This window comes from Brucella sp. NBRC 12950, from assembly GCF_030268145.1.
Classification (GTDB): domain Bacteria; phylum Pseudomonadota; class Alphaproteobacteria; order Rhizobiales; family Rhizobiaceae; genus Brucella.
In genome coordinates, this window is sequence record NZ_BSQC01000012.1 from 169,699 (window position 1) to 215,647 (window position 45,949).

A 45,949-nucleotide genomic window follows, 5' to 3' on the forward strand; every position below is an offset into this window, starting at 1 on the left:
CGATTGCGCCAATGGCGCGGGCTACAAGGTTGCGCCTGCAGCTCTTTGGGAACTCGGCGCGGAAGTCATCACCATCAATGACGAGCCGAACGGCATCAATATCAATGAGGATTGCGGCTCGACCCATCCGATTGGTCTGATGAAGAAGGTGCATGAAGTGCGCGCCGATGTCGGTATTGCACTGGATGGCGATGCGGATCGCGTTCTGCTTGTCGATGAAAACGGCACTGTCATCGATGGCGATCAGCTTCTGGCTGTGATTGCCGAATCATGGGCTAAATCGGATCGTCTGCAGGGCGGCGGTATTGTCGCGACGATCATGTCCAATCTCGGCCTTGAGCGCTTCCTGCATGATCACAATATGACGCTGGCCCGTACCAAGGTTGGCGACCGTTACGTGGTTGAACATATGCGCGAGTATGGCTTCAATGTTGGCGGCGAACAGTCCGGTCATATTGTTTTGTCGGATTTTGCAACGACTGGCGACGGTCTGGTGTCTGCGCTACAGATTCTTGCTGTTGCTCAGGAAGAGAACAAGCCGCTAAGCGAACTGTGCCGCAAGTTTGAGCCAGTGCCGCAGCTCCTCAAGAATGTTCGTACTGCTGGCGGAAAGCCGCTTGAGAACAAGAAGGTCAAGAGCGCTATCGACGAAGCGACTGATCGTCTGGGTTCGCAGGGACGTCTGGTTATTCGTCCATCCGGAACTGAACCGCTCATCCGGGTCATGGCGGAAGGCGATGACCGCGCACTCGTTGAAAAGGTCGTCAATGACATCATCAACGTGATTTCTTCGGAAAGTGCTGCGGCCTGATAAAACATCGATCTCATTAGAAATGGCGCGGCTTGTCCGCGCTATTTTTTTGTCCGGTGCAGCAGAGGTTGTAGTTTAGCAACTGTTAATAAACGTAGTTAAAAAACAAGGTTAAGTTGTATTTAACTTTTCCTGAATATTCTGCCTTTGAAAACTCGGTTCCGACGCGGTTGTGGCGTGACAGATTGATGGGGCAGATGAATGAACAGTCTTATTAAAACCTTTTGCGCAAGCCTTGCTGTATCGGCTGCCCTGACGGCAATGGCTCCTGCGGCTTTCGCAGCAGATTATATCGAGCCAGTGCCGGAAGTCGTTGTCGCTCCGCCAGCCGTTGGTGGTTGGTATTTGCGTGGCGATATCGGTTATTCTTGGAATCGGTTCAAGCGTGCTGATTATGCGACAATTGATGATTGTGCGACATGTGGTTCTGGAGGTCCAACCTTCGGCAGTAATACACTACATGGCGATCTGAAAGGATCATTCTTGATCGGTGGTGGCGTCGGCTATCAGGTCACAGACTACTTCCGTACCGATGTTACGCTTGATTACATGACGCGTTCCAAGTTTAACGGTAATACGTTTGGCGCAAATTGCGGTGGCGACATCGATTGTGCTTCCGACGAGCGTGGTCATTATTCCGCCCTTTCACTTCTTGCAAATGCCTATGTAGATCTCGGCAATTTCGGCGGTGTAACGCCTTACGTCGGTGCCGGTATTGGTGGCACGCGTGTCAAATGGGCTGATTTGAATGATGTGCGGTATGGCAATATGCAGGAAGGCGCTTCCGATTGGCGCTTTACCTATGCTCTTATGGCAGGTGCATCTGTTGATCTGACACAGAGCCTCAAGCTCGATGCTGGTTACCGCTTCCGTCATATTAATGGTGGTAAGATGTTTGAAGGCAATCAATGGGTTGGCGACGGCTACGACAAGGGCATGAACATCCACGATGTCCGTGTGGGTCTTCGTTACATGTTTGGCGGCTGAAAACGCTTATCATTGAATTCAAAGGCCCGGATTTCCGGGCCTTTTTGCTGCGACAAATAATCTTTCGCGCCGCCTTGTGAAATTTTTGCTTTCCGATATTTTCATCAGCGGGCCACGCCTCCCCAACGAGGCGCGTGCTATCTGAAAGGATAGGAAACAAAATGACGACGATTGCGAAGCCGGCAGTTCGCCCGGCTAACCCTAATTTTTCTTCAGGTCCCTGTGCTAAACGCCCTGGCTGGTCGCTTCAAGCGCTTGCCGATGCTCCGCTTGGCCGTTCGCACCGTGCGAAAATCGGCAAGACCAAGCTGAAAGAAGCCATCGACCTTACCCGCGAAATTCTCGGCGTTCCGGCTGATTACCGCATTGGCATCGTGCCTGCATCCGACACGGGTGCGGTGGAAATGGCCTTGTGGTCGCTGCTCGGTGAGCGCGGCGTTGATATGGTCGCATGGGAAAGCTTCGGCTCGGGCTGGGTCACAGACGTGATCAAGCAGCTCAAGTTGGAAGATACCCGCAGCTTTGTTGCGCCCTATGGCGAACTGGTTGATTTTGCTGAGGTTGATTTCGACCGTGACGTCGTTTTCACCTGGAACGGCACCACATCCGGCGTTCGCGTGCCCAATGCAGATTTCATTCCTGCAAATCGTGAAGGCCTGACCATTTGCGATGCGACCTCGGCTGCTTTCGCGCAGCGTCTTGATTTTGCAAAGCTCGATGTTGTCACTTTCTCATGGCAGAAAGTGCTTGGCGGCGAGGGCGCACACGGCATTCTCATTCTTTCCCCACGCGCTGTTGCGCGTCTGGAAAGCTATAAGCCAGCATGGCCGCTGCCAAAGATTTTCCGCCTGACTTCTGGCGGCAAGCTGATCGAAGGCATCTTCGTTGGCGAAACAATCAACACCCCTTCAATGCTCTGCGTTGAAGATTATCTCGATGCACTGAGCTGGGCGCGTTCTGTCGGCGGTCTCGACGGTCTTGTCGGACGTGCGGATGCAAATTTCGCTGTGCTTGATGCTTTCATCGAGCGGACGCCATGGATCGCTAATTTGGCTCAGAAGCCTGAAACGCGCTCCAACACATCTGTTTGCGTGACGATTGTTGATCCGGAAGTGACGGCGCTTTCGGCTGATGCACAGGCAGCTTTTGCCAAGGGCATCGTCTCGGCGCTCGAAAAAGAAGGCGTTGCCTTCGACATCGGTGCATATCGCGATGCGCCTTCCGGTTTGCGTATCTGGGCGGGTGCTACGGTTGAAGCTTCTGATCTTGAAGCCCTGACTGCATGGCTCGACTGGGCCTTTGCTGCACAGAAAGCTGCTCTGAAAGCCGCTGCATAATCGCAAGCGATGACAGTGCTGTGGCCGGAGTTGGGACGGCCATAGCCTGCTTGCCTTTCATTTTCGTACAATTCGAAGGAGGCCCTTATGGCACCTCGCGTACTCGTATCCGATAAATTGTCGCCGACCGCCGTTCAGATTTTCAAAGACCGCGGCGTTGAAGTTGATTACCTGCCAGATCTTGGCAAGGACAAAGAAAAACTGCTCGAAGTCATTGGCCAATATGATGGTCTTGCTATCCGCTCCGCCACCAAGGCAACGGAAAAGCTGATCGCAGCAGCAACGAAGCTCAAGGTCATTGGTCGCGCCGGTATTGGCGTGGACAATGTCGATATTCCGGCAGCATCGCGCCGTGGTATCATTGTGATGAATACGCCTTTCGGCAATTCGATCACCACTGCAGAACATGCAATTGCACTGATGTTTGCAGTTGCGCGTCAGCTCCCCGAAGCTGACGTTTCCACGCGCGCTGGCAAGTGGGAAAAGAACCGCTTCATGGGTGTGGAAATCACAGGCAAGACGCTTGGTGTGGTTGGCTGCGGCAATATTGGTGCTGTGGTTGCAGCGCGCGGTATCGGCCTCAAGATGCATGTTGTTGCGTTTGATCCGTTTCTATCGGAAGCGCGGGCGCAGGAACTTGGCGTCGAAAAGCTGGAGCTTGATGAGCTTCTGGCGCGTGCCGATTTCATCACACTGCACACGCCACTGACCGACAAGACACGCGGCATCATCAATGCCGACGCACTGGCTAAGACCAAGCCGGGTGTCCGCATTATCAACTGTGCACGCGGCGGTCTGATCGTTGAAAAGGATCTGGTTGCAGCACTGAAATCCGGCCATGTTGCCGGTGCTGGTATCGATGTTTTCGAGACTGAGCCCGCAACAGACAACGAATTGTTCAATCTGCCCAACGTGGTCTGCACACCGCATCTTGGTGCTTCGACTTCCGAAGCGCAGGAAAATGTGGCGATCCAGGTGGCCGAGCAAATGTCGGATTATCTGGTCAAGGGTGCTGTTTCCAACGCGATCAACATGCCGTCGATCACTGCAGAGGAAGCGCCGCGTCTCAAGCCATTCGTCAAGCTCGCAGAAGTTCTGGGTGCCTTTGTCGGTCAGGTGACGGACGAGCCAATTCAGGAAGTCGAAGTGCTTTTTGACGGCTCAACAGCTGGTATGAACACCCGCGCTCTGGTTAGTGCCGCACTTGCCGGTCTGATCCGTCCGCAGGTGGCTGATGTGAACATGGTTTCTGCACCGATCATGGTGAAGGAACGTGGAATCATCGTTTCCGAGATCAAGCGCGACAAGTCGGGTATCTTCGACGGCTATATCAAGCTGACCGTGAAGACCACGGAACGTGAACGCTCGATTGCAGGAACGTGCTTCTCTGACGGCAAGGCCCGTTTCATCCAGATCAAGGGAATCAACCTTGATGCGGAAGTCGGTCCGCACATGCTTTATGTCACCAATGTCGACATTCCAGGCATGATCGGTCTGCTCGGAACGATATGCGGCAAGCACAACATCAACATCGCAAACTTCGCTCTCGGACGTAATCATCCGGGCGGTGATGCCATCGCGATGCTCTATGTCGATGACAGGATTCCACAAGCAGCACTTGACGAACTCATTGCTCAAGAGGCAATCAAGGCGGCAAGACCTTTGGAATTTAACATCGAGGAAGCTTGAGCGACATGACAGACGGGATTGAACAGGCAGAATGGCGGCGAATGCAAGCGCAGGACATAGCGCGCGTAACTGCCGTGGCCAATGTCGTTCACCCCGACTTCTTCGAGGATGAGGCGGTCTTCCGGGACCGCTTCAAAGTCTATCCGGCCGGTTGTTTTGTACTGGCCAATGGCAGCGAAATTCTCGGTTACGGCATCAGCCATCCATGGCAACTCGATTCGGTGCCTGCGTTGAATTCGATTCTCGGTGAGCTGCCGAAGGAAACGAGCACCTATTATATTCACGACATCGCACTTCTGCCGGTGGTCCGCTCAGGCGGGCAGGCATCGCGTGTGGTCGAGCTGATGGCCGCTCAGGCAGAGCGGGATGGTTTCGTCACCATGGCTCTTGTTGCCGTTAATGGTTCTCAGGGATTCTGGGAGAAAAAGGGCTTTGTTACCCGTGATGTGACCGCACTCGAAGAAAAGCTGAAAGGCTATTCGGACGAGGCGCTCTATATGGTCCGCGCTGGCTAAAAGGCGTTTTGCCGCGAAATAGCCCCATTCTTGACACCGCTTAGCCATGGTTTTCCACGTTTTGCGAGCCGTTTTCCCACGTTTTCGTGAAAATATTCGCATTTTCTGCATGAAAGAGTCGCGCAAGCGGGATTGAGTCTGTATAGAGACGAGGGATCAGCACCCCGCGTTTCATTGACGGGGTTTGCTTGCGATCCTTGGGCTATATTTACGGCTGAGATGCCGTACCGAGGAGTTTTCTCAATGGCGAATGTAGTTGTCGTCGGGTCGCAATGGGGCGACGAAGGCAAGGGAAAGATCGTGGACTGGTTGTCCGAGCGCGCCGATGTGATCGTGCGCTATCAGGGCGGTCATAACGCGGGTCATACGCTTGTCATCGATGGCGTCAGCTACAAGCTTTCGCTTCTGCCATCCGGCCTTGTACGCGGCAAACTGAGCGTGATCGGCAATGGTGTTGTGGTTGACCCGCATCATTTCGTCATGGAAGTCGAAAAGCTGCGCGGCCAGGGCATCGAAATCACTCCTGAAGTTCTGCGCATTGCAGAAAACGCACCGCTTATTCTGTCCGTTCATCGCGAACTGGATGCGATGCGTGAAGGCGCTACCGAAGGCCTCAAGATCGGCACCACTAAGCGCGGTATCGGCCCTGCATATGAAGACAAGGTTGGCCGTCGCGCGATCCGCGTCATCGATCTGACCGAACCAGACACCTTAGAGCCAAAGGTTGAGCGTCTGCTTGCTCACCACAACCTGCTGCGTCGCGGCATGGGCCTTGAGGAAATCGCGGTTGCGACCATTCTTGAAGAGCTGACCTCGGTTGCCGACAAGATTCTCCCTTATATCGATCAGGTCTGGCGCGTTCTCGACGAACGCCGCAAGGCTGGCGCTCGCATCCTTTTCGAAGGTGCACAGGGCGCCCTTCTTGATAACGACCACGGCACCTATCCGTTCGTTACCTCGTCCAACACTGTTGCCGGTCAGGCAGCTGCCGGTTCGGGTCTTGGTCCGACAGCAATCGGTTATGTTCTCGGCATTACCAAGGCTTACACCACCCGCGTTGGTGAAGGTCCGTTCCCGACCGAACTCAACGATGAAATCGGCGAATTCCTCGGCACCAAGGGCCATGAATTTGGCGTGGTGACGGGTCGTAAGCGTCGTTGCGGCTGGTTCGATGCCGTTATCGTTCGTCAGACGGTTCGCACTTCGGGCATCACCGGTATTGCACTGACCAAGCTTGATGTTCTCGACGGTCTTGAAGAAATCAAGATCTGCGTGGCCTATGAGCTTGATGGCAAGCGCATCGACTATCTGCCATCCTCGATGGGTGCGCAGGCTCGCGTGAAGCCGATCTATGAAACGCTGCCGGGCTGGTCGGAAACGACAGCTGGTGCACGTTCGTGGAACGATCTTCCAGCGCAGGCTGTCAAATATGTCCGCCACATCGAAGAGCTGATCGGCGCGCCGGTTGCAATGCTTTCGACGAGCCCTGAACGCGAAGACACGATCCTCGTTACCGATCCATTTCAGGATTGATTGATCTGAACTTCGGTTCTGCAAAAATAAAACACCCGGTTTGTCATCATGGCGGACCGGGTATTTTTTTAAGGTTTTTTCGCGATCATTTTGAAAGCGTTCACTTAATCGTTGCCGCAACCTTTGCTTTCCATCGATTATTGTGATTATTGAGACATTTACTGCATTTCGAACTCGCGGAAACTGGGTAAAACGGCATGGCGGATTTTGTAGCGGTTCTGAAAAAGACAATCGATGCGCAGGCAGACAAATCGCCTGAACTGCGGCAGCGTGTCTATGCAAAGGCACGCGCGACGATTGAACAGAAGCTTGTGACGGCGAATGCCTCGCAAGTTGTCGCTGTTCGCCAGCGCAAAATCCTCGAAGACGCTATTGAAGAAGTTGAAGCCTTTTATGCGCCTCCAGCTTCCCAACCGGCTTTTGAAGAACCCCAGACCGATCCGTTGGAAGATTTTCTGCACGAATCAACGCGTGCGGCAAACACATCTTCTTATGCAGATCGCGAACCGCAGATCGCAACCGAGCCCCGCTACTCGGATGATGACCATGACAAAGAAGATGAAGCATCGCAGGTTCAGCCCGGTCGTCGCGATGACTGGGGAGTGGAACGCGACCAGAATCGCGCAGACGAGAAGGCCTTTGCACGTCGCGGTGAATATACCGAACGCAGCAGCCCGAAGGAAAAGCGTTCCTACAAGGGGCTAATCATCGGTCTTATTGCTGTACTCGCTCTTGGTGGCGCAGGCTATGGTGTTTGGGCAAACAAGGACAAGCTTCAGGAATTGGCATCAAGCCTTGGTCGCAGCGACGCACCGGCAAGCGGGGATAGCGGTACAGCGCAACAGCCTGACGGGCAAACGCCTCCGGCGGGACAGACTGCAGGCTCCGAACAGCCGCAGACGGGCGAGACACAAACCGGTCAGCAGCCGTCAACGCCTGAAGAACAGAAGATGACGCAGCGTCTGATGCCGGATGGCAGCGAAGTCGATGACGGTCCATCGGGCGGTCAGAACGGTTTGGGTGAAGGCAAGTCGACCGCGGCTTCAACGCCTGGTGCCGAACAAACCAATACCCAGAATCAGCAGCAGCCTCAGCAGGCCGTGGCCGTTGGCCAGCAGGCGCTGCTTTATGAAGAGCGTGGAGGCACGGAATCGGGTTCTGTTGAACGTGGCAATGTCGTCTGGTCGGAGATTCAGGAAAGCCCGAGTGAGGGTGAACCCGCAGCCCCAGCTATTCGCGCCAGCGTCACCATGCCTGACAGCAAGGTTGAGCTGAAAATGACGGTCCGCAAAAATACGGATCAGTCGATTCCAGCGAGCCATCTGATCGAAATGGTCTTTACCGTTCCGGATAATTTTGCCGGCGGTGTCGTCGATAATGTGCAGCGTATAACGTTCAAAGATACGGAACAGGCAGCTGGCAATCCGCTGATTGCAGTTCCTTCCAAGATTGCGGATAATTTCTTCATTATCTGGCTTAATGACGCAAAGACTGCACAGGATACCAATCTTTCGCTGATGCGTCGTTTGCAGTGGATCGATATTCCGATTTCCTATCGCAATGGCCGTCGCGCACTGATCAGCCTTGAAAAAGGTGTTCCGGGCGAGAAAGTCTTCAACGACGTCCTGGGCGCAAGCTAAACGAGACGAAATTAAAAAAAGGCCGCTTTGAGCGGCCTTTTCGTTTTAGCGATATACGCTTGATTATTTCTTTTCAGAGAAAGCCTTGATCGCTTTGGCTACTTCGTTTGCTGCGGTTTCAGCAGTATCGAAGCCGCCGAGTTCAACAGACTTGCGGCCTTCAGGCAGCTGCTTGTAGACGCGGAAGAAAGCTTCAAGGCGCTGCTGCTCGATCTTTGGCAAATCGGCAATTTCCTTGATGTTGTCATAGGTCGGGTCGATCTTCGAGGTAGGGACAGCGACGATCTTATCGTCGGTCTCGCCGCCATCGATCATCTTGAGAACGCCGATTGGGCGAACCTTGATGATTGCGCCTGGAACAATTGGTTCGCGGGTGTAGACGAGCGCGTCGAGCGGATCGCCGTCGCCTGCCAGCGTGCTGGTGATCGAGCCGTAGTTGGCCGGATAGACGACTGGCATCGACTGATAGCGATCCACAATGATGTGGCCGGTCTTGTCATTGATTTCGTATTTGGTGAAGCTGCCCTGTGGGATTTCAATGGCAGTGAAGAATTCTTTTCCGTCCTGCTCTTTCTGAGGATAGTCCAGATAAGAGACATATTCAGACGCAGATACAGCAGTGGCAGCAGTAAGAGCGAGCGTTGCAGCAAGCAGGAGCTTTTTCATTGGGAGACCTTCAGGCTTCGGTGAAACACGTCACGTTGCCTAAAGCCATTCCATTACAGTTATTTGACGGTTTTTTATCGGTTGGATGACAGGTTGCATTGAATGATGCTTAGGCGGTTCGAAACCCGATCCTGTATGAAAATCAGACTTTGTTTTTCTTGATACATTTCAAAAGCAAACTGCCGCAAAACGGTTTCCCACTTTGCGGCAGTAGAAGGGTCTGAAAATTATCAGTTTCAGGCGTGAGCTTCCTCGACATGGTTCAACGCCTTCTGCTGTTTGAAAGCTGCAGCCTTGACGGCAGCCTGTACTTTTTCAAAGGCACGCACTTCGATCTGGCGCACGCGTTCACGGCTGATGCCAAACTCGCCGGAAAGATCTTCCAGCGTCATTGGGTCTTCCGAAAGGCGGCGGGCTTCAAAGATGCGACGTTCACGTTCGTTGAGCGTGTCCATGGCCTGTTCAAGCAGCGAGCGGCGGCTTTCCAGTTCGTCCTGCTCGATCAGAACCTGTTCCTGGCTGCTGCTATCGTCAACGAGCCAATCCTGCCATTCGCCCGATTCACCTTCGCTTGCGCGCAGTGGCGCATTGAGCGAAGCGTCACCCGACAGACGGCGGTTCATGGACACCACTTCGTCTTCGCTAACCTTCAGCTTGGTCGCAATCTGCTTGACCTGATCGGGGTTGAGATCGCCATCGTCCAGCGCCTGAATCTTGCTCTTCATCTTGCGCAGATTGAAAAACAGGCGCTTCTGGTTGGCAGTCGTACCCATCTTCACAAGGCTCCACGAACGCAGGATATATTCCTGGATCGAAGCCTTGATCCACCACATCGCATATGTGGCCAGGCGGAAGCCGCGTTCCGGCTCGAAGCGCTTGACTGCCTGCATGAGACCGACATTGCCTTCGGAGATGACTTCGCCAATTGGCAAGCCATAACCGCGATAGCCCATTGCAATCTTCGCGACGAGGCGAAGATGGCTGGTCACCAGCTTGTGTGCGGCTTTCGGATCAGTGTGCTCGTGATAGCGCTTCGCCAGCATGTATTCTTCCTGCGGCTGAAGCATTGGAAAGCGGCGAATTTCTTCCAGATAACGGGTTAGGCCACCGTCACCGGATGTGATGCTTGGGAGATTAACCTGGGCCATAGAGCACCCTCCTTTATAATTTCAGGCTCCCTTTTGGCGAACCTGTCACGCTGGCTGCCTCCTGCACTTCCATCGTGAGCTTACATATATAGGTATGATTTTGGCGAAAACACGATCCTTAACCTCATGAAACAATGTGTCACTAGAATGTGAACAGTTGCCCAAGCTTAAAGGGCTGCACCAAATGGGCTGCAACCTTTCAAGATACCGTGTTTCCGCCCTGAAAATGCAATTTTTACAGGTCGTTTCATGCAGTGTGAAACTGCTAGATTTATCAGTATTATATAGAGTGCTGGCGGAAATTTTCCAGAAGCTGCTCCATATCTTCGGGTACATCCGCTTCAAAACGCATGATTTCTTCCGTTGTCGGATGGGTGAATGCCAGCAAAAAGGCATGTAGCGCCTGACGATGGAAACCCTGCACCGCGTTTTTCAGTGGCTCAGGCAGCTTGTTTGCCTTGGTCTTGTATGCGCTGCCATAATCCATGTCGCCGACGAGAGGATGGCCGATATGAGCCATGTGGACGCGGATCTGGTGGGTGCGTCCGGTCTCAAGGCGGCATTCGACGAGCGAGGCCAAGGCTGTCGCATCTTCGCGCGGGGCGAATTTTTCAATCGTCGAATAGTGTGTGATGGCATGGCGGGCATCTTCACGTTCTTCGTTGACGACTGCCTGTTTGGTGCGGTCGCGATGCGAGCGGCCAAGATGGGCGTCGATATAGCCCTGCGGACGCTCGGTCATGCCCCAGACAAGCGCGAGGTAGGCGCGTTCCAGATCGCCGGTACGGCCATGATCTGCAAACTGCTCGCTTAAATGCCGATGGGAATGGTCGTTCTTGGCAACGACCATGACGCCACTGGTATCCTTGTCGAGCCGGTGAACGATGCCCGGACGACGGATTCCTCCGATGCCGGACAAGCTATCGCCACAATGATATATGAGGGCATTGACGAGCGTTCCCGTCCAGTTGCCGTTGCCCGGATGGACAACCAGGCCTGCGGGCTTGTTGATGACGATGAGATCATCGTCCTCATAGAGAATATCCAGCGGGATGTTTTCGCCTTGCGGGTCGGCAGGTTCAGGCTCTGGCAGCACGACGGTAATCTTCATACCTTCGCGCAGCTTTTGCTTTGCGCCGCTGGCAGGGACATCATCGATGGTCACATGGCCATCAGCAATCAGGGACTGGACGCGACTGCGGGAGAGTTCCGGCCCCAATGCTGCGGCCAGCCACTGGTCTAATCTTTTGCCTGCAGCATCGAGGTCGGCAATTAGTTCTTTCAATTGTCTCTTCCCTTCGTTATCACGCGCCCACGCGGGTGCATGAACCGGAGTCATTTAATGCAGGATCCACACTATCCCCGATATCAGAATCAGCAGGATTCCGGATATCAGGACTATCAGCAGGGCTATTATCCGGAAGAGCAACAGCCGGAACCCCCGCTTGATCCAGCGATGGAGAAAGTCCGTCGCAAGATGATCCGTCTGCTTGCGGTTTCCATCGGTGTTATGTTGATTGGTCTTATGGCTGTGCTTGTCGCAGTTGTCTACAAGATCAATCGTGCTCCGGACGCAACAGAGACCGAAGCTGCCCGTTCCGACATTCCAGGACAGGCTGCAATTGCACCCCCTCAGCCGGAACCAGTCAAGTTGATCGAATCGCAGATCGAACTTGCACCGGGCACACGCTTGTTGTCGCAGAGCCTTTCTGGTCAGCAGCTTTCGCTGGAAACATTGCTGCCGGATGGCGGCACGGAAATTATCGTTTACGACTATCGCGAATCTCGCATCGTTGGCCGTATTAAACTCGGCAATGTCGAGTAATCGATGAGATTGAGGGCGGCAGCGATGCCGCCTTTTTCAATTTTAGCATATTATTGTGCTCTTGATTGCACTCGGGCCTTTTCAGGCTTATATCGGCAGTAGCTTTTGCTCCGCGCCCATCGTCTAGCGGTTAGGACGGCGCCCTCTCACGGCGCAAACAGGGGTTCGATTCCCCTTGGGCGTACCAGTCATTTCAACAACCTCAATCAAATCGATCGACTTGCAAATTGATATGACGTCAATTTGTGGCAAACATGCACGCGCACTTTTTGAGATGCCTGATGTCTCTAGCATTCCATCTCAACGTCGCTTAATGAAATAAGTAACTGATAATGTTTGCGACAAATCTACTCCCGATTAAAGACAGGTCGACACAAGTCGAACCGCTAGAATACTGAGAGTGAAAAAATGCGTCTTACGAAATACGCCTTTATCTTAAGCGCCGCTTTGGGAATTTACGCACCCTTGCAGGTTCCGGCACTGGCTCAGGCCGGGTTCGACTGTGGTAAAGCTTCGAGCGCAACGGAAAAAGCAATTTGCTCCAAGCCGGATATTGCCGAAGCGGATCGCGCGATGTCGCTGGCCTATTCTGCACTGCTTGAAAGATCCAGCCCGGCCTTGAAGACAGCGCTTCGCAACGATCAGGCCGCCTTTATCAAGACCCGGTCTGAAGCATTTGAAAGCAATCTGTCCAATCTGGACAACAGACTGACCGGCTTGCATGACCGTACAGAGATGCGCGCGGAGTTCCTGAACTGGGTGTCGGTTGTCGACAACACTTCGCTTGAAGGCAAATGGAGCAATGCCTGGGGCGTCATTAATGTCGAGAAGGACCAATCCGGCAAGCTCACCGTGAGCCTTGATGTTGCCGATCAGGCAAACGGCACCTGGGTATGCAGCTTCAGTGGTGCGCTTGAGCAGAAATCAGCCAGTGAGGCTGAATTCAAAGGTGACGGTGGCCCTCTGGTGTTGCGTCTCGACGGGGCTACGCTCAATGTTCCGACACCGTTTTGCGATGAGACAACATCAGGTGGCTTTGGCACTGCGGCTGGCACGTATTTCCGGATGGGTGCCCCTTAGCCGCTTATATTGCCGGCGTGCCGTTATGTTTGTTCTGCTCAGGAACTTAATCGAGGAACTGGCCGGGCATGAACCAATCGAAATCTGTCAGAAAGCGGAATTGGTGCTTCTCGGCGATCATATCCCTGATTTTTGGGGCCGTGACGGCATTCATTTTCTATTACATCGTCTTCTTCGGCGTGGGTAGCGACGGCTACCTCGTCATTTTCTGTGTTTATACGGCGCCGGTAGGGATCCTTTTTGGTCTTTGGGGCCTGTTTTACTGGCGCAGCTCTGTTGCTTTCCTAGGGCTGGTTCTGAGCCTTTCGCCCCTCGTCTATCTGTGATTACACGATGAAAAGGGTTCCTCAGCAGGCGTGATCGATAAATGGTCTGGGGAGATGTTCCAATGCCAGTTGCGAAAATTTGCAACTGGCGCTCGGGAGGTGCATAATCGCGCTATGAGTGAATCGCACAAAAAACCCGATTATGAGTATGAGCTACGGCAGGCTGGGGTCCGAATTACACGGCCACGCCGCATCATTCTCAATATTTTGACCGAAACGGAAGACCATCCGGATGCGCTTGAGATTTTTCGGCGCGCGGTCGAGATCGATACCAGCATTTCGCTTTCGACTGTCTATCGGACAATGAAGCTGCTGGAAGAGCGCGGCGCAATTCATCGTCATGCTTTTGCTGGCGGGCCGTCGCGCTTTGAACAGGCGAGCGGCGCCCATCATGACCATATCATCGATATGGACAGTGGCGAGGTCGTCGAATTTCGCTCTGACAAGATCGAAAAACTGCAGGAAGAAATCGCCCGCACGCTCGGTTATGAGATCGTTCATCACCGTCTCGAACTTTATTGTAAAAAAATAAAATCCTAACGGAACTAAAATCGCTCATCGGCGTTTTGCATATGAAGACCACAACCCGCCCCGCAAGTGGTCTTCATCGCCCGCTTCAATCTCCCCGTATGAAGTGGGCAGCGAGAATGCCGCGCAGACGCCCCCGTTTATGCAGCTGGCGTTCCGCATATTCAAAGAAAAGCCGTTGTGGTGAGGACCATAACGGCTTTTCTTTTATCCAGCTTTAGAGCGCCATGCGCCCTCTCGGGCGCATAAAGGTCTCTCTAACACTCTAAATTTACAGCATAATTCCTTAAACTGATTCAAGTTTAAGGAATTATGCTGTAGAGCGCGTTTCACCCTTTCCGGGATGCGCGTTAATGCAAAAACTCCACGAGTATGACTCATGGAGTTTTGTTCAAGCTCAAGTGGCAACTGAACTTGTTCCAGGCGTGATACGTCAGCATCTTGAGCCGCCTTGGTATAATTGATGTTTAAAATATGCAGCTCAGGAATCGAACTGTTCGGCTGGCACTGTCAGAGAATAGACGGCACCTGCGCCATCGACGCGGTAATCTGCCTTGCCGCCGACTGCTGCTGGCACGATCCGTTGCAGGACTGCACTGCCAAAGCGCGGGTCATGATTATAAACCTCTGGCATGGCCGGATTGGTTTCTTCCCAATGGATGACGAGTTCTTCATCGCCTTTTTCGGAGCGGTGGATTTTTGCAGAAATCACCACGCGACCGTAAGGGATAGAGAGGCCGCCAAAAGAGGTCGCATTGATAATCAGTTCATGTAACGCCAAGCCGACATGCAAAGCCGCGCCCGGGAAGAGATAGGGATTATCACTTTCGACAGTCAGGCGGTCATCATTGATGTCGATATATTTCTCGATCTGCGAATGAACGAGGTCGAGAAACAACGCTCCGTGCCAATTGGAATCCGTCACCAGGTCCTGTGAATAGGAGAGGGACTGTATGCGGCCGCGAAACTTGAGAAGGAAATCATCAACAGAATCGGTGAAGCGAGCAGTCTGGCTCGCAATGCTTTGCACGATGGCGAGCAGATTCTTGGAGCGGTGACTGACTTCGCGGAGCAGTGTTTTTAACACCTGCTCACGGCGTTTCATTTCGCTGATCTCAAGTGCGGTCGTAACAAGACCGAGCACATTGCCCTCAGAATCACGATCGCAGTCGATGTGAAATTCTATCCAGCGCAGCTTGTCGCCGTCGTTGATGGCGAGCTCGACATTCTGTGCGGTTCCACTTTCCAACGCTGTGCGTTTGGCGTGATCGAGCCGGGACATGGAGGTTGAGAAAATGAAATCGCAATCCTGACCGCCAACTCTCCATTTTTCCTGCCAGTAGGATGGAATATTTTCACCCCAGGCATAGAAAAGGTCGGGCGTCTGATACAGAACGCAAACATTGCTGTTACGGACAGCTCTCAGCAGTGCGCGCAAACGTGAAGCATCGGGCTCTGTGTCTTTGAGGGATTGGTGTGATGCTGCCATGAATGCCTCAACTGCCGCCCGTTTTAGAATCAAAATTGACTGGTGACTTATAAAAGCTGGTACTGGAAAAATGAACGACACTCGGCATTGTGTTAGGAAGGATGCTGACTGTCATAGGGCTCAAAGGTTTTGATTTGTTATGAAAACCAATAATCGCGCCGTTGTTTGAGGCCATACAACGGCGCGATGGTTCTTTGGGCTTATGGAAGGCGATATAGCGCCCCCCGCCTGTAAGCAGATTTCTGTCTATTACGCCTTGCGAATAGCCGATGCGATCAGAGATACGACCAACAGGGCAAGGAATACGAAGAACAGAATCTGAGCGATACCTGCTGAAGCACCGGCGATACCACCGAAGCCCAGAGCACCTGCTACCAGAGCTACGACGAGAAAAACGAGAGCGTAATAAAGCATTTTGAATCTCCTCTTCACTGATTGAAAGAGAAACGTTCGATCTATGCTTTTGGTTCCTCGAAATAGACAATTTACAGGTCCCGCCCCCAAAAAAATCACGCTTTTTCAAACGGATGGTTATTTGCCTCGTGCGCAGCTATGAGAAAGCGAATTCAGGTCTTTCGCTATGCGCTTTAAAGCCAATCCCCCTGAAAAGAGCGGATCTTTACAGGGGGGCTAACTTACCGGCTACAGCACAAAGGTCGCTCTATGTGCAGAAACTTTACGCAGCAACCTGCGCAGCTTCCTCAAAGAACAGAGCCTGGCTTATGAGCGCTTTGACCATGTCCGGGTTAAATGGCTTCGTAACCAGGAACGTCGGCTCTGGTCGTTCTCCCGTCAGGAGGCGTTCGGGGAAGGCCGTGATGAAGATCACGGGAACGGTATCGTCCTGCAAAATTTCGTTGACTGCATCGATACCCGAACTGCCGTCGGCAAGCTGGATGTCGGCGAGAACCATGCGCGGCTTTTCTTTGCGATAAAGCTCAAGCGCTTCATCTTTGGTGCGTGCAATACCCACGACCTCATGGCCGAGGCTCTCCACCATCTGCTCGATATCCATGGCGATGAGCGGCTCGTCTTCGATAATCATGATGCGGGTTGCAACCTGCTTCGAGATTTCGGTGGAAGCTGCTGCAAGAATTCGCCCGAACTCACCATCTTCGAGTTCGAGAATTTCGGCTGCTTCACGATCGTTGAAACCTTCGACTGCGACGAGAAGAAATGCCTGTCGCGGCAAGGGGGCAATATGTGAGAGATTGCGCGCTGCCTGTTTTTCCCAAGCAAACTCGGAAGCAGGTTCCGGAATTTGAACAGAGGCCGTTTTGTAAAGATTGCAGAAAAGTCGATAAAGCGCGATCCGGTCCGCGGAGGCCTGCGGGAAAATGCTTATATCTGCGATCAGGGCTTCCAATGTGGCTGCTACATATGCATCACCCGAAGCCTGCGACCCGGTGAGGGCGCGCGAAAAACGGCGAAGATAGGGAAGGTGCGGCGCAATACGCGTCGATAACGTCATGATTCTGAGACTCCTCACTGCCGCAATTCTTGTTTTTCTACATACACCGCTGAAACCCGAAAGTTTCTGGAGAATGTTATAGAGCGCGGCATTATGGTACTCAAAACGCCACGGATTTAAAAAAGTTCCATGCAGATGCGATAAATTAGGGAACTTTTTGAGATCGGGTGCATTTAGGCTGTCGAGCAGGGGCTTGGTAACAGTGGAACATGGCTTGATGCCTGGATTTAATTAGAGATGACTGAAAAGAAAAACCTTCATGCGAACGGGGCCGGGTTAAGGCTTAACGGGCGCGTCCGGAAGGACATTTTGGGTCCGAACTGCGAAGTGGGTCTCAAACTAAAAGCGCTTTATACTTCGATACAGGACGAGACCATTCCGGATCGTTTTCTGGATTTGCTGGAAAAACTCGATCAGGTTGAACAGGAGAGTATGCGTGAGCAGAACACTGGTTCCGTCGGCTGAGGAGTTGGCGCAGTTCAAGCGCGAACTGCTCGCGTCCTTGCCGAGCTTGCGCGCGTTTGCAGTATCGTTAATCGGTAAGCATGACCGCGCCGACGATCTCGTTCAGGACACAATCATGAAAGCCTGGGCCAAGCAGGATTCTTTCGAGTTGGGCACCAACATGAAGGCTTGGCTGTTTACAATTCTGCGCAATGAATTCTACACGCAGATGCGTAAGCGTGGTCGCGAAGTGCAAGACACGGATGGCATCTTCAGCGAACAGCTTGCAGTGCATCCTTCCCAATATGGCACGCTTGATCTGCAGGATTTCAAGGCAGCTCTTGAACAGTTGCCGGATGATCAGCGCGAAGCCATTATTCTGATTGGCGCATCTGGCTTTGCCTATGAGGAAGCGGCAGAGATTTGCGGATGTGCTGTTGGCACAATTAAGAGCCGTGTGAGCCGCGCCCGTACGCGTCTGCAAGAGATTTTGAAGATTGAAGGCGATGGCGATTATGGTCCGGATGCCGATTCCTCTCGCGTAACTTTGAGAAGTTTTGCCTGACAGTCGTCGTCTGACTTCAACATTTGCATCCAGCGGTGCATGCGCTGAGCAAATGTTGGAACTAAAAACGGCCACTAGAGCGCCGTGCGCCCTCTTGGGCGCACAAAGGTCGCTCTAACACCTATATTTACAGCATAATTTTACCTTAAACTGATTCAAGTTTGAGGAATTATGCTGTAGGCTTTATCGACTTGAAGATTTCGCCTTACTAATATTTGTTAACTAAACCAGCGCCAGAGAACGTTCACGCTCTCTGGCGCTGGTTTGCAGCTTCAAAACGTTGACGTGCGGACCAGATAGGGATGCGTGAAACGCGAGGCCAAAGCTTAAAGCGCATTCCGAAAAGTGCGACGCGGTTTTCGGAGCAAGATGCGCGTAAAAACAAACGGATCGAGCATTTTCAATGATCCAATCAAAGCAGGAAATGCTCTATTAGATTTATCGTGGACCGACCTTTGCCAGCAGCCTTTTCAAACCGCGTTATTAAGCCGTCATGGCGACCGATTGCTCTTATCGTGTCGCTCAGTCTGGTTTTGCTTTCGGCATTGATAACGCTGTTTCTTTCCTCCGGCGTTAACAGTCAGGTCGTTGATATATCGAAGAATTTCGAACTGCGTGAGCAGGTCGGACGCGTGACCAGAATTGCTTATAACATCGAGATGAGCCGGCGCGGCTATCTTCTGACGCTCGATGATACCTATCTTGAACTGTATCAGCGCTCTATCGTGAACATCGATCAAACCATGTCCGACCTTGCGGCGCTGACGCAGGACAATCCGCAACAGGATGCTCGTGTTCGAAAGATAAAAGCGCTGGTCGAGCGCGCACATGATGACGTGCGTGAAACGATCAATCTTGCCAAGGCCGGTAAGGTGCAGGAGGCGATCAACAAGGTGAGGGGTGATGAGGGCAAGATCCTCATGGACCAGCTCTCCGATACCGTTTCCCAGTTTATCGATATCGAAGAACGTGAACTGGCTGAACGCAACGCGCATATTGATCGGATGCGCTACTGGATGACCGCTGCGTCGATCGTTGCGCTGATATCGGCTGTCATGCTGGGCTTTTTGCTTTTCACACGCGTTCAGCGTACAGCGCGCGCCCTCATTGAAGGGCAGACTGTGTTGCGCTCGGAGAAGGAGCTTCTTGAAGAGCGTGTGAGAGAACGGACGATGGAACTGGAACAGGAACGCGCAATCGCTGAACACGAGCGCAAGCGCGTCGAGATTTTGTTGCAGGATTCCAATCATCGCATCGGCAATTCGCTGGCAACAGTGTCGTCACTGCTTGGCCTGCAATTGCGCCAGACACAGAGTGAAGAAGCACGCGCTGCGCTCTCTGCTGCACGCGACCGTGTTCAGACCGTTTCGACGGCACATCGCAGGCTAAGGCTTGGCGAAGATATGGAATCGACCCGTGTCGATGAATTCCTCGAGACTGTTATCGAAGATATTCGCAATGCCATTGGCGAGGACCGCAAGATCAGCTTCCATACGGATTTTGCACCGCTTGATCTCAAGGCGCGAGATGTCACCACCATCGGCATCATTTTGGGCGAGCTTATAACCAATGCCGTCAAGCACGCCTTCAAGGGGCGTTCCGAAGGTGAGATTTCCGTAAGCTTCACGCTGGATGACGATACCGGAACCCCTGCGTTGATAGTAGAGGATAACGGCGTTGGCTGGCAGAAGAACAGCACGGCGGATGTTAAGGAACAGATGGGTCTCGGAACGCTGGTTGTCGAGCAGCTCTGTATGCAGTTTGGCGAAAAGCCGGTCTATGCTTTGGCTGAGAACGGCTCAGGTACGCGCGTCATCGTGCGGCTCGCATCCCTCGCAAATGTGAAATCTGAAGACACAGCAAAGTAAAATTGATTAGCAATGAAGAAGACGGCTATGGCTATTATCGGCCATAGCCGTCCGCATATTATTTGCGCTTCTTTTTGTCTGAAAGCAGACTAACCAAAGCAATACCTGCAAGTGGTAATGCGACTGCCAAAATCGGCCGTTTCAAAATCGAAGGCACAGTCGCGATGGCTGCAGTGGCCATCAAAGCCGACTTATCTGCTTCGATGCGTTGTTTGCGCTTCTTCTCCTCAGCTGCAGCCTGAATTTTCAGAACTGCGAGAATGAGCAGAGCGAGGATCAGCGACAAGCCCGCCAGAATGAGCGCTGCAATCGGGCCCCCGTAATTCTCTGCAAGCGCCAGAAAAGCAGCAACACAAAGAAACACCGCCGCGATAAGGCCGAAGACAGCGATTGCCGCACCGAAAATAGCGGCACGCTTGGCGCGTCCGGTGAGGAGCTTCAGCTCTTCACCGGCAAGGGATGCCACGACTGGCGCGAGAAGTTTCAGCATGGCGCGGATCAGCGGCGCGAGAGGAGCGCAAGAAGATAGCCGACGCCAAGTGCTGTCGCTATCGATGCAATCGGGCGTTCGCGTATGGTTTCAGTAAGCTGTGCTTCGACGTCCTGCGCTTTGTTCTTCAAGTCGCCGACAACATCTTCGCTCTGATGATATGCGCTTTTATAGGTTTCCTTGGCCGTGCGTTTGGCGTCGCGAACCGTCTGCGTGCCGAGATTTGCCAGGGTTGCAGCAATGGCTGCGATATCTTCTTTGAGCTGTTCGACCTGAGCCTGAAGGTCTTCGGTTGTCGAATCGGTCAGTGCTTCTTCGATCTTTTCCTCAATCTTACGCGTATTGGTTGTTCCGCGCGCCATGTCAGGCCTCCTGTTCGATCACTGGTCTGCAACATCTGTTGTTCAGCCAATATAACGTTGGTCAGGCCCAATGGTTGCATGCAAAGAGGCGCAACAGCAACTCAATGCACGACCTTCTATCAGTCATGGTAAATATCGTCAGATGCGCTCACTGAGAGTGGTTCCATTTAATAGGAATCATTGAAACCGCTCTATCTTTTTGTTTCTAAGCATTATTCGACGCAAAACCGCTTCGCACTTCTGCTGGAAATGCTTTAATCAAGCGAAGAGCAGGTAAGCAGCACCGAGGATCGTGATGACTGCAAGACCGTAATGCGCTGGCTTGAGCAGGCGCTGCTGCACGGGCATTGGATCTTCATTGCCTGCCATGGCTGTGCGTGCTGCATTTTCGAGCACCTGAATATCCTTGAGCATCATTGGCATGTCCTCCACAAGCCTCACGCAAACCCGCGCAATTCATGAGAAATGTCAGGTCTCTCCGTCTTATCTATATCACGTCTGATTTGAAGTTTTTATGCAATAGGTATTTCTTACGTGCTCTACCTAGATTTTGGGCTCCTGACTGCGGGAAATTGTCACTAAATTCAAAACATGACTTGCATCATCATGTTAATGAGAGGTAAGAAAAGGCCCAACAAGCGGCGCAACGGTCTGCATGGACCATCTGTTATGCGCGCTCGGACCTGAACAATCAAAAGGCGATCAAAATGACTGGTTTCTGGCGAAAAGGCTTCACGGCTGCGGCGATGGGCGTGGGGCTGCTGGCATTTGCGAGTTCTGCACTTGCGCAAAGTGCGTCTGAACCTGCAACCAATAATCCGGCTGCGACCAGTCCTGCGCCAACAGCTCCTGCACCAGCAGCGCCCGCTGCAAACGAGCCAACAATGCCAGCGCCGACCAATCCGGCACCAGCGCCTGCAGCGCAAGAGCCAGCAACTCCAGCGCCTGCAACCCCGGCGCCAGCTGCCCAGGAACCTGCATCGCAGGCTCCTGCCGCCAATCCGGCGCCAGCGACTGAACCAGCCGCCGCACAGCAGCCAGCGCCTGAAGCAGCGCAGCCAATTGCGCCTGCAGCAGAAGCGCCTGCATTTGTACTGCCACACGATCTGTCGCCTTGGGGCATGTTCATGGCGGCTGACTGGGTGGTCAAGTCGGTCATGATCGGCCTTGCTCTTGCATCGCTTGCAACCTGGACCGTCTGGGTTGCCAAGTCGCTCGAACTGGCTGGCGCACGCAGCCGTGCCAAGCGCGCTTTGAAGATCATCGGACATTCTGCAACGCTGTCAGACGCAGTTCGCTCGCTTGAAGGTGCGAAAGGACCTGCTGCAATCCTCGTGCGTGCGGCGGAGGACGAAGTGCGACTCTCCGGTCCTGCTCTGGCTCGCGCCGGTGGCGAAGGACTTAAAGAACGTGTTTCTTCGCGTCTGTCGCGAATTGAAGCCAAGGCTGGCCGCCGCCTTTCCAAAGGCACGGGCGTTCTTGCAACCATCGGCTCGGTCGCGCCTTTCGTTGGCCTGTTCGGTACTGTTTGGGGCATCATGAACTCGTTCATCGGCATCAGCCAGGCGCAGACCACCAACCTTGCAGTTGTTGCCCCTGGTATCGCTGAGGCGCTGCTTGCAACAGCTATCGGCCTCGTTGCCGCTATCCCGGCTGTTGTGATCTATAACGTGTTTGCCCGCGCCATCACCGGTTATCGCTCGCTGCTGGCTGATGCCGGGGCAGGCGTTGAACGCCTCGTAAGCCGTGATCTCGACTTCAGAACTGCTGGTGTGTCTGAAGGCAAGCTACACGCTGCGGAGTAAGCAATATGGCTGGCAAAATTCGCGAAGGCGGCGGCGACGATCTGGAGCTGAACCATGAAATCAACGTGACGCCGTTTATCGACGTCATGCTGGTTCTGCTGATCATCTTCATGGTTGCCGCACCACTGGCAACGGTTGACATCAATGTGGACTTGCCTGCATCGAGCGCAACACCTGCGCCGCGCCCTGACAAGCCGATTTATGTGACGCTCAAAGAAGATCTCAGCATCAGCGTTGGCAACGACACTGTGGTTCGTGAAGGTCTTGGACCAAAACTCGACGTCGTATCCGAAAAGAACAAGGAAGCACGCGTCTTCCTGCGCGCCGACAAAAATGTCGGCTATGGCGAGTTGATGCGTGTGATGAACCTGTTGCGTGAAGCAGGCTATCTCAAGATTGCGCTGGTGGGCCTTGAAACACTCGGAGCGACGACGCCCGATGGTTCGGCTCCCGCTACGCAAGCGCCCGCTACACAAGCTCCAGCGACGCAGGGAGCGCAGTAAAATGAGCAGGCTTCCGCCCGAACATCCCCCAATAAAGAATGTGGCGTCGGCTGATAGCCATCATCATTCCTTTTGGCATGATGCAGGGCGTTGGCTTGGTGCAGGCATTATCGTGCTCAGCGTTCATGCGGCTGGCGCTTATGCCGTGCATATGACCAGGGACGAAGACCAGCCGGATGGCGCGCAGATCGCCGCGATGGTGATTGAGCTTGCTCCCGAGCCCGAAGCGCCGATGGAAGAGCAGGTATCAGAAGCACCGCAGCAGGAAACCGCTGCCGAGCCTGAAGAGCAGGTCGAGCCTGAGCCTGTACCTGAAGAAATTAAGGAACCGGAACCTGAGCCTGAGCCAGAACCTGTTCAGGAACCTGAAGAAGTTGTTCCGGATGTGGTTGAAGCGCCTAAGCCGGAAGTGGCCGTGCCGCTGCCGATTGAAAAGCCTGAACCAAAGCCTGAAAAGAAAGTTGAAAAGCCTAAGCCTGAAAAGCCTAAGCCGGTGCAGAAGGTTGAAAAACCCAAGCCCAAAAAGGCTGAAAAAGCCAAGGAAACCAGACAGGCTAGCGCTCCGCGTATGGATGCCGATAACGGCGCCAGGGCTGCAGCCAATCGCCGTGGTGAGAATAATGCCTCAGCCGGTGTGAGTTCCGCCAAGTGGACATCCAAGCTGCAAGCCCATATGGCGCGTAATGTACGGTTCTTGCAGCGTAAGGCGAGCAGAAATTCCAAGGGGCTGGTGCAGGTTACTTTCGTCATCGATCCGTCGGGCAACGTGCTGTCTGCACGCCTTGCAGGGTCATCGGGCGATCCAACTGTGGATCAGATGGCACTGGAAGCCGCGCGCCGCGCCTCTCCGGTTCCTGCACCTCCTGCAGCAATGGCGAAAGCGCGTATGCCGATTACTCTGCCATTGCTTTTCAAGTAAGCAACGCAATCTCTCAATAAAAACGCCGGTCTGTGTCCAGACCGGCGTTTTACGTTCCGGATGCAGTTGGTTTTATTCAGACGACAGTGCCACTGCCGGTAACAGCCGTGATGCCTTGCGGGCTGGCAGGAAGCCAAATACCAGACCTGTCGCGAACGCACAGGTGAATGCAAGCAATACAGGTCCCGCGCTGAAGGCTACCGATACGCCTGCAAGCGATATGAGGGTTGCTGCACCAACACCCAGTATTACGCCAAACGCACCGCCAATCGCAGAGACTGTAAGAGCCTCGGTGATGAACTGGAGCAGAATGTCGCGCCGGCGCGCGCCTGTGGCCATGCGGACACCGATTTCGCGGGTGCGTTCGGTTACGCTTACAAGCATGATATTCATCACGCCAATGCCGCCGACCAGCAGTGATATTGCTGCCACCGATCCCAGAAACAGTGTGAGCGTACTGCCCATGGCTGCCGCATCGTCACGAATGGACGACATGTTGGTAATCATCGTGTCGCGTTGCTTATGACGCTGGTCAAGAAGCTCCTGAATTTGGTCCTGAGTCGTGTCGATCAGATCGGGATCTTTGACCTGAACCGTGATGGTGCGGACATATTTCTGACCAAAGAGCCGGAGATTGCCGGTTGATAGCGGGACGATAACCACGTCATCCTGATCGGAACCGCCGAAACCTGCTCCTTTTGTTTCCAGAGTGCCGATCACCTGAAACGGTATTTTCTGGATCAGGATATATTGGCCGATCGGGTTCGAGCCATCAGGGAACAGGGTTTTGACCACAGTCGAGCCAAGCACGGCAACCGGCGCATAGGTTTCCATGTCATGTTCGGTGATGAAGTCACCCGTTGTAACTTTCCACGACTTGGCTTCCGAGAAAGCTGCAACCGTGCCATTGGCCTGCGATTGATAATCAACATTGCCACGCCGCAAGGTGACGCTGCCGGTCACTTCCGGGACGGCTGTCTTCACATTTGGCAATTGCAGGATTGCATCGGCATCAGCCGGGACAAGTGTTGCGACGGAGCCAGAACCCCGAAAGCCCGGCATCGACGGTCGAATGAGAACAAGGTCGGTGCCCATCGCATTGATGCGATCCAGAATGGAATTCTGCGCTCCTGTGCCGATTGCAAGCATGGTGACAACCGAACTAACACCGATGATGATGCCAAGCAGTGTCAGGACCGTGCGGAAAATATTGGCGCGCAGCGCACGCATCGCCATTTTGACCGCTTCAGAAATATCGGCGATATGAGCAGCGCCGCTTTGGGTCATCTGTTGCAGCGTTTTAGGCGCATCAGTATCCGGCATTTCACGCTTGGTGGTGTCGGACAGGATTTGACCATCGCGGATTTCAATCAGGCGGTCAGCCCGTTCCGCAACTTCGCGCGCATGGGTGATGACGATGATCGTATGACCCTGCTCATGCATGGAACGCAGAAGCGCCATGACGTCTTCACCGCTCTGGCTATCGAGCGCGCCGGTCGGTTCATCGGCGAGAATGATGCGTCCGCCATTCATCAAGGCGCGCGCAATCGAGACGCGCTGTTGCTGGCCACCAGAAAGCTGATTGGGCCGATGGTCCAGCCTGTCACCCAGTTTCAGCGATCCCAGAAGCTCGGCTGCGCGTTCGTGGCGTTCTGCAGCAGGCATACCCGCATAGATAGCCGGAACCTCGACATTTTCCTGCGCGGTCGATGTTGCTATCAGATTGTAGCTCTGGAAGACGAAGCCGAAAGTGCGGCGGCGTAGTGCTGCCAACTCATCTGCGTCAAGCGTCGATACGTCTTCGCCATCGAGCAGATATTGTCCGCCGCTGGGGCTGTCCAGACAGCCCAGAATGTTCATCAGTGTTGACTTGCCGGAGCCGGACGCACCCTTGATGGCGACGAACTCACCGGCCCTGATGTCGAGCGTTATCCCGTGCAGCACCTCAACGGCTAAATCGCCATTGTGATAGGTTTTGCGGATATCCTGCAATCTGATGAGGGGCGCGTCATTCATGGCGGTGCTCATCAGAAGAACATGCCGCCCGGTCTGCGGCCGCGCTGGGTTGAGCCTGCCGTCGCAGATGCGGATGTGACGACCACCTTGTCGCCTTCTTCAAGGCCGCTTTTAACCTCTGCCTGCACGCGATTGCGAACGCCAATTTCCACAACGCGTTCTGCGGTTGCGCCGCTCTTATCCACGACCTGAACGGTCGTTTGTGGTTTGCCGGTACCTTCGCGTTTCTGGTTCAGCGCGGCAGTTGGAATAATCAGCACATTGTCTGCGTGGTCGAGAACAAAATAGACCTGTGCGCTCATATTGATCATGAGTTCGCCGGTTGGATTGGGAACGTCGAACAGCGCGTAATAGAGAACGACGTTGTTGTCGGTCTGCGGGGTAGGTTTGATCTGACGCAGAGTGCCGGTGAAGCGCTTGTCTGGTTGACCGAGCAATGTGAAGTAGACCGGAATATTGGGCTTCAACTTGCTGATATCGGCTTCCGAAACCTGTGCTTCCACGGTCATTACCTTGAGGTCAGCGACCGTGACAACTGTCGGTGCGCTTTGCACTGCGTTGAGCGTTTCGCCTTCCTTGGCGCTCTGATCGACAACAGTGCCGACCATCGGGCTGTAGATCTTGGTGTAGCCGAGATCGACCTTGTCACTGGCGAGCTGTGCTTCCTGTTGGCGGATTTGCGCGCTCAGGGCTTTCACATCGGCTTCCGCCATGGCGAGATCGGCATCGGCCTGATCGATGGTCGATTGCGATGCGTTGCGGGTCGCAAGCAGCGAGCGCTGGCGAGCGGCATTGGACTTTTTCAATGTCAGCTGCGCCTGCTTGCTCAGAAGCTGTGCCTTGAGATTATCGAGCTGTGCACTGGCAATCTCGACCTTCTTTTCAAAGGGTGACGGGTCGATTTCGGCAATCAGATCGCCCTGCTTGACCTCGTCGCCGATCTCAACTTTGACGCTTTTCAGCTGTCCCGAGACCTGCGCGCCAACATTGATGCTGCGCAGCGCGCTCAGCGTGCCGACTGCGGTGATCGAGTTTTCGATGTTGCCGCGTTCAACGGTTTCAGCCAGATAGGTGCTTTTCTGGCTGCCGGCTTCTCGCCCGCTCAGGAAATACCAGCCCGCGCCCAAGGCTATGGCCGCTATCGGCAACCAGACCCACAAGCGGTTACGCCCACGCGATGCGCGTTTACCTGATGCGGTCGTCTTTGGACCCGTGGCCTGTGAATCGGTGGATCTAAGCACCCTGCAACCCCTGAGAATTCATTATAAAAAATAGTGTTCTGCGGATATCTATGCCGACCAACTCAGGAATTCATCTTAATTATTTGTCATGCGCCTAATGGTCATAGGCTTGGGCTCTGTTAAAAATGGTGCTTTAGAGAGTGCATATAAAAAAGCCGGAACGAGGTTCCGGCTTTTTATCACAATGGTTGGATTGCCTAATCAGGCTGTGCCGGTTGAACCGAAGCCGCCAGCGCCGCGTGCGGTTTCGCTGACCTGTGAGCGCTCTTCGATCTTTGGCTGGACGACTGGAGCGAAGACGGCCTGTGCAATGCGCATACCGCGTTCGATGCGGAAATCGTCGTCACTCAGGTTGATGAGCAGTACCTTCACTTCGCCACGATAATCAGAATCGATTGTGCCCGGCGTGTTGAGGCAGGTGATGCCGTTCTTGAAAGCCAAGCCCGAACGAGGGCGGATCTGCACTTCATAGCCTTCCGGGATTTCAAAGATGAGACCGGTTGGCACCAGAGTGCGGCGACCCGGCAGAAGTACGATCTGGCGGTCTTCGGCGACGGCGGCTCGAAGATCCATGCCAGCCGAACCGGAAGTTTCGTAAGCGGGGAGTTCAAGGCCTTCCGCATGTTCAAGGCGAATGATGCCGAGCGTTGGTGCTGTCATGAGGGGGCCTTTCCTACGTGAAGTTAAATTGGCGACGCTCATACGTGAAAACACATGAAAGGTGTACCGCCTATTTTCAGTTTTGCAATGATAGTGCAGCACAGGATCATGCTTTTTGCTGATGGATCAGTATTTAATGAGCCCGCCATCCACAGCATACTGGCTGCCTGTAACATAGGATGCGTCATCAGAAAGCAGGAAAAGAGCCACGGCTGCCGCTTCATCAGCCGTACCGGCACGCCCGAGCGGCACCTGATCGACGACAAAACGTTCAAATCCGCTTCGCGCTTCATCGGGCAGGAAATGCCGGAAATTCGTTTCTATTGGTCCGGGCACGATGACGTTGGCCCTGATGCCACGGGGTGCGAGCGCGGACGCCCAGGAGCGTGTCATGGCAATGACCGCACCTTTGGTAGCAGCGTAAAGACTGGTGGCTGCAGCGCCTTCATAGGTTGAGCTGGACGATGTGACGACGACCGAGCTGCCCTGATTGAGATATGGCGAAAGGCTGGCCAGTTGGAGCATTGGCCCGCGAACATTGGTTGCCATCATGGCATCGAAATCCGCAGCCGTGATTTCTTCAGGCGCTCCCAGCGAAGCAAAGGCTGCATTCAGCCAAAGCCCATCAAGCGGACCAATGGCTTTCACCGCTTCAGCGAGACTGTGTGCTGCATCAGGATCGGCAGCGTCATTGCGAATGACTTCAGCCTTCTCACCGAGCGTCTGGCGGGCTGAGTGAATTCGTTCGTTGTTCATACCGGTCAGAACAACATAACCGCCTTCAGCAATGATCCGGCGGGCACCCGCCAGGCCCATGCCGCTTGTTCCGCCTGTGATCAGAATGCGCTTATTGTGAAACCGGCTCATCTGGATGTCCTTGCCGTTGCGTGACGGTCGGGCAGCACTCAAATCGTATCGAGCGGCACGGCTGTCGTTTCCTTGATCTCCTCCATGACGAAAGACGCTGATACATCCGATAAGGGGACACTGGCAATCAATCGCTGATAGAGGCGGTCATAGGCCTTGACGTCGGAAACGCGCGCTTTGAGCACATAGTCGAGATCGCCGGTCATGCGGTAGACGCCGACAATTTCCGGAAAGCGCGCCATGGCGCTGCGAAACTTGCCGAGCCATTCGGGGTCGTGGCTCGATGTGCGAACCAGAATGAAGACGGATAGGCCGCAACCAGCCATCTCGGCATCAATCAGAGCGACACGCGCCTTGATGATCCCTGCGTCTTCCATGCGCTTGACCCGTCGCCAGCAGGCATTGCGGGACAGGTGCACGCGCTCGGAGAGAGAATCAACAGACAGAGTGCCGTCAATCTGCAATTCATCCAAGATTTTGCGGTCAATTTCGTCTAAAGTGAGTTTCATATTGGGATGATTGTCTCATAAAATATCAATTATCAAGGATAAATTGAGATTTCATCTCGTCTGCTTTTGCTAGAATGATTTTCTAGTAAGGCGCTTTAGAGCGCTGGACAAAAGGGAACGAATTGCTCATTGACGGGAGTATTTCCAATGACCACTCGCATCACACGCCTCTTTACTGAACATCCAGAGTCAGTTGACGAAACCTATTTTCAGCATATGGCCTTTGCTGGTCGTTTTTCATTCAAGCTTTTTTGTGCAGCCTTCGCCGCACTCATTCATGCAATTTTGCCATTTTTGTTCGAGAAGACTGCGAGCACAATCGTTCGCCAGCTTTATGAGCGGACTCATAACCGGGGCCGGTAAACACCGGATCGAAAATGTGTCGTTGGGCCGCCTATCTCGGACCTGAAACCTATCTGGAAGACATCATATCGTCTCCATGTCATTCGCTCGTGGCGCAAAGCCACGACGCGCATGAAGCGAAAACGCGTACCAATGGCGATGGCTTCGGCGTCGCCTGGTATGGCAACCGAAGCGAGCCGGGGCTTTATCGGGATATTTTGCCCGCCTGGTCCGATCAGAATTTACGCAGCCTTGCACGGCAAATCCGGTCGCGCCTTTTTCTTGCGCATGTCCGCGCCTCAACAGGCGGGCTGACAAGTCGTTCCAACTGCCATCCGTTTGTCTCGGGGCGCTGGAGTTTCATGCATAATGGACAGATCGGGGATTTTGACCGGTTGCGACGCAGGCTTGAAAGCCATCTGAGCGATGAGATTTATGTTCAGAAGCATGGCGCAACGGATTCCGAGCTGATCTTTCTGCTGATGCTGGAGTTCGGACTCGAAATTGATCCGGTCCTCGCCATGAAGCGCATGGTCGGGACAATTGTGGAAGAGGCCGTGTGCGCCGGGGTGCCACCATTCTTGCGACTGACGGCTGCTTTTTCGGATGGCAATCAGCTTTATGCAATCCGTTATGCCACTGATGCCTTTGCGCCGACGCTTTATACGGCGACACTGGGCAGTGTATCCGGCATCTGTGTTGTATCCGAGCCGCTTGATGGTGAGGCTGCCAACTGGATGGCTGTGCCGGCAAACAGTTTTGTCACCGTTTCCCGGCAGGGCCGCATTGCGATTGATGTCTTTGAAGGCCCGGTTTCTCAGCCTCGTGACGAAGTGCGGGTTTAAGCGCTACCAATCAATATGCCTGCTGCCAGAACAAGCGCGCCGCCGAAGACTACCTGAAGGGCTGCGCGGAAGAACGGCGTTTCCATATAACGGTTCTGGATGAAGGCGATGGCCCAGAGCTCGAAGAAAACCAGGATTGCAGCGATGCTTGTTGCGGTCCAGAAATCTTTGATGAGATAGGGCAGGGTATGGCCAAGGCCGCCCAGTGTCGTCATCACGCCACAGGAAATGCCGCGCTTGATCGGTGAACCGCGGCCCGAAAGCTTGCCATCATCATGCACGGCTTCCGTGAAACCCATCGAAATACCCGCACCGACCGAGGCTGAGAGGCCGACGAGGAATGTCTGCCATGTATCCTGCGTAGCGAAAGCTGCCGCGAAAATTGGTGCGAGGGTGGAAACGGAACCATCCATCAATCCCGCGAGACCCGGCTGCACATAAGTCAGGATGAATTGCTTGCGTTCGGCCGCACGCTCGTCGTCCTGCACATTATTCGGTGTCAGTTCGTTCTCAAGCGACTCAGCCTTGGCTTCGTGTTTCTTTTCCTGCTGTGCCAGATCGCCCAGAAGCTTGCGGGTCTGTGCATCTGTCACATGTTTCGCGGCCTCAATGTAAAAGCGATAGGCCTGCTCTTCCATTTGCGCTGCTGCATCGCGCACCTTGTCGATGCCAAGCGGGCGTACCAGCCAGTCCGGCTTGCGCTCGTAATAGCCGCTGACATGCTCGCGACGAATAAGCGGGATGCGGTCGCCAAAGCGTGCGCGGTGCCGCTCAATCAATGCATCGCGATGTTCATGCTCTTCTGCGGCCATCTGCTCGAAGATTTTCGCCGATTGCGGGAACTCGTCGCGCAGCCCATCCGCATAAGCAAGATAGATGCGCGCATCGTCTTCCTCGGACGAAATCGCGAGCGCTAGAATCTCCTGTTCGGAGAGTGAATCAAAGGGGCGACGACCATTATTGAAGAACCGGCTGAGCATTTCTCAAATCCATAGTTTAGAATAGTTCTAAAATAAGTTTTGCTGGCTTAAAGTCAAGCCTTGCAGCGAAGGCACAATTGGCGCATTAAACCGAAGCCCTTAAACAGGGCTTCATATCAGGATACCCGATCAGAAGAGAACGAATCGATGGCATCGACAAACTCCCCTACAAGCATCAATCCCCGACCGCTAAACCGGCAGGATTTCCGCACCCTTGGCCTTTCGGCATTGGGCGGCGCGCTGGAGTTTTATGATTTCATCATCTTCGTATTTTTCGCGAGCGTTATCGGACATCTGTTTTTTCCGCCGGATATGCCGGACTGGCTGGTGCTGATCCAGACTTTTGGCATTTTCGCAGCCGGCTATCTGGTGCGCCCGGTCGGCGGCATCGTGCTGGCGCATTTTGGCGACAAGTTTGGCCGCAAGCGCGTCTTCGCATTCTCGGTGTTTCTGATGTCGATCTCGACATTGGCCATGGCCTGCCTGCCAACCTATGCAACGCTTGGTGTTGGCGCGCCGATCTTGCTGATTATCTTCCGCATGTTGCAGGGCGCTGCCATCGGTGGTGAAGTCCCCGGCGCATGGACCTTTGTGGCGGAGCATGTTCCCGCCAATCGTGTTGGCATGGCGTGTGGTTTCCTGTGCTCGGGTCTGACGCTCGGCATCATGATCGGCTCGCTGATCGCGACCGCCATCAACTGGATTTTCACGCCGGAAGAGCTTGCCGGTTACGCATGGCGCATTCCGTTCTTTATCGGCGGTATTTTCGGCCTGTTCGCCGTTTACCTGCGCCGCTGGTTGGCTGAAACGCCGATCTTCACCGAGATGAAGAACAGCCATCTTCTCAAGGATAAGCTGCCGCTCGGCACTGTTCTGCGCAACCACATGCATGGCGTTATCATTTCCGTGCTGCTGACATGGATTCTGTCGGCTGGCATCGTCGTCACCACATTGATGACTGCGACCTTCCTGCAGAAGCTTTATGGTTACACGCCTTTGCAGTCGCTTGCCGCCACAAGCTTCGGCACGCTGTTTCTGATGTTTGGAACGGTGAGTGCCGGCGCGATTGTTGATCGCATTGGCAGCGGCCGCTTCTTTGCGGTTGCAGGCATTTTCTTCGGTGTTGCAACTTTCGTGTTCTACACCTATGCGGCGGTTTCCCTGCCTGTTCTGTTCGCGCTTTATGCGGTGATGGGGCTTTCGGTGGGCATGGTTGGCGCGGTCCCTTATGTGATGGTGCGCGCATTCCCGGCACCTGTTCGTTTCTCTGGCCTGTCGTTTTCTTACAATATTTCCTATGCGGTTTTTGGCGGACTGACGCCGGTGATCGTAACCTCGCTTCTGGCGGTTAACCCGATGGCACACGCCTGGTATCTGGTGTTCATCGCGGTTCTGACCTCTGTGCTTGGCCTCTACCTGATGGCCCGCAGTGATCAGGTTGAAGGTGATATCGGTCTGACAGAGCTTTCGACCGGGACTGCCGTTCCACAGCCGAACTGATAAAAAAAAGGGCCGCGAAAGCGGCCCTTTTTCTTTGTTTTTAAGCATGTCTTTGTCCCAAAACCGGTTCCCACTTTTGGGAGACATGCTCTAGTGTACCGCCAGTTTTGCGGCACCGATTTCCTTATCATGGACAGCGAAGCGGTCGATCATATCGCTACTTGCTTCATTAAAGCCGATCACCGAAACATCCGTACCGCTGGCACGATATTTCAGCACCACCTTGTCGAGCGCACCGACCGAGGTGATGTCCCACAGATGGGCATGGCTGACATCGATCGTTACCCTTTTTGCAGGTGATGAAAAATCGAAAGCTGCAATGAAGTTTTGTGCCGAGGCAAAGAATATCTGGCCCTGAACGGTATAGGTGCGCTCGGTGCCATCCTCGCTCGTTGTTTCGCTCACACGGAACATCTTTGCGACTTTTCCTGCGAAGAACACGCCGGAAAGCAGCACGCCGACCAGAACACCCTTGGCAAGATCATGCGTTGAAACCACCGTTATGACGGTTGCCAGCATGACAATGGAGGAGGATGGCGGGTTGCGGCGCAGATCGAGGATCGAGCGCCATGAGAAGGTGCCGATAGAGACCATGATCATCACGGCCACCAGTGCGGCCATCGGAATAATCCGCACCAGATCGTCGAGAACGAGAATGAGAAATAGCAGGAAAGAGCCAGCCACAAAGGTTGAAAGCCTGCCGCGACCGCCAGACGACACATTGATCACCGACTGTCCGATCATGGCGCAACCACCCATGCCGCCAATCATGGCGGATGCGATATTGCTGGTGCCCTGACCAATACATTCCTGGTTTTTGTTGCTGTTGGTATCCGTCATGTCATCGACAATCTGGGCCGTCATCAGCGATTCAAGCAGGCCGACAGCTGCCAGCGTGATCGAATAAGGCAGGATGATCTGCAGCGTTTCCAGCGTCAGCGGTACTTGTGGAAGCGCGAAGATCGGCAATGCTGATGGCAACTCGCCGAGATCGCCAACGGTTCGCAGATCCATGCCGCTTGTCCATGCAAGCGTGGTGAGGACGGCAATGGCAACGAGCGGCGATGGGATGGCTTTGGTTAAGCGCGGGAAGAGATAGATGATGGCGAGACCGCCTGCGATCATCCAGTAGGTCTCAACCGGAACATGAATGAGTTCAGGCAGCTGCGCCATGAAAATGAGGATAGCAAGCGCATTGACGAAGCCGGTGATGACCGAGCGCGATACAAAACGCATCAGGCGCCCGAGTTTGAGGAAGCCTGCAAAGATTTGCAGAATGCCCATCAGGATCGTGGCTGCAAAGAGATATTGCAACCCGTGTTCCTTGACGAGCGAGACCATCACCACAGCAGTTGCAGCGGTTGCAGCAGAGATCATGCCAGGACGTCCACCAGTGAAGGCGGAAACGCAGGCAATGGCGAAAGAGGCGAAGAGGCCGACCTTGGGGTCGACGCCAGCGATGACCGAAAAGCCGATGGCTTCCGGGATGAGGGCAAGTGCTACGACGATACCGGAAAGAATATCACCGCGAATATTGGAGAACCACTCGCGGCGGTAGGCAGCAAGACGTGTCATTGAATTTTCCGCAAATAGAAGACGGGCGTTGAGAGCCGTCCGATTCAACATGGCCGATTGTAAAAATGGGGGATGTTGTTGCGTTGTCTGGCGGATAGGCGGCCAGAAGAGCCACCCGGGCTTTCACCGGGTCCTTGCGAATACGCCTGTATAAACAAAAAAAGCGCAGCAGGGCAATGGCCCGCTGCGCTTTCTATTGCACGGTGCTGATTAGAGTATCTTTTGCATGAAGGTCAGATCAAGCCAGCGTCCGAATTTCTGGCCGACCTGTTTCAGCGTGCCGCAATCTGAAAAACCCTGCGATTTGTGCAATGCGATGGATGCGGCATTGCCTGCTTCAATACCCGCGACCAGCACATGGACTTTACGCTCGCGTGCTTCTTCCACAAGCTCTGCCAGAAGTGCGCGTCCGATACCGCCGCCGCGCGCATTGCTGGCCACATAAACAGAGAGTTCCGATGAGTGGCGGAAACCTTCAAACGGACGGAAAGGGCCATAACTCGCATAGCCGACGACCTGTTCCTCACGTTCGGCCACCAGAACCGGAAAGCCGTCACGGTTGCGGGCTTTGAGCCATTCGCGACGGTTTTCCAGATCGACGAGCGTTTCGTTCCAGATGGCGAGCGTGTTCTCGACTGCATCATTATAGATCGCAAGCAGAGCAGGGAGGTCAGCTTCGTTGGCAAAGCGAATGGTGAGGGTCATTTCAGAGGCCTTTATAGAAAAGTGTGGTCGCGCAGGGGCTGCCGTCAGGATAAAGCGCATAATTCGGGATAACACCTACCCGCTCCCAGCCGAGATGGGTGTAAATTGCTTCCGCCGGACTGCCGGTTGCGGTGTCCAGGCAGAGAAGTGTCTTGCGTCGGTTACGTGCTTCTTCTTCAACGGCTTCCATCAGCTTGCGTGCAAGACCAAGGCCGCGCGCCTTGCGATGGATCAGCAGTTTTTTAAGATCGGCACGATGCGGCTGATTGGGCATTTGAGCAAGACCAAGCTGAACCGTACCGACGATTTCGCCTTTATGTTCGGCAACCAGAAGGGCCGTGTCGCCTCGCTCTACTTCATTAAAGACGCGGTTCCAGTAAGGGATGAAGCCCTGCCATTCACATGGCGCCATGAAACCAACTGACGCGCCATCATTAACGCAATCGGTCAGGATTTCTGCCAGTGGGAGAAGCGAGGAGCCAGCGTCTTCGTAGTTAAGGACACGAATCATATTGTACTTTCAGAGACTGCTGCGACGTTCGAGTACGATTGTATAACGGGCGGTCGAGGTGCCGGGATTATGAAAGGTAATGCCTTCAGCAAGCGGCATGTAAAGACAGTCGCCGGTATGGAGCTGATAGGCAGTTGCTCCAACGGTGATTTCCATCTGCCCATTCAGGAGCCACAAATGCTGTGTGATGCCTGCATTGGCCGCCTGTGGTGCGAAGGCCACTCTGGCGCCTGCGGGAAATTCGACCTCGATCATGTCGATATTCGACCCGGTTGCCGGTGGTGAAACAGATCGCCGGATATAGCCCGTATCTGGATCACGCCAGACTGGTTGGCGATCATGCGTGAGCAATGGAGAGGTTGGGGCTTCCGCATCGGCAAAGAAGGCTGAGAGCGATGTGCCGAGCGCTGCACAAATGCGCGCCAGAAGCTGTGCGGTCGGGCTGGTTTCGCCACGCTCGATCCGCGAGATCATGGCGCGGCTGACACCTGACGCGTCACCAAGCGCATCCAGCGTCATACCCTGCGCAAGGCGCAGGCGGCGCAGATTTTCGCCAATGGCGTTGTCGAGATGCTCATTCATGTTTTCCATTATCTTAGAATTAATATCTATTATAATGGAGTCAAGCGATTTCGAAAACAGAAACGGCGGGATTTCTCCCGCCGCATTCTTTCTGTCTGAATAATTCTGATTAACCCTGAGCTTTTAGCTCTAACCGGCGGCGATGCAGGACTGGCTCGGTGTAACCATTCGGCTGTTCGCGGCCCTTGAAAACCAGATCGCAAGCGGCCTGAAAAGCAATCGACTTGTCGAAGTTTGCGGCCATCGGGCGATACAGCGGATCGCCTTCATTCTGCTTGTCCACAACGGCTGCCATGCGCTTAAGCGTTTCCATGACTTGCGCTTCCGAAACCACGCCATGATAGAGCCAGTTGGCGATGTGCTGTGCCGAGATGCGCAGCGTTGCACGATCTTCCATCAGGCCGACATTGTTGATGTCCGGCACTTTCGAGCAGCCAACGCCCTGATCAACCCAGCGCACGACATAGCCGAGGATGCCCTGTGCGTTGTTGTCGATTTCGTGCTGGATGTCTTCCGGCGTCCAGTTTGGACGAGGGGCGACCGGCACCGACAGAATATCGTCGAGTTTGGCGCGCGGGCGGCTCTTCAGCTTTTCCTGAACGCTTGCAACATCAATCTGATGATAATGAGTTGCGTGCAGCGTTGCAGCGGTTGGCGATGGCACCCAGGCGGTGTTCGCACCAGCCTTCGGATGGGCGATTTTCTGTTCCAGCATCGCAGCCATCAGGTCCGGCATGGCCCACATGCCCTTACCGATCTGCGCATGGCCGGAAAGGCCGCACTCAAGACCGATATCGACATTCCACTGCTCATAAGCGCCGATCCAGGCAGCCTGCTTCATGTCGCCCTTGCGGATCATCGGGCCAGCTTCCATCGAGGTATGGATTTCGTCGCCGGTGCGATCAAGGAAGCCGGTATTGATGAAGACGACGCGTTCCTTGGCAGCGCGGATCGCTTCCTTGAGGTTAACCGTGGTGCGGCGTTCCTCATCCATGATGCCGATTTTCAGCGTGTTGGGCTTCATGCCAAGCAGCTGTTCGGTGCGGGTGAAGATTTCATTGGCGAATGCCACTTCTTCCGGCCCGTGCATCTTTGGCTTGACGATGTAGACCGAGCCTTCGCGCGAATTCATGTGGCGACCATTCGTGCCAATATCATGCAGTGCGATCAGGCTGGTGAAGGCGGCATCCATGATGCCTTCCGGCACTTCGTGACCTTCGGCATCAATGATCGCCGGATTGGTCATGAGGTGGCCGACATTGCGCACCAGCATCAGCGAACGGCCCTTGAGGCTGAGTTCCGAGCCATCGGCAGCCTTATAGCTGCGGTCGCCATTAAGGCGGCGCGTCATCTGCTTGCCGCCCTTCTCGAAGGTGTCTTCGAGCTTGCCATTCATCAGGCCGAGCCAGTTGCGGTAGACGGCAACCTTGTCTTCTGCATCCACTGCTGCAATCGAATCTTCGCAATCCTGGATCGTACTGACGGCCGATTCCAGAACCATGTCTGCGATATGCGCCGGGTCGGTCTTGCCGATCGGGCTGTCGGCATTGATTACGATATCAACATGCATGTTGTTCTTGGCCAGCAGCACATTGGTCGGTGCCGCCGCATCGCCATTATATCCCTTGAACTGGCTGCCGTCCTTCAAGGCGGTGCTCGAACCGTCGGCAAGCGTTACAGCGAGTTTGCCGTCCGTGACGGAAAAGCCGGTGACGTCGGCCCACTTGCCCGCATTGAGCGGTGCACTTTCGTCGAGGAAATTCTTGGCCCATGCGATGACTTTTTCGCCGCGCTTCGGGTTGTAGCCTTTGCCTTTTTCCGCGCCGTCATCTTCAGAGATAGCATCGGTGCCGTAAAGCGCGTCATAGAGCGAACCCCAGCGTGCATTGGCGGCATTGAGCGCATAGCGGGCATTCATGACCGGAACGACAAGCTGCGGTCCTGCAATATGCATGATTTCCGGATCGACATTGGCGGTCGAGACCTTGAACTCTCCGCCTTCGGGCAGGAGATAGCCGATATCTTTCAGGAATTGCTGATAGTCAGCCTGCGAATAGCCTTTGTCGCGATTGTCCTTGTACCAGGCATCGATCTTGGCCTGCAGGTCGTCGCGCTTCTTGAGGAGGGCGCGATTCTTCGGTGCGAGATCGCGGATGATGGCGGCGAAGCCCTTCCAGAAGGCGTCTGGTTCAACGCCAGTGCCGGGTGCGGCTTCCTTGGCGAGAAACTCCACCAGTTCAGGGGCAACGCGCAAGCCTTCTATCTCAACGTAGTTACCGGCTTTCTGAGAAACCATGGCTCTGCCTCCTTCAAAATAAACAAAATCACCGCCAGCACTCTTCAGTGCCAGCTATCATGCTGTCTTTGAACCGCTTTAGCGCGCTTTCGTCAATCAGCGTGCGGGCACATCATCTGTGACGCTGCGGCGAAAATAGTTTTTACAGTGACAGTCTTGCGCGGATATCGTCAGGCGTAAAGCCCTGTTCGCGCAAGCTGTTGAGTGCCGTATCCTTGCGGCTTTTGGATAGTTTCAAACCATCGTCGCCCAGCACCAGATCATGATGATGATAAAGCGGTTCCGGCAGGCCCAGAAGCTTTTGCAGAAGTCGATGCACGGATGTTGCATGAAACAGATCGCGTCCGCGGACAATATGCGTGATGCCTTGCAGCGCATCATCCACCACGACAGAAAGATGATAGCTGGTGGGGGTGTCTTTGCGGGCGATCACCACGTCGCCCCATTGCGCAGGATTTGCCTTAATAGGCCCAATGCTGATTTGGGTGCCGATTTCGTTCCAGAACAGTGTTTCGCCAGCCATCTCAAGCGCTTTCTCCATATTGAGCCGCCATGCATAGGGGGCACCGGAGACGATGCGTTCCATCTGTTCCTTTTCGCTCAAGTTTCGTTCGCCCTGCGGATAAAGCGGTGTGCCGTCAGGGTCGGCGGGCCATTCCTGGCCTTTGGCATGGGCTTCGCCGATGATCTCCCGTACCTCGGTACGGCTCAGAAAGGCGGGATAGACGAGCCCCTTGTCGGCAAGCTTGGTCAGTGCATTGCGATATTCGCCGAAATGCTCTGACTGGCGGCGTACCGGCTGTTCCCATTCAAGCCCGAGCCAGTGGAGATCATCGTAGATGCCCTGTTCAAGCGCTAGTGTGCAGCGGGCGGTGTCGATGTCTTCCATGCGAAGCAGAAAGCGCCCTTCGCTTGTCCGTGCCATTTGTGCATTGAGAAGTGCGGAATAGGCGTGGCCAAGATGCAATTGACCATTGGGGCTTGGAGCGAAGCGATATACGGGCTGGGTCATGATCATGTCAGTTGATTGTCATCTGATTGCATTGGTACTTTGCAGTTACAGCATCGGCCCGAAAATCGGAATCGATTTTCGGAAAGCACGATGCGTAGATTCGATAGTTTAGAGGGTCCTTTGTGCGTCCGAAAGGACGCGCGGCGCTCTAACTGAAATGAAAGGCCAGGCGATGCGGCGGATCGATACATTGGATGATATTGAAGCCGGGCTTGAAGCACTGGGATTAGCCGACGCACGGTTGCTTGATATCCGCAGTCGGTCCCACGCTGTTCCGCTTCGCAGGTCTCAGCCGGGCTTTGAAAGTCTTGCCTCGATTATCGTTGCGCAACAGGTTTCAACTGCAAGCGCGGCAGCAATATGGGCGCGGTTCAAGCAAGTGATCGATCCGATGACACCGCAAGCTTATATTGCAGGCGGGGAAGAGGCATGGCGTTTTGCCGGGCTTTCGCGACCAAAACAGAGAACGCTTTTTGCTTTGAGTGAAGCTTTGGCAGAAGAAGCAATCGATCTGCATGGGCTGTGCGATCTGCCTGCCGAAGAAGCGATCAAGGCGCTGACCGCTATCAAGGGCATCGGTCCATGGACGGCTGAAGTCTATCTGCTGTTTGCCGCTGGTCATCCCGACGTGTTTCCGGCTGGCGATGTGGCGTTGCAAACGGCTGTCGGTCACGCTTTTGCGCATGAAACGAGACCGGATACAAAGGCGCTTCGCTTGCTTGCGGAAGACTGGGCGCCATGGCGCGGTGTGGCAGCACGTTTGTTCTGGGCATATTACGCTGCGATCAAGGGACGGGAGGCTGCGCCGCTTCTGTAAAAGTTGCGTGTTTCCGGGGACATAAATGCGTTTCTGCTTCACAATGCTGTCACGTCGGGATTACATTATTTGCATCAGGTGAATGACGGCATTTCGATTCGCAGAAACTTGGTATCTTGCCTATCGCACTGCCGCCTTACAGCGGTGGCCCCGCTGTAACCATCTGTTTCTACGCATTATCCTACGCAAAACCGCTTAGCACTTTTGCTGGGAATGCTATTACAAGGTTGGAGCGTTGTAGGTTGCGCCCAGAATGGACGCGCGGCGCTTCGATGAAGAGCGCAATTCCGTACGGAAAGCCATTCGCACTTTTCCTTTCGGAGTTGCTCTGAAGGAGGTGCGCCCTTGAATGTAGCCGTCTCTCCCCGAACCGTTTCGAGCAGTGGTTTGCCTGCTCTGGTTCTCAATGCGGATTATCGGCCGCTCAGCTACTATCCTTTATCGCTCTGGTCCTGGCAGGATGCGATCAAGGCGGTCTTTCTTGAACGCGTGCATATCGTGGCGGAATACGATCAGGTCGTATCCTCGCCATCGTTTTCCATGCGTTTGCCAAGCGTGATCTGTCTGAAGGATTATGTGAAGCCGCCGCGCTATCCGGCGTTTACGCGCTTCAATCTTTTTCTGCGTGATCGTTTTGAATGTCAGTATTGCGGCTCACCGCATGATCTGACGTTTGATCACGTCACCCCGCGTTGCCATGGCGGCGAGACGACGTGGGAAAATGTGGTCGCCGCATGTTCCCCATGCAATCTGCGCAAAGGCGGCTTGATGCCGGCAAGCGCGCATATGTGGCCGCGCCAGAGGCCGGTCCAGCCCACTGTGCAGGATCTGCATAACAATGGGCGTCTTTTCCCACCCAACCATCTCCACGACAGCTGGCTCGACTTTCTTTACTGGGATGTCGAATTGGAGCCTTAGTATCTGTTCCAAAAGTCGCCATGCCGGTCTGCAAATGGCAATTTGTCTGCGTTCCGATGCTCATGTACCCAAAAGTACACTCCGCTTCGGTACTCGAAAATCACCATTTTCGCCACGGCCTGCCGTTTTTTGATCAAGATACTTGAGCTCTTGCGAAGAAAGAAAAACTTCCTCAGAATTCGCTCTTACTTCCCACCTTTTGCAAAAGCGCCGTAGTAGCCAATCGCTGCAAAGAGCAGGCTTGCGACGACGTTCCATCCGGCAAATGACAGGCCGAGGAAGAAGCCCGGCGCGCTGTCACATGCAGGCGGGCGGGTCGCGTTGAGATCGCCAAGCAGATTGCCTGCATCGAGTGTGACCTTCATGGTGGCCGCACTGCAATCGGCCGGTCCTGGCCAGTATTTGAGTTCGACGCCGGTGTGATAGATGGCAAGCGCTAAACCAAAGGTCATCAGCAGCGCGCCGATCAGAATAAGACCGCGTATCAGCACCGGCGGCAGTTTCAAGACATAGGAAATAAAGGCTGCTGCAAGAACCGGGACGCCGATATAATAAGGTGTGCGCTCTTCAAGGCAGAGTTTGCACGGCATGAAACCAGCCAGATGCTCAAAGCCTAAAGCCGTTCCAACAGTTGCGGCAAGGCCCAGCGTCATGATGCCTGCGGTCCAAGCCTGCGTTTTGCCGACCGGTTTGTTAAGTGCAAATGCCATTTGAAATTTCCTGCGCCACACTGGCTCTGTCTATTTTTTCGCGCATCTTGTTCCGAAAACCGGTTCCCACTTTTCGGGATGCGCTCTAGTAATCAAAAATACTGCTTTGCTTCCAAGCAATTAAATTTGACTGACTTGAGGCAAAATCAAAAGTGAAGATATTTAACCGCTAAGAACAGTGCAATTAGCACGACGGCGACCAGACCAGCCAGCAGGCCGAGGCGCTTTTCAATAAAGTGGCGGATCGGTTCACCATAACGCTTCAACAGCCATGCAAGGAAGAAGAAGCGTGCACCGCGAGCGATGATTGCTGATGCAATAAACAGCCAGATATTGATGCCCGCCGCACCGGACAGAATTGTGACAACCTTGATTGGCGGCAAATGCGATAGGCCGGATGTGATGAGCATCAGCAAAATCATGTCGGCGCTGGTCGTTCCGCGCATTTGCTCAAACGTGTCGAGCTTGCCATACATTTCAAGCACAGGTTTGGCGACTTGTTCATAAGCATGATAGCCGAGATACCAGCCCGCTATGCCGCCGAGAACGGAAAAGATCGTCGCTACAAGCGCATAGCGATAGGCGCGTTCAGGCCGCGCGAGCGCCATTGGAAGAAAGAGCACATCGGCTGGCACCAGAAACACTGAGCTTTCTACAAAAGCGATGAAAGCGAGCCAATATTCGGCAGACTTTCGGGCGGCAAGCGAGATCGTCCAGTCATAGAGTCGGCGCAGCATGAAGTTTTCCGGATTTTTATAGGTGCAAACATTCGGGGATTATTTGCACTCTCTATAAATAAAAAAGGTGGCACGAACAATGCGCGCCACCTTTTAATGTCGATGAAGTTCGTTTTATCGCTTGTAGGCGCTGCAGATGTACTTGGTTTCGAGATATTCCTCGATGCCATATTTCGAGCCTTCGCGACCGAGGCCCGACTGCTTCACGCCGCCGAATGGTGCGACTTCGTTGGAGATCAGGCCGGTATTGTGTCCGACCATGCCATATTCCAGTCCTTCGCTGACGCGGATCGCACGGCTGAAGTTCTCGGTATAGAAGTAAGCAGCTAGACCGAAGATCGTGTCGTTGGCAGCAGCGATCACTTCTTCTTCTGTGTCGAAAGCAAAGAGTGGTGCAAGCGGACCGAAGGTTTCTTCCTTGGCAACAAGCATATCTGAGGTGACGCCGGTCAGAATGCCCGGTTCAAAGAACAGGCCACCCAGTTCCTTGCCGCCTGAGATGAGCTTTGCACCTTTCGAAACCGCATCTTCAATATGCGCTTTGACCTTGGTGATGGCTTTTTCTTCGATCATCGGGCCGATGACGACGCCCGGCTCGGTGCCGTTGCCGACTTTGAGTTCTTTCACTTTCGCTGCCAGCTTTTCAGCAAACTTGTCGTAAACGCCGCGCTGAACATAGATGCGGTTGGCGCAAACACAGGTCTGACCGGCATTGCGATATTTGGAAAGCATCGCGCCGTCCACAGCAGCGTCGATGTCTGCATCGTCGAACACGATGAAGGGTGCATTGCCGCCAAGCTCAAGTGAGATGCGCTTGATGGTTGGGGCGCACTGCGCCATCAGCAGGCGGCCAACTTCGGTCGAGCCGGTGAAGGAAAGCTTGCGGACAATGTCATTGCTGGTGAGTTCGGCGCCGATTTCGCGGGCCTTGCCGGTCACGATCTGCAGAACGCCTGCAGGAATGCCAGCCTTTTCAGCCAGAACACCAAGCGCAAGCGCGGTTAGCGGGGTGAGATCAGCCGGGCGGACGATCATCGTGCAGCCAGCAGCCAGTGCGGGCGCTGCCTTTCGCGTAATCATTGCCGCCGGGAAGTTCCATGGCGTGATTGCAGCGGTCACACCGACTGGCTGACGGATGACGGTCAAGCGCTGGCCGGGCTGTGTTGCCGGAATTGTGTCGCCATAGACGCGTTTGGCTTCTTCTGCGAACCATTCAATGAAAGATGCAGCATAAAGAACTTCACCACGCGCCTCGGCGAGTGGTTTGCCCTGTTCCGATGTCATGATAAGGGCAATGTCGTCTGCACTGGCGACAATCAGATCAAACCATTTGCGCAGGATTCCAGCGCGTTCTTTGGCGGTCTTCGCAGCCCATGCCGGAAGTGCCTTGTTCGAAGCGTTGATTGCCTTTTTAATAGTATCGACAGAGAGGGAAGGAACGGTGCCAATGACAGAACCATCTGCCGGGTTGGTTACGTCAATGGTCTTGCCGTCTGCTGCGTCGATCCAGTTTCCATCCACAAGGCATTGCGATTTAAGCAGTGAGGGGTCTTTTAAAGCGAGCATATCTGATATTCCATCCCGATGTTGCGTCAGACGGTCGTTCATTATATTGAACGACATACGATATACTGAATAAATCAGCCGGCAGCGCTAAAGTCAATTCGCCTGTCGATTGGTCAAAGAGGGCATATGGACAAAACCGTACTCGATGAAGAAAGTTCCTTGAAACTGGTTCCGGCTGTGGTCAGGGCAGCGCAAATTCTTGATTGTGTTGCCGAGAGCCGCGAAGGCATCAAACTTTCCGATCTCGTTCGCCAGACCAGCCTGCCCAAAAGCAGTGTTCACGGTCTTTGCCAGACTCTTACGCATTTGAAGTTATTGAAGCTCAATAGCGATGGAAGCTTTACAATGGGCGCGCAGTCGGTTCGCTGGGCCAATGTCTTTCTGGCAAGCAGCGATATTGTGGATGCGTTTCATGAAGCGGTGGCAGAAGCGGAAGAGCTTGGTGCATATACATTGACGCTTTCCCACCTTGAAGGCCCAGAAGTCATCTATCTGTCCTGCCGCAACTCTTCTGCACCGCTTGGTATCACGTTCCGTATTGGTATGCGTGTACCGGCTGTCTTTACTGCGACGGGTAAGGCGATGTTGGCGGCAATGTCTGAGCAGGAGCTTGCTCGCCACCTCCCTTCCGATTGGCCGACGCCTATTACGCCTTCGAGTGTTCAATCTTTGAAGCAGCTCGAAGTCGAAATAGCGGACGTAAAGAAGAGGGGCTATTCGGTTGATGATGGTCAGCTGCGAGAGGGTATGTTTTGTATTGGGGCATCGATTTGTGATCGACCCAATCATCCATCGGCTGGGATTGCGTTATCGATGATGGCGGTTGAGGCTCGGCCGGAGATTGTTGAGACGATGGGCGCACGGGTGCGTGCATTGGCGGATAATGTTGCGGAGCGGATGGGCTGGTTCAGCCCGCCGCGGCGCTGAGTGCTATTATATATAGAGAGATTGAGTTGGGTGAGGGCGCATTGAGCGCCCTTTGTGTTTTTGGTTTGGAATCATGCTGGTTTGGTTGCTTAATGTTTGGTAAAGTTGCCTGGTTTTGTCTGTGGAAAGAAACTTTGTATTTTTTTATGAATGAACGTTGACAGTTTTGTTGTGTGGGGTCTATATGGCGCTCACCGAGGGCGGCGATCGTCGCAAGCGACAGAATGCTTCGTCCTTGGAGTTGAGTTAAGCGATTAAGATTTAGGTTTTGATTGTTTGGTTTGGCGGCGTTGGCGGGGTGAAAGCTTTGTTGATGTATTGAGGAAGGAACGGTTGATAAGGCTGTGAATTTCTTGAAAAAAATGGGTTGACACGGTTTGCACTGTGGATTAGATACCCGGCACCGCAGCGACGGAGCGAGACGAGATTGAGAGTTTGGGCCGAAAGGTTCTGATGACTGAGATTGGGTCGCGGAGTTAAGCGGGTAAGTTTTCGACGGTTTTGCGACTGTCTGTTCTTTGACAATTTTATACAGAAGAAAGAGAAACGTGGGCGGCATTGTCTGCTGATGGTTCGGGTAACCGGATTATCGAACAGAACTTTGGCGGACACGTTTCTTGATAGAACTATGT

Annotated in this window: 47 protein-coding genes, 1 tRNA gene and 1 other annotated feature (1 of these 49 cut by a window edge); of the genes, 24 read left to right on the forward strand and 24 right to left on the reverse strand. The window is 54.0% G+C overall.

The window, feature by feature from the left end; translation table 11 throughout:
• The 7 genes from glmM to QSJ70_RS19885 form a co-directional block, all read left to right on the forward strand.
• On the forward strand, window positions 1-811 hold the 3' portion of the coding sequence (gene glmM / locus QSJ70_RS19855; protein ID WP_285538961.1) for a phosphoglucosamine mutase. The gene continues 542 nt to the left of window position 1, outside the view; only the last 811 of its 1,353 coding nucleotides appear in the window; the start codon falls outside the window, past its left edge; the stop codon is at window positions 809-811.
• 201 nt (window positions 812-1,012) lie between these two features.
• Window positions 1,013-1,798, forward strand: a complete 786-nt coding sequence (locus QSJ70_RS19860) for an outer membrane protein (RefSeq protein WP_079212262.1) — start codon at window positions 1,013-1,015, stop codon at window positions 1,796-1,798.
• A 161-nt stretch (window positions 1,799-1,959) separates the two neighbouring features.
• Entirely contained in the window at window positions 1,960-3,135 is a 1,176-nt protein-coding gene (locus QSJ70_RS19865) for a phosphoserine transaminase (RefSeq protein WP_007876560.1), read from the forward strand.
• A gap of 87 nt (window positions 3,136-3,222) precedes the next feature.
• Window positions 3,223-4,824: a phosphoglycerate dehydrogenase gene (gene serA, locus QSJ70_RS19870; protein WP_064321036.1), complete on the forward strand. Its 1,602-nt coding sequence runs from the start codon at window positions 3,223-3,225 to the stop codon at window positions 4,822-4,824.
• Window positions 4,825-4,829: 5 nt separating this feature from the next.
• Window positions 4,830-5,339, forward strand: a complete 510-nt coding sequence (locus QSJ70_RS19875) for a GNAT family N-acetyltransferase (protein WP_007876556.1) — start codon at window positions 4,830-4,832, stop codon at window positions 5,337-5,339.
• Between the two features lie 243 nt (window positions 5,340-5,582).
• On the forward strand, window positions 5,583-6,872 hold the full coding sequence (locus QSJ70_RS19880) for an adenylosuccinate synthase (RefSeq protein ID WP_112814439.1): 1,290 nt from the start codon (window positions 5,583-5,585) through the stop codon (window positions 6,870-6,872).
• A 197-nt stretch (window positions 6,873-7,069) separates the two neighbouring features.
• Complete coding sequence (locus QSJ70_RS19885) at window positions 7,070-8,512, forward strand: transcriptional regulator (protein WP_079212258.1); 1,443 nt, start codon at window positions 7,070-7,072, stop codon at window positions 8,510-8,512.
• Window positions 8,513-8,575: 63 nt separating this feature from the next.
• Here QSJ70_RS19885 and QSJ70_RS19890 read toward each other — a convergent pair whose 3' ends face one another.
• The 3 genes from QSJ70_RS19890 to QSJ70_RS19900 form a co-directional block, all read right to left on the reverse strand.
• Entirely contained in the window at window positions 8,576-9,178 is a 603-nt protein-coding gene (locus QSJ70_RS19890) for an inorganic diphosphatase (RefSeq protein ID WP_007876549.1), read from the reverse strand.
• Between the two features lie 236 nt (window positions 9,179-9,414).
• Window positions 9,415-10,326 (reverse strand): RNA polymerase sigma factor RpoH, encoded by a 912-nt coding sequence (rpoH, locus tag QSJ70_RS19895; protein WP_007876548.1) that lies wholly within the window; start codon window positions 10,324-10,326, stop codon window positions 9,415-9,417.
• 280 nt (window positions 10,327-10,606) lie between these two features.
• Complete coding sequence (locus QSJ70_RS19900) at window positions 10,607-11,665, reverse strand: RluA family pseudouridine synthase (protein ID WP_181152523.1); 1,059 nt, start codon at window positions 11,663-11,665, stop codon at window positions 10,607-10,609.
• Window positions 11,666-11,668: 3 nt separating this feature from the next.
• Between QSJ70_RS19900 and QSJ70_RS19905 the strand changes: the two genes are divergently transcribed.
• The 5 genes from QSJ70_RS19905 (at window position 11,669) to QSJ70_RS19925 (ending at window position 14,097) form a co-directional block, all read left to right on the forward strand.
• Window positions 11,669-12,151 carry a hypothetical protein gene (locus QSJ70_RS19905; protein WP_007876543.1) on the forward strand — a complete coding sequence of 161 codons (483 nt, stop codon included), beginning with the start codon at window positions 11,669-11,671 and terminating at the stop codon, window positions 12,149-12,151.
• 112 nt (window positions 12,152-12,263) lie between these two features.
• Window positions 12,264-12,338 (forward strand) — tRNA-Glu (locus QSJ70_RS19910).
• 221 nt (window positions 12,339-12,559) lie between these two features.
• Entirely contained in the window at window positions 12,560-13,231 is a 672-nt protein-coding gene (locus QSJ70_RS19915) for a lysozyme inhibitor LprI family protein (protein ID WP_007876542.1), read from the forward strand.
• Between the two features lie 68 nt (window positions 13,232-13,299).
• Window positions 13,300-13,557 (forward strand): hypothetical protein, encoded by a 258-nt coding sequence (locus tag QSJ70_RS19920; RefSeq protein WP_039860144.1) that lies wholly within the window; start codon window positions 13,300-13,302, stop codon window positions 13,555-13,557.
• A 114-nt stretch (window positions 13,558-13,671) separates the two neighbouring features.
• On the forward strand, window positions 13,672-14,097 hold the full coding sequence (locus tag QSJ70_RS19925; protein ID WP_007876540.1) for a ferric uptake regulation protein: 426 nt from the start codon (window positions 13,672-13,674) through the stop codon (window positions 14,095-14,097).
• A 469-nt stretch (window positions 14,098-14,566) separates the two neighbouring features.
• Here the strand turns inward: QSJ70_RS19925 and QSJ70_RS19930 are convergent, their stop codons facing one another.
• The 3 genes from QSJ70_RS19930 to QSJ70_RS19940 form a co-directional block, all read right to left on the reverse strand.
• Window positions 14,567-15,574, reverse strand: coding sequence for a sensor histidine kinase (locus tag QSJ70_RS19930; protein ID WP_007876539.1), 1,008 nt, complete (start codon window positions 15,572-15,574; stop codon window positions 14,567-14,569).
• Window positions 15,575-15,823: 249 nt separating this feature from the next.
• Entirely contained in the window at window positions 15,824-15,988 is a 165-nt protein-coding gene (locus tag QSJ70_RS19935; RefSeq protein ID WP_007876538.1) for a DUF1328 domain-containing protein, read from the reverse strand.
• Between the two features lie 262 nt (window positions 15,989-16,250).
• Window positions 16,251-17,045: a response regulator gene (locus QSJ70_RS19940; protein ID WP_007876537.1), complete on the reverse strand. Its 795-nt coding sequence runs from the start codon at window positions 17,043-17,045 to the stop codon at window positions 16,251-16,253.
• Window positions 17,046-17,282: 237 nt separating this feature from the next.
• Between QSJ70_RS19940 and QSJ70_RS19945 the strand changes: the two genes are divergently transcribed.
• The 3 genes from QSJ70_RS19945 (at window position 17,283) to QSJ70_RS19955 (ending at window position 19,922) form a co-directional block, all read left to right on the forward strand.
• Window positions 17,283-17,510: a NepR family anti-sigma factor gene (locus QSJ70_RS19945; RefSeq protein ID WP_007876536.1), complete on the forward strand. Its 228-nt coding sequence runs from the start codon at window positions 17,283-17,285 to the stop codon at window positions 17,508-17,510.
• Window positions 17,482-18,054: an RNA polymerase sigma factor gene (locus QSJ70_RS19950; protein ID WP_007876535.1), complete on the forward strand. Its 573-nt coding sequence runs from the start codon at window positions 17,482-17,484 to the stop codon at window positions 18,052-18,054. Before QSJ70_RS19945 ends, QSJ70_RS19950 begins: the two co-directional genes overlap by 29 nt.
• 443 nt (window positions 18,055-18,497) lie before the next feature.
• Window positions 18,498-19,922, forward strand: a complete 1,425-nt coding sequence (locus tag QSJ70_RS19955) for a sensor histidine kinase (protein ID WP_502871698.1) — start codon at window positions 18,498-18,500, stop codon at window positions 19,920-19,922.
• 58 nt (window positions 19,923-19,980) lie between these two features.
• Here QSJ70_RS19955 and QSJ70_RS19960 read toward each other — a convergent pair whose 3' ends face one another.
• From QSJ70_RS19960 to QSJ70_RS19970, 3 genes are all read right to left on the reverse strand, one after another.
• Window positions 19,981-20,412, reverse strand: coding sequence for a hypothetical protein (locus tag QSJ70_RS19960; protein ID WP_285538971.1), 432 nt, complete (start codon window positions 20,410-20,412; stop codon window positions 19,981-19,983).
• 8 nt (window positions 20,413-20,420) lie between these two features.
• A complete protein-coding gene (locus tag QSJ70_RS19965) occupies window positions 20,421-20,774 on the reverse strand; it encodes an ElaB/YgaM/YqjD family protein (RefSeq protein WP_007876524.1) in 354 nt (117 codons plus the stop codon).
• Between the two features lie 258 nt (window positions 20,775-21,032).
• Window positions 21,033-21,191 (reverse strand): hypothetical protein, encoded by a 159-nt coding sequence (locus QSJ70_RS19970; RefSeq protein WP_167377097.1) that lies wholly within the window; start codon window positions 21,189-21,191, stop codon window positions 21,033-21,035.
• A 467-nt stretch (window positions 21,192-21,658) separates the two neighbouring features.
• On the opposite strand from QSJ70_RS19970, the gene exbB reads away from it, so the two are divergent.
• Genes exbB through QSJ70_RS19985 form a run of 3 tightly spaced genes read left to right on the forward strand, consistent with a single transcriptional unit; the run spans window position 21,659 to window position 24,001 of the window.
• Window positions 21,659-22,579 carry a tonB-system energizer ExbB gene (gene exbB / locus QSJ70_RS19975; RefSeq protein ID WP_502871701.1) on the forward strand — a complete coding sequence of 307 codons (921 nt, stop codon included), beginning with the start codon at window positions 21,659-21,661 and terminating at the stop codon, window positions 22,577-22,579.
• A 5-nt stretch (window positions 22,580-22,584) separates the two neighbouring features.
• Window positions 22,585-23,082 carry a TonB system transport protein ExbD gene (exbD, locus tag QSJ70_RS19980; protein ID WP_007876518.1) on the forward strand — a complete coding sequence of 166 codons (498 nt, stop codon included), beginning with the start codon at window positions 22,585-22,587 and terminating at the stop codon, window positions 23,080-23,082.
• Window position 23,083: 1 nt separating this feature from the next.
• A complete protein-coding gene (locus tag QSJ70_RS19985) occupies window positions 23,084-24,001 on the forward strand; it encodes an energy transducer TonB family protein (protein WP_064321030.1) in 918 nt (305 codons plus the stop codon).
• A 72-nt stretch (window positions 24,002-24,073) separates the two neighbouring features.
• On the opposite strand, the gene QSJ70_RS19990 is transcribed toward QSJ70_RS19985, so the two are convergent.
• The 5 genes from QSJ70_RS19990 to QSJ70_RS20010 all read right to left on the reverse strand — a co-directional run bounded on the left by QSJ70_RS19990 (window position 24,074) and on the right by QSJ70_RS20010 (window position 29,294).
• Window positions 24,074-26,029, reverse strand: coding sequence for a MacB family efflux pump subunit (locus QSJ70_RS19990; protein ID WP_412842069.1), 1,956 nt, complete (start codon window positions 26,027-26,029; stop codon window positions 24,074-24,076).
• Window positions 26,029-27,258: an efflux RND transporter periplasmic adaptor subunit gene (locus tag QSJ70_RS19995; protein WP_285538979.1), complete on the reverse strand. Its 1,230-nt coding sequence runs from the start codon at window positions 27,256-27,258 to the stop codon at window positions 26,029-26,031. The genes QSJ70_RS19990 and QSJ70_RS19995 overlap by 1 nt, the downstream gene beginning before the upstream one ends.
• Before the next feature lie 201 nt (window positions 27,259-27,459).
• A complete protein-coding gene (dut, locus tag QSJ70_RS20000; RefSeq protein ID WP_007876514.1) occupies window positions 27,460-27,918 on the reverse strand; it encodes a dUTP diphosphatase in 459 nt (152 codons plus the stop codon).
• Window positions 27,919-28,044: 126 nt separating this feature from the next.
• A complete protein-coding gene (locus tag QSJ70_RS20005; RefSeq protein ID WP_285538981.1) occupies window positions 28,045-28,785 on the reverse strand; it encodes an SDR family oxidoreductase in 741 nt (246 codons plus the stop codon).
• 38 nt (window positions 28,786-28,823) lie between these two features.
• Window positions 28,824-29,294: an Lrp/AsnC family transcriptional regulator gene (locus tag QSJ70_RS20010; protein ID WP_200637463.1), complete on the reverse strand. Its 471-nt coding sequence runs from the start codon at window positions 29,292-29,294 to the stop codon at window positions 28,824-28,826.
• A 147-nt stretch (window positions 29,295-29,441) separates the two neighbouring features.
• Here QSJ70_RS20010 and QSJ70_RS20015 point away from each other — a divergent pair, with 147 nt between their 5' ends.
• Complete coding sequence (locus tag QSJ70_RS20015; protein WP_064321024.1) at window positions 29,442-29,657, forward strand: DUF6356 family protein; 216 nt, start codon at window positions 29,442-29,444, stop codon at window positions 29,655-29,657.
• Between the two features lie 14 nt (window positions 29,658-29,671).
• Window positions 29,672-30,481: a class II glutamine amidotransferase gene (locus QSJ70_RS20020; protein WP_285538985.1), complete on the forward strand. Its 810-nt coding sequence runs from the start codon at window positions 29,672-29,674 to the stop codon at window positions 30,479-30,481.
• Here the strand turns inward: QSJ70_RS20020 and mbfA are convergent.
• Entirely contained in the window at window positions 30,478-31,461 is a 984-nt protein-coding gene (mbfA, locus tag QSJ70_RS20025) for an iron exporter MbfA (protein ID WP_112807777.1), read from the reverse strand. The two genes, QSJ70_RS20020 and mbfA, sit on opposite strands and share 4 nt — an antisense overlap.
• Before the next feature lie 147 nt (window positions 31,462-31,608).
• On the opposite strand from mbfA, the gene QSJ70_RS20030 reads away from it, so the two are divergent.
• A complete protein-coding gene (locus QSJ70_RS20030) occupies window positions 31,609-32,961 on the forward strand; it encodes an MFS transporter (RefSeq protein ID WP_064321023.1) in 1,353 nt (450 codons plus the stop codon).
• Window positions 32,962-33,051: 90 nt separating this feature from the next.
• Here QSJ70_RS20030 and QSJ70_RS20035 read toward each other — a convergent pair whose 3' ends face one another.
• From QSJ70_RS20035 to gluQRS, 6 genes are all read right to left on the reverse strand, one after another.
• On the reverse strand, window positions 33,052-34,536 hold the full coding sequence (locus QSJ70_RS20035) for a SulP family inorganic anion transporter (protein ID WP_285538990.1): 1,485 nt from the start codon (window positions 34,534-34,536) through the stop codon (window positions 33,052-33,054).
• 81 nt (window positions 34,537-34,617) lie between these two features.
• Window positions 34,618-34,673, reverse strand: a sequence feature (sul1 is cis-regulatory element that is thought to sense ions involved in sulfur or methionine metabolism; They are found in Alphaproteobacteria).
• 73 nt (window positions 34,674-34,746) lie between these two features.
• A complete protein-coding gene (locus QSJ70_RS20040) occupies window positions 34,747-35,241 on the reverse strand; it encodes a GNAT family N-acetyltransferase (RefSeq protein ID WP_079212248.1) in 495 nt (164 codons plus the stop codon).
• A gap of 1 nt (window position 35,242) precedes the next feature.
• Window positions 35,243-35,752 carry a GNAT family N-acetyltransferase gene (locus QSJ70_RS20045; RefSeq protein WP_113158610.1) on the reverse strand — a complete coding sequence of 170 codons (510 nt, stop codon included), beginning with the start codon at window positions 35,750-35,752 and terminating at the stop codon, window positions 35,243-35,245.
• 9 nt (window positions 35,753-35,761) lie between these two features.
• Complete coding sequence (locus tag QSJ70_RS20050; RefSeq protein ID WP_285538993.1) at window positions 35,762-36,334, reverse strand: helix-turn-helix domain-containing protein; 573 nt, start codon at window positions 36,332-36,334, stop codon at window positions 35,762-35,764.
• A 109-nt stretch (window positions 36,335-36,443) separates the two neighbouring features.
• Window positions 36,444-38,630: a malate synthase G gene (locus QSJ70_RS20055; RefSeq protein WP_285538995.1), complete on the reverse strand. Its 2,187-nt coding sequence runs from the start codon at window positions 38,628-38,630 to the stop codon at window positions 36,444-36,446.
• Between the two features lie 142 nt (window positions 38,631-38,772).
• A complete protein-coding gene (gene gluQRS / locus QSJ70_RS20060; RefSeq protein ID WP_285538997.1) occupies window positions 38,773-39,642 on the reverse strand; it encodes a tRNA glutamyl-Q(34) synthetase GluQRS in 870 nt (289 codons plus the stop codon).
• 172 nt (window positions 39,643-39,814) lie between these two features.
• Here gluQRS and QSJ70_RS20065 point away from each other — a divergent pair, with 172 nt between their 5' ends.
• Both QSJ70_RS20065 and QSJ70_RS20070 read left to right on the forward strand, forming a co-directional pair.
• A complete protein-coding gene (locus QSJ70_RS20065; RefSeq protein ID WP_079212244.1) occupies window positions 39,815-40,459 on the forward strand; it encodes a DNA-3-methyladenine glycosylase family protein in 645 nt (214 codons plus the stop codon).
• Window positions 40,460-40,804: 345 nt separating this feature from the next.
• A complete protein-coding gene (locus QSJ70_RS20070) occupies window positions 40,805-41,377 on the forward strand; it encodes an HNH endonuclease (protein WP_285538999.1) in 573 nt (190 codons plus the stop codon).
• 185 nt (window positions 41,378-41,562) lie between these two features.
• Here QSJ70_RS20070 and QSJ70_RS20075 read toward each other — a convergent pair whose 3' ends face one another.
• The 3 genes from QSJ70_RS20075 to QSJ70_RS20085 all read right to left on the reverse strand — a co-directional run bounded on the left by QSJ70_RS20075 (window position 41,563) and on the right by QSJ70_RS20085 (window position 44,390).
• Entirely contained in the window at window positions 41,563-42,087 is a 525-nt protein-coding gene (locus QSJ70_RS20075; protein ID WP_113487137.1) for a disulfide bond formation protein B, read from the reverse strand.
• A gap of 146 nt (window positions 42,088-42,233) precedes the next feature.
• Complete coding sequence (locus QSJ70_RS20080) at window positions 42,234-42,824, reverse strand: YqaA family protein (RefSeq protein WP_094505423.1); 591 nt, start codon at window positions 42,822-42,824, stop codon at window positions 42,234-42,236.
• Window positions 42,825-42,938: 114 nt separating this feature from the next.
• Window positions 42,939-44,390, reverse strand: a complete 1,452-nt coding sequence (locus QSJ70_RS20085) for an NAD-dependent succinate-semialdehyde dehydrogenase (RefSeq protein WP_285539007.1) — start codon at window positions 44,388-44,390, stop codon at window positions 42,939-42,941.
• A 126-nt stretch (window positions 44,391-44,516) separates the two neighbouring features.
• On the opposite strand from QSJ70_RS20085, the gene QSJ70_RS20090 reads away from it, so the two are divergent.
• The gene (locus tag QSJ70_RS20090; protein ID WP_285539009.1) at window positions 44,517-45,317 is read left to right on the forward strand and encodes an IclR family transcriptional regulator; all 801 of its coding nucleotides are present in this window, start codon (window positions 44,517-44,519) and stop codon (window positions 45,315-45,317) included.
• Window positions 45,318-45,949 lie beyond the last annotated feature (632 nt).

Coding starts and splice junctions, on each gene's coding strand:
- QSJ70_RS19860 (WP_079212262.1), top strand. CDS start 1,013: ATGAACAGTCTTATTAAAACCTTTTGCGCAAGCCTTGCTGTATCGGCT.
- QSJ70_RS19865 (WP_007876560.1), top strand. CDS start 1,960: ATGACGACGATTGCGAAGCCGGCAGTTCGCCCGGCTAACCCTAATTTT.
- serA (WP_064321036.1), top strand. CDS start 3,223: ATGGCACCTCGCGTACTCGTATCCGATAAATTGTCGCCGACCGCCGTT.
- QSJ70_RS19875 (WP_007876556.1), top strand. CDS start 4,830: ATGACAGACGGGATTGAACAGGCAGAATGGCGGCGAATGCAAGCGCAG.
- QSJ70_RS19880 (WP_112814439.1), top strand. CDS start 5,583: ATGGCGAATGTAGTTGTCGTCGGGTCGCAATGGGGCGACGAAGGCAAG.
- QSJ70_RS19885 (WP_079212258.1), top strand. CDS start 7,070: ATGGCGGATTTTGTAGCGGTTCTGAAAAAGACAATCGATGCGCAGGCA.
- QSJ70_RS19890 (WP_007876549.1), bottom strand. CDS start 9,178: ATGAAAAAGCTCCTGCTTGCTGCAACGCTCGCTCTTACTGCTGCCACT.
- rpoH (WP_007876548.1), bottom strand. CDS start 10,326: ATGGCCCAGGTTAATCTCCCAAGCATCACATCCGGTGACGGTGGCCTA.
- QSJ70_RS19900 (WP_181152523.1), bottom strand. CDS start 11,665: ATGACTCCGGTTCATGCACCCGCGTGGGCGCGTGATAACGAAGGGAAG.
- QSJ70_RS19905 (WP_007876543.1), top strand. CDS start 11,669: ATGCAGGATCCACACTATCCCCGATATCAGAATCAGCAGGATTCCGGA.
- QSJ70_RS19915 (WP_007876542.1), top strand. CDS start 12,560: ATGCGTCTTACGAAATACGCCTTTATCTTAAGCGCCGCTTTGGGAATT.
- QSJ70_RS19920 (WP_039860144.1), top strand. CDS start 13,300: ATGAACCAATCGAAATCTGTCAGAAAGCGGAATTGGTGCTTCTCGGCG.
- QSJ70_RS19925 (WP_007876540.1), top strand. CDS start 13,672: ATGAGTGAATCGCACAAAAAACCCGATTATGAGTATGAGCTACGGCAG.
- QSJ70_RS19930 (WP_007876539.1), bottom strand. CDS start 15,574: ATGGCAGCATCACACCAATCCCTCAAAGACACAGAGCCCGATGCTTCA.
- QSJ70_RS19935 (WP_007876538.1), bottom strand. CDS start 15,988: ATGCTTTATTACGCTCTCGTTTTTCTCGTCGTAGCTCTGGTAGCAGGT.
- QSJ70_RS19940 (WP_007876537.1), bottom strand. CDS start 17,045: ATGACGTTATCGACGCGTATTGCGCCGCACCTTCCCTATCTTCGCCGT.
- QSJ70_RS19945 (WP_007876536.1), top strand. CDS start 17,283: ATGACTGAAAAGAAAAACCTTCATGCGAACGGGGCCGGGTTAAGGCTT.
- QSJ70_RS19960 (WP_285538971.1), bottom strand. CDS start 20,412: ATGCTGAAACTTCTCGCGCCAGTCGTGGCATCCCTTGCCGGTGAAGAG.
- QSJ70_RS19965 (WP_007876524.1), bottom strand. CDS start 20,774: ATGGCGCGCGGAACAACCAATACGCGTAAGATTGAGGAAAAGATCGAA.
- QSJ70_RS19970 (WP_167377097.1), bottom strand. CDS start 21,191: ATGATGCTCAAGGATATTCAGGTGCTCGAAAATGCAGCACGCACAGCC.
- exbB (WP_502871701.1), top strand. CDS start 21,659: ATGCCAGCGCCGACCAATCCGGCACCAGCGCCTGCAGCGCAAGAGCCA.
- exbD (WP_007876518.1), top strand. CDS start 22,585: ATGGCTGGCAAAATTCGCGAAGGCGGCGGCGACGATCTGGAGCTGAAC.
- QSJ70_RS19985 (WP_064321030.1), top strand. CDS start 23,084: ATGAGCAGGCTTCCGCCCGAACATCCCCCAATAAAGAATGTGGCGTCG.
- QSJ70_RS19990 (WP_412842069.1), bottom strand. CDS start 26,029: ATGAGCACCGCCATGAATGACGCGCCCCTCATCAGATTGCAGGATATC.
- dut (WP_007876514.1), bottom strand. CDS start 27,918: ATGACAGCACCAACGCTCGGCATCATTCGCCTTGAACATGCGGAAGGC.
- QSJ70_RS20005 (WP_285538981.1), bottom strand. CDS start 28,785: ATGAGCCGGTTTCACAATAAGCGCATTCTGATCACAGGCGGAACAAGC.
- QSJ70_RS20010 (WP_200637463.1), bottom strand. CDS start 29,294: ATGAAACTCACTTTAGACGAAATTGACCGCAAAATCTTGGATGAATTG.
- QSJ70_RS20015 (WP_064321024.1), top strand. CDS start 29,442: ATGACCACTCGCATCACACGCCTCTTTACTGAACATCCAGAGTCAGTT.
- QSJ70_RS20020 (WP_285538985.1), top strand. CDS start 29,672: ATGTGTCGTTGGGCCGCCTATCTCGGACCTGAAACCTATCTGGAAGAC.
- mbfA (WP_112807777.1), bottom strand. CDS start 31,461: ATGCTCAGCCGGTTCTTCAATAATGGTCGTCGCCCCTTTGATTCACTC.
- QSJ70_RS20030 (WP_064321023.1), top strand. CDS start 31,609: ATGGCATCGACAAACTCCCCTACAAGCATCAATCCCCGACCGCTAAAC.
- QSJ70_RS20035 (WP_285538990.1), bottom strand. CDS start 34,536: ATGACACGTCTTGCTGCCTACCGCCGCGAGTGGTTCTCCAATATTCGC.
- QSJ70_RS20040 (WP_079212248.1), bottom strand. CDS start 35,241: ATGACCCTCACCATTCGCTTTGCCAACGAAGCTGACCTCCCTGCTCTG.
- QSJ70_RS20045 (WP_113158610.1), bottom strand. CDS start 35,752: ATGATTCGTGTCCTTAACTACGAAGACGCTGGCTCCTCGCTTCTCCCA.
- QSJ70_RS20050 (WP_285538993.1), bottom strand. CDS start 36,334: ATGAATGAGCATCTCGACAACGCCATTGGCGAAAATCTGCGCCGCCTG.
- QSJ70_RS20055 (WP_285538995.1), bottom strand. CDS start 38,630: ATGGTTTCTCAGAAAGCCGGTAACTACGTTGAGATAGAAGGCTTGCGC.
- gluQRS (WP_285538997.1), bottom strand. CDS start 39,642: ATGACCCAGCCCGTATATCGCTTCGCTCCAAGCCCCAATGGTCAATTG.
- QSJ70_RS20065 (WP_079212244.1), top strand. CDS start 39,815: ATGCGGCGGATCGATACATTGGATGATATTGAAGCCGGGCTTGAAGCA.
- QSJ70_RS20075 (WP_113487137.1), bottom strand. CDS start 42,087: ATGGCATTTGCACTTAACAAACCGGTCGGCAAAACGCAGGCTTGGACC.
- QSJ70_RS20080 (WP_094505423.1), bottom strand. CDS start 42,824: ATGCTGCGCCGACTCTATGACTGGACGATCTCGCTTGCCGCCCGAAAG.
- QSJ70_RS20085 (WP_285539007.1), bottom strand. CDS start 44,390: ATGCTCGCTTTAAAAGACCCCTCACTGCTTAAATCGCAATGCCTTGTG.
- QSJ70_RS20090 (WP_285539009.1), top strand. CDS start 44,517: ATGGACAAAACCGTACTCGATGAAGAAAGTTCCTTGAAACTGGTTCCG.